Origin of the sequence: Sebaldella termitidis ATCC 33386 (genome assembly GCF_000024405.1) — a bacterium.
GTDB classification, from domain to species: domain Bacteria; phylum Fusobacteriota; class Fusobacteriia; order Fusobacteriales; family Leptotrichiaceae; genus Sebaldella; species Sebaldella termitidis.
The window spans coordinates 3,402,617-3,460,287 of record NC_013517.1; the positions used below are offsets into that span (position 1 = coordinate 3,402,617).

Annotated in this window: 49 protein-coding genes (2 of these 49 running past the window's edge); 19 read left to right on the forward strand and 30 right to left on the reverse strand. The window is 33.8% G+C overall.

Annotation, left to right across the window (positions count from 1 at the left end; genetic code table 11):
• Together STERM_RS15995 and mngB are read left to right on the forward strand one after the other, a co-directional pair.
• Nucleotides 1–888, forward strand: the 3' portion of a protein-coding gene (locus STERM_RS15995) for a PTS fructose transporter subunit IIC (protein WP_012862666.1). Its footprint begins 213 nt before the window's first position; 888 of the gene's 1,101 nt are visible here — the last part of the coding sequence; its start codon lies beyond the left edge, outside the window; its stop codon occupies nucleotides 886–888.
• Nucleotides 889–913: 25 nt separating this feature from the next.
• Nucleotides 914–3,550 (forward strand): mannosylglycerate hydrolase, encoded by a 2,637-nt coding sequence (gene mngB, locus STERM_RS16000; RefSeq protein ID WP_012862667.1) that lies wholly within the window; start codon nucleotides 914–916, stop codon nucleotides 3,548–3,550.
• Nucleotides 3,551–3,621: 71 nt separating this feature from the next.
• On the opposite strand, the gene STERM_RS16005 is transcribed toward mngB, so the two are convergent.
• A complete protein-coding gene (locus tag STERM_RS16005) occupies nucleotides 3,622–4,656 on the reverse strand; it encodes a LacI family DNA-binding transcriptional regulator (protein WP_012862668.1) in 1,035 nt (344 codons plus the stop codon).
• A 272-nt stretch (nucleotides 4,657–4,928) separates the two neighbouring features.
• Here STERM_RS16005 and STERM_RS16010 point away from each other — a divergent pair, with 272 nt between their 5' ends.
• Nucleotides 4,929–5,870: a DKNYY domain-containing protein gene (locus STERM_RS16010; protein WP_012862669.1), complete on the forward strand. Its 942-nt coding sequence runs from the start codon at nucleotides 4,929–4,931 to the stop codon at nucleotides 5,868–5,870.
• A gap of 83 nt (nucleotides 5,871–5,953) precedes the next feature.
• On the opposite strand, the gene STERM_RS16015 is transcribed toward STERM_RS16010, so the two are convergent.
• Nucleotides 5,954–6,979: a Gfo/Idh/MocA family oxidoreductase gene (locus tag STERM_RS16015; RefSeq protein ID WP_012862670.1), complete on the reverse strand. Its 1,026-nt coding sequence runs from the start codon at nucleotides 6,977–6,979 to the stop codon at nucleotides 5,954–5,956.
• Between the two features lie 576 nt (nucleotides 6,980–7,555).
• Between STERM_RS16015 and STERM_RS16020 the strand changes: the two genes are divergently transcribed.
• Complete coding sequence (locus tag STERM_RS16020) at nucleotides 7,556–7,846, forward strand: hypothetical protein (RefSeq protein WP_012862671.1); 291 nt, start codon at nucleotides 7,556–7,558, stop codon at nucleotides 7,844–7,846.
• Nucleotides 7,847–7,876: 30 nt separating this feature from the next.
• A complete protein-coding gene (locus tag STERM_RS16025; protein ID WP_012862672.1) occupies nucleotides 7,877–9,319 on the forward strand; it encodes an alpha-amylase in 1,443 nt (480 codons plus the stop codon).
• 72 nt (nucleotides 9,320–9,391) lie between these two features.
• On the opposite strand, the gene STERM_RS16030 is transcribed toward STERM_RS16025, so the two are convergent.
• The 20 genes from STERM_RS16030 to STERM_RS16125 form a co-directional block, all read right to left on the reverse strand.
• Entirely contained in the window at nucleotides 9,392–10,912 is a 1,521-nt protein-coding gene (locus STERM_RS16030) for a phosphohexomutase domain-containing protein (protein WP_012862673.1), read from the reverse strand.
• A 165-nt stretch (nucleotides 10,913–11,077) separates the two neighbouring features.
• Nucleotides 11,078–11,383, reverse strand: coding sequence for a hypothetical protein (locus tag STERM_RS16035; protein WP_147289491.1), 306 nt, complete (start codon nucleotides 11,381–11,383; stop codon nucleotides 11,078–11,080).
• A gap of 5 nt (nucleotides 11,384–11,388) precedes the next feature.
• On the reverse strand, nucleotides 11,389–12,198 hold the full coding sequence (locus STERM_RS16040; RefSeq protein WP_012862675.1) for a PTS system mannose/fructose/sorbose family transporter subunit IID: 810 nt from the start codon (nucleotides 12,196–12,198) through the stop codon (nucleotides 11,389–11,391).
• Nucleotides 12,198–13,025 (reverse strand): PTS mannose/fructose/sorbose/N-acetylgalactosamine transporter subunit IIC, encoded by an 828-nt coding sequence (locus STERM_RS16045; RefSeq protein WP_012862676.1) that lies wholly within the window; start codon nucleotides 13,023–13,025, stop codon nucleotides 12,198–12,200. Before STERM_RS16045 ends, STERM_RS16040 begins: the two co-directional genes overlap by 1 nt.
• Nucleotides 13,025–13,528 (reverse strand): PTS sugar transporter subunit IIB, encoded by a 504-nt coding sequence (locus STERM_RS16050; RefSeq protein WP_012862677.1) that lies wholly within the window; start codon nucleotides 13,526–13,528, stop codon nucleotides 13,025–13,027. Before STERM_RS16050 ends, STERM_RS16045 begins: the two co-directional genes overlap by 1 nt.
• A gap of 17 nt (nucleotides 13,529–13,545) precedes the next feature.
• A complete protein-coding gene (locus STERM_RS16055) occupies nucleotides 13,546–13,989 on the reverse strand; it encodes a PTS sugar transporter subunit IIA (RefSeq protein WP_012862678.1) in 444 nt (147 codons plus the stop codon).
• A gap of 12 nt (nucleotides 13,990–14,001) precedes the next feature.
• Nucleotides 14,002–14,739, reverse strand: a complete 738-nt coding sequence (gene deoC, locus STERM_RS16060; RefSeq protein ID WP_012862679.1) for a deoxyribose-phosphate aldolase — start codon at nucleotides 14,737–14,739, stop codon at nucleotides 14,002–14,004.
• 305 nt (nucleotides 14,740–15,044) lie between these two features.
• Nucleotides 15,045–15,800, reverse strand: a complete 756-nt coding sequence (locus tag STERM_RS16065; RefSeq protein ID WP_012862680.1) for a DeoR/GlpR family DNA-binding transcription regulator — start codon at nucleotides 15,798–15,800, stop codon at nucleotides 15,045–15,047.
• A gap of 25 nt (nucleotides 15,801–15,825) precedes the next feature.
• Nucleotides 15,826–16,737: a glycyl-radical enzyme activating protein gene (locus STERM_RS16070; RefSeq protein WP_012862681.1), complete on the reverse strand. Its 912-nt coding sequence runs from the start codon at nucleotides 16,735–16,737 to the stop codon at nucleotides 15,826–15,828.
• A 6-nt stretch (nucleotides 16,738–16,743) separates the two neighbouring features.
• Nucleotides 16,744–19,161, reverse strand: a complete 2,418-nt coding sequence (locus STERM_RS16075) for a glycyl radical protein (RefSeq protein ID WP_012862682.1) — start codon at nucleotides 19,159–19,161, stop codon at nucleotides 16,744–16,746.
• 252 nt (nucleotides 19,162–19,413) lie between these two features.
• Nucleotides 19,414–20,178, reverse strand: coding sequence for a DeoR/GlpR family DNA-binding transcription regulator (locus tag STERM_RS16080; protein ID WP_012862683.1), 765 nt, complete (start codon nucleotides 20,176–20,178; stop codon nucleotides 19,414–19,416).
• A 200-nt stretch (nucleotides 20,179–20,378) separates the two neighbouring features.
• Nucleotides 20,379–20,903, reverse strand: coding sequence for a hypothetical protein (locus tag STERM_RS16085; protein WP_012862684.1), 525 nt, complete (start codon nucleotides 20,901–20,903; stop codon nucleotides 20,379–20,381).
• 185 nt (nucleotides 20,904–21,088) lie between these two features.
• Nucleotides 21,089–21,913 carry a hypothetical protein gene (locus STERM_RS16090; RefSeq protein ID WP_012862685.1) on the reverse strand — a complete coding sequence of 275 codons (825 nt, stop codon included), beginning with the start codon at nucleotides 21,911–21,913 and terminating at the stop codon, nucleotides 21,089–21,091.
• A 152-nt stretch (nucleotides 21,914–22,065) separates the two neighbouring features.
• A complete protein-coding gene (gene modD / locus STERM_RS16095) occupies nucleotides 22,066–22,911 on the reverse strand; it encodes a ModD protein (protein ID WP_012862686.1) in 846 nt (281 codons plus the stop codon).
• 16 nt (nucleotides 22,912–22,927) lie between these two features.
• The gene (locus STERM_RS16100; RefSeq protein ID WP_012862687.1) at nucleotides 22,928–23,623 is read right to left on the reverse strand and encodes an ATP-binding cassette domain-containing protein; all 696 of its coding nucleotides are present in this window, start codon (nucleotides 23,621–23,623) and stop codon (nucleotides 22,928–22,930) included.
• Nucleotides 23,610–24,371, reverse strand: coding sequence for an ABC transporter permease (locus STERM_RS16105; RefSeq protein WP_211205103.1), 762 nt, complete (start codon nucleotides 24,369–24,371; stop codon nucleotides 23,610–23,612). Before STERM_RS16105 ends, STERM_RS16100 begins: the two co-directional genes overlap by 14 nt.
• 44 nt (nucleotides 24,372–24,415) lie before the next feature.
• Complete coding sequence (modA, locus tag STERM_RS16110) at nucleotides 24,416–25,234, reverse strand: molybdate ABC transporter substrate-binding protein (RefSeq protein ID WP_012862689.1); 819 nt, start codon at nucleotides 25,232–25,234, stop codon at nucleotides 24,416–24,418.
• Between the two features lie 332 nt (nucleotides 25,235–25,566).
• The gene (locus STERM_RS16115) at nucleotides 25,567–27,306 is read right to left on the reverse strand and encodes an ABC transporter ATP-binding protein (protein WP_012862690.1); all 1,740 of its coding nucleotides are present in this window, start codon (nucleotides 27,304–27,306) and stop codon (nucleotides 25,567–25,569) included.
• Complete coding sequence (locus tag STERM_RS16120) at nucleotides 27,306–29,105, reverse strand: ABC transporter ATP-binding protein (RefSeq protein ID WP_012862691.1); 1,800 nt, start codon at nucleotides 29,103–29,105, stop codon at nucleotides 27,306–27,308. The genes STERM_RS16115 and STERM_RS16120 overlap by 1 nt, the downstream gene beginning before the upstream one ends.
• A 554-nt stretch (nucleotides 29,106–29,659) precedes the next feature.
• Nucleotides 29,660–30,037, reverse strand: a complete 378-nt coding sequence (locus STERM_RS16125; protein ID WP_012862692.1) for a hypothetical protein — start codon at nucleotides 30,035–30,037, stop codon at nucleotides 29,660–29,662.
• A 160-nt stretch (nucleotides 30,038–30,197) separates the two neighbouring features.
• Between STERM_RS16125 and STERM_RS16130 the strand changes: the two genes are divergently transcribed.
• From STERM_RS16130 to STERM_RS16165, 8 genes are all read left to right on the forward strand, one after another.
• Nucleotides 30,198–32,939 (forward strand): molybdopterin-dependent aldehyde oxidoreductase, encoded by a 2,742-nt coding sequence (locus STERM_RS16130; RefSeq protein WP_012862693.1) that lies wholly within the window; start codon nucleotides 30,198–30,200, stop codon nucleotides 32,937–32,939.
• An 88-nt stretch (nucleotides 32,940–33,027) separates the two neighbouring features.
• Entirely contained in the window at nucleotides 33,028–35,319 is a 2,292-nt protein-coding gene (locus tag STERM_RS16135; RefSeq protein ID WP_012862694.1) for a pyridine nucleotide-disulfide oxidoreductase/dicluster-binding protein, read from the forward strand.
• A 13-nt stretch (nucleotides 35,320–35,332) separates the two neighbouring features.
• Nucleotides 35,333–35,557, forward strand: a complete 225-nt coding sequence (locus STERM_RS16140) for a DVU_1557 family redox protein (RefSeq protein WP_012862695.1) — start codon at nucleotides 35,333–35,335, stop codon at nucleotides 35,555–35,557.
• A complete protein-coding gene (locus STERM_RS16145) occupies nucleotides 35,558–36,190 on the forward strand; it encodes a class I SAM-dependent methyltransferase (protein WP_012862696.1) in 633 nt (210 codons plus the stop codon). It abuts the gene before it with no gap.
• A 12-nt stretch (nucleotides 36,191–36,202) separates the two neighbouring features.
• Nucleotides 36,203–36,613 (forward strand): C-GCAxxG-C-C family protein, encoded by a 411-nt coding sequence (locus tag STERM_RS16150; protein ID WP_012862697.1) that lies wholly within the window; start codon nucleotides 36,203–36,205, stop codon nucleotides 36,611–36,613.
• 59 nt (nucleotides 36,614–36,672) lie between these two features.
• Nucleotides 36,673–38,016 (forward strand): radical SAM (seleno)protein TrsS, encoded by a 1,344-nt coding sequence (trsS, locus tag STERM_RS16155; RefSeq protein ID WP_012862698.1) that lies wholly within the window; start codon nucleotides 36,673–36,675, stop codon nucleotides 38,014–38,016.
• 3 nt (nucleotides 38,017–38,019) lie between these two features.
• Nucleotides 38,020–39,273, forward strand: a complete 1,254-nt coding sequence (locus STERM_RS16160; protein WP_012862699.1) for a DVU_1553 family AMP-dependent CoA ligase — start codon at nucleotides 38,020–38,022, stop codon at nucleotides 39,271–39,273.
• Nucleotides 39,274–39,668: 395 nt separating this feature from the next.
• Nucleotides 39,669–39,992, forward strand: coding sequence for a hypothetical protein (locus STERM_RS16165; protein ID WP_012862700.1), 324 nt, complete (start codon nucleotides 39,669–39,671; stop codon nucleotides 39,990–39,992).
• A 158-nt stretch (nucleotides 39,993–40,150) separates the two neighbouring features.
• Here the strand turns inward: STERM_RS16165 and STERM_RS16170 are convergent, their stop codons facing one another.
• The 3 genes from STERM_RS16170 to cysK form a co-directional block, all read right to left on the reverse strand.
• Nucleotides 40,151–42,673, reverse strand: coding sequence for an autotransporter family protein (locus tag STERM_RS16170; RefSeq protein WP_012862701.1), 2,523 nt, complete (start codon nucleotides 42,671–42,673; stop codon nucleotides 40,151–40,153).
• Nucleotides 42,674–43,012: 339 nt separating this feature from the next.
• Nucleotides 43,013–43,798, reverse strand: a complete 786-nt coding sequence (locus tag STERM_RS16175; protein WP_012862702.1) for a MetQ/NlpA family ABC transporter substrate-binding protein — start codon at nucleotides 43,796–43,798, stop codon at nucleotides 43,013–43,015.
• 62 nt (nucleotides 43,799–43,860) lie between these two features.
• The gene (gene cysK, locus STERM_RS16180; RefSeq protein WP_012862703.1) at nucleotides 43,861–44,769 is read right to left on the reverse strand and encodes a cysteine synthase A; all 909 of its coding nucleotides are present in this window, start codon (nucleotides 44,767–44,769) and stop codon (nucleotides 43,861–43,863) included.
• A 751-nt stretch (nucleotides 44,770–45,520) separates the two neighbouring features.
• Between cysK and STERM_RS16185 the strand changes: the two genes are divergently transcribed.
• Genes STERM_RS16185 through STERM_RS16205 form a run of 5 tightly spaced genes read left to right on the forward strand, consistent with a single transcriptional unit; the run spans nucleotide 45,521 to nucleotide 49,908 of the window.
• Nucleotides 45,521–46,165 carry a metal-dependent transcriptional regulator gene (locus STERM_RS16185; protein WP_012862704.1) on the forward strand — a complete coding sequence of 215 codons (645 nt, stop codon included), beginning with the start codon at nucleotides 45,521–45,523 and terminating at the stop codon, nucleotides 46,163–46,165.
• 17 nt (nucleotides 46,166–46,182) lie between these two features.
• Nucleotides 46,183–47,124, forward strand: coding sequence for a metal ABC transporter solute-binding protein, Zn/Mn family (locus tag STERM_RS16190; protein WP_370452855.1), 942 nt, complete (start codon nucleotides 46,183–46,185; stop codon nucleotides 47,122–47,124).
• Nucleotides 47,125–47,152: 28 nt separating this feature from the next.
• On the forward strand, nucleotides 47,153–47,902 hold the full coding sequence (locus STERM_RS16195; protein WP_012862706.1) for a metal ABC transporter ATP-binding protein: 750 nt from the start codon (nucleotides 47,153–47,155) through the stop codon (nucleotides 47,900–47,902).
• A gap of 1 nt (nucleotide 47,903) precedes the next feature.
• Nucleotides 47,904–48,827, forward strand: a complete 924-nt coding sequence (locus tag STERM_RS16200) for a metal ABC transporter permease (protein WP_012862707.1) — start codon at nucleotides 47,904–47,906, stop codon at nucleotides 48,825–48,827.
• Nucleotides 48,811–49,908 (forward strand): metal ABC transporter permease, encoded by a 1,098-nt coding sequence (locus STERM_RS16205; protein WP_012862708.1) that lies wholly within the window; start codon nucleotides 48,811–48,813, stop codon nucleotides 49,906–49,908. The genes STERM_RS16200 and STERM_RS16205 overlap by 17 nt, the downstream gene beginning before the upstream one ends.
• Nucleotides 49,909–50,203: 295 nt before the next feature.
• Here STERM_RS16205 and STERM_RS16210 read toward each other — a convergent pair whose 3' ends face one another.
• Nucleotides 50,204–50,647, reverse strand: coding sequence for a hypothetical protein (locus STERM_RS16210; protein ID WP_147289492.1), 444 nt, complete (start codon nucleotides 50,645–50,647; stop codon nucleotides 50,204–50,206).
• 311 nt (nucleotides 50,648–50,958) lie between these two features.
• Here STERM_RS16210 and STERM_RS16215 point away from each other — a divergent pair, with 311 nt between their 5' ends.
• Nucleotides 50,959–51,564, forward strand: a complete 606-nt coding sequence (locus STERM_RS16215; protein WP_012862710.1) for a helix-turn-helix domain-containing protein — start codon at nucleotides 50,959–50,961, stop codon at nucleotides 51,562–51,564.
• Between the two features lie 52 nt (nucleotides 51,565–51,616).
• Here the strand turns inward: STERM_RS16215 and STERM_RS16220 are convergent, their stop codons facing one another.
• The 4 genes from STERM_RS16220 to STERM_RS16235 all read right to left on the reverse strand — a co-directional run.
• Nucleotides 51,617–51,796: a hypothetical protein gene (locus STERM_RS16220; protein ID WP_012862711.1), complete on the reverse strand. Its 180-nt coding sequence runs from the start codon at nucleotides 51,794–51,796 to the stop codon at nucleotides 51,617–51,619.
• A 584-nt stretch (nucleotides 51,797–52,380) separates the two neighbouring features.
• A complete protein-coding gene (locus STERM_RS16225) occupies nucleotides 52,381–52,794 on the reverse strand; it encodes a DUF1801 domain-containing protein (protein ID WP_012862712.1) in 414 nt (137 codons plus the stop codon).
• Between the two features lie 1,299 nt (nucleotides 52,795–54,093).
• Nucleotides 54,094–54,291 carry a DUF4926 domain-containing protein gene (locus STERM_RS16230; RefSeq protein WP_012862713.1) on the reverse strand — a complete coding sequence of 66 codons (198 nt, stop codon included), beginning with the start codon at nucleotides 54,289–54,291 and terminating at the stop codon, nucleotides 54,094–54,096.
• 9 nt (nucleotides 54,292–54,300) lie between these two features.
• On the reverse strand, nucleotides 54,301–57,671 hold the end of the coding sequence (locus STERM_RS16235) for a hemagglutinin repeat-containing protein (protein WP_012862714.1). The gene runs 4,828 nt beyond the window's last position; only the last 3,371 of its 8,199 coding nucleotides appear in the window; its start codon lies beyond the right edge, outside the window; the stop codon is at nucleotides 54,301–54,303.

Sequence of the window (57,671 nt, forward strand, 5' to 3'; positions counted from 1 at the left end):
CTTAACTTAGTTCTTTCAGGATATATTGCTTATTCAATAGCCGGAAAGCCCGCACTTGCAGCTGGTTTTGTAGGCGGTGTACTGGCAAGCACTACAAATGCAGGATTTCTTGGAGCAGTAGTAACTGGTTTTTTCGCAGGATGGATCACTAATAAAATAAAAAATAATGTTAAAATAAAAGGTGCTGCTGCAAGTTCCGTTCCTCTTATTATTCTTCCCCTGCTTACAATCGGACTGACCGGCATTCTGATGGCTTTGATATTAGGCGGTCCTTTAGGCTGGATCAATACTTCCCTTCTGAACTGGGTTACAAAAATGTCGGAAAATAATACAAATGTCGTTATTCTGGCGGTAATACTCGGAGCAATGATAGGCTTTGACCTTGGAGGTCCTGTAAATAAAGCAGCATGGATGGCAGGAAATGCTTTATTCATGAGCGGTGTCTATCTTCCTTCTATTTTAGTCAATGTAGCAATATGGATTCCGCCTTTGGGTTACGGACTTGCCACACTCATAAAAAAGAAAAACTTTTCCGAGACATTTAAAGAAGCAGGCAGCGGTGCTGTTATTATGGGAGTAATCGGTATTACCGAAGGTGCTATCCCTTTTACACTCCAAAGTCCCGGCAAGCTGATTCCGTTAAATGTCATAGCATGTGCAGCAGGAACTGCGATTGCTGCTTTACTCGGAATATATGTAAAAATGCCTCCTATAGGCGGAATGTATGGATTTTTCAGTGTAGGTAACGGATGGGCGTATCTTGTCGGCGGAATATCAGGGGCTTTAATAATAGGCTTTGGTGCTAATTTTCTTGTAGACTTTACAGAAAAAGACAATGGAGCTGTCGCTGAAACTGTTTCAGAAGAGATAGAACTCAGCTTTGATTAAGAAATAATTTTACAAGGAGATAAATATGCAAAAAACAAAAGTACACATTATCCCACATTCACACTGGGATAAAGAATGGTATTTCACATCTTCCAGATCAAAAATATATCTGATAAAACATATTAAAGAAGTTTTGGATGTTCTGGAAAATAAAGAAGATTTTGGTTTCTTTCTTATGGATGCCCAAAGTTCACTTATAGAAGACTATTTAAAATATTGTCCTTCCGATGAGGAAAGACTGAAAAAACTGATTTCTGAAAAAAGGTTTTTAACCGGTCCTTGGAATACACAGACAGACCAGCTGGTAATATCTCAGGAATCCGTGGTCAGAAACTTATATTACGGAATTGATTATGCAGATAAAATGGGACATTCAATGCCTATAGGATATGCCCCTGATATATTCGGTCAGGGTGGAAATATGCCGCAGATATACAGACATTTTGATATTGATAAGTTTCTTTTCTGGAGAGGCGTTGCAGACAGCCGTCTAAAACAAACCGAATTTATTTGGGAAGGTGATGACGGTACGCAAATGCTTGCAGTGCAGATTCCTTTCGGTTATTATTACGGCGCTAATATTCCCGAAGCTGATGAAGAAATCATACACTATCTTGATGAAAAAATAAGTGCCTTGGAAAATAAAGCCTCTACCAAACATGTTTATTTTCCAAACGGTCTTGATCAGGCACCTGTGAGAAAAAATCTGCCTGAATTAGTCAAGAAATTTAACAGGCTGAATTCCGAAAGAGAATATATCATAGATTCTCCGGAAAATTTTATGGCAGAAATAGAAAAAGACTGTCAAAATCTTCCGATAATACACGGGGAGTTAACAGAAGGGAAAAACAGCCGGATTCATAAATCTATTTTTTCTTCACGTGCTGATCTGAAACAGGCAAATAATAAAATAGAAAACTTTATAGTAAACATACTTGAACCTGTATTATCAATAAGTTATTCTCTGGGAAACCGTTATCCGCATGAGGAGCTTGCTGAAATATGGAAATTAATGTTTGCAAATGCTGCACATGACAGTATAGGAGCCTGTAACAGCGACTCTACAAACAGAGATATAGCAAGCCGTTATAAAATCGCACAGGATATGTCGGAAAATCTTCTGGATCTGAATATGAGGCTGATAAGCCGAAAAATAGATCATAACAGTGATTTTAGCTTTAATATCTTTAATCCTCTTCCATATGAAAGAAAATGTGTTACAGAATTTACAGCTTATATTCCTGAGGATGATTTCCGGATCTTTGATCTCGACGGAAAAGAATTAAAATATGTAATAAAAGAAAAGACAGAGCTTACTGATTATGTTTTAAGCCAGCATATATACCTGAATCCCAGCAAAAAAGCATATATGCCGGAAAAAGTATATAAAGCAAAAATACTTGTGGAAACTGGTTCTGTCCCGGCAATGGGATATACACAATTTTACATAGATATGGCAAAAAAAGAAAAACAAAAAGTCGAAAAAGAATATCAGATAAATGAAATAGAAAATGAATTTTATCATATCACTTTTGAAGCCAATAATACACTTACCATAAAAGATAAAAAATCCGATAAAATATATCATAATCAGATGATATTCGAAGAAAACGGCGATGACGGCGATTCCTATAATTACTCGCCTCCGAGAAAAGATATGGTAATCAGATCTTCAGATTTGCAAAATACAAAATCAGAAGGTACTAAAGTGTATAAATCAGATGTGGAAAATGTACTAAAACTCCAGTTAAACATGAAAGTTCCAAAAGACCTTGAAAGCAGAAGCAAGGGAATAAACAGCGAAAATTTCAGACTGAACATAGAAGTTTCTCTCAGAAAAAATGATGACCTTGTGAGATTCAGTGTAAAGGCAGATAATCAGGTACTCAGCCACAGACTGTGTGTATGTTTTGACACAGAAATCGCAGGTAAATTTTCTACCGCAGATCAGCTGTTTGGTATTGTTCAAAGACCTGTATATCTTCCCGAAATGAAGACATGGGAAAAGGAAGAATGGCAGGAAACTCCTGTATCCATAGAGCCGATGCAAAGCTTTGTGAGTCTTCATGACGAAAATCACGGTACAGCCGTTATTACCGAAGGGGTTCGTGAATATGAAATAATCGGTAAAAAATATGATACAATACGTCTGACCCTGTTCCGAACTTTTAGTCATATGGGAAAAACTGACCTTTTATACAGACCCGGCAGAGCTTCAGGAGAATCTATCATAGAAACTCCCGACGCACAGCTTTTGGGAGAGTTTGACTTTTCATTTGCTCTGACTTTTTTTGAAGGAAGCTTTGATAATGCACATATTGCCAAAAAAGCCAAGGAATATCTCACTCCTATGCCTGTTTACCAGTTTTCGGAGTTTTTGAACGGAAGACTGATTTATGTATATTGTGATGAGGAAAAGACTCTTCCGCAAAAATACAGCATGTTTTCTTATAAAGATACTGAAGCAGTTATGAGTGCATTTAAAAAAGCTGAAAATGGTGACGGATATATAATAAGATACTTTAATCCGTTTATATCAAAAACAGTCAGTATAAAAAACAATATTGCAGACAAAGCTGTTATGCTTGATGAAAGAAGCAGCACAGAGTCTAAAAACGAACTAAACTTCTGTGAATTTCAGACTTATCTCTTAAAACTCTAATTTTAGGCATACTGCTCCAAAACTTTTCAAAAATAAAAAGGCTGTAAATTCTGAATGAAATACAGCCTTTTTTATGTTGTTTCCCTGTTAACAAGAGAGACAGGAATAACAATATGTTTTTTATTTTTTATTTCATCCGGCAGCTCAGCATCATTCATAAGATCGAACAAAAGATTCGAAACCTGCTGGATAATAGCTTCTCTATCCTGATTTACAGTAGTTATTTTAGGATAAGAGTACTTAGAAATAGAAATATTATCAAAGCCTATGATTTTTACTTTTTCAGGCACAGAAATTCCGTGTTCTTTTAGTGAGATAAGAGCACCATATGCACGCCAGTCAGAGGTTGCAAAAATTCCGTCAAATTCAAGACCACTTGAAACAGCTTTATCCACTATTTTTTTCGTTTCATCAAAGCTCGAAAGATTTCCGTCGAATTTCATAACCAAATTTGCATCAAAAGGAATATCATATTTTTTCAGTGCCTCTTTATAGCCCTCAAAACGTTTCTGACTTGCGGAAAAGCTTCTCTTTTTAGTTAAAATCATTATTTTTCTGCATCCTTTTTTTATCAGCTCTTCTGTAGCAAGAAAACCCCCGTCAAAATGACTGGATTCTACATAAAAAGTATCTGAGGCATGAGGGTCAAATATTCTGTCTATACATACCATAGGTATTTTTCTGTGATTAGAATAAAAATCCTTTGGAGTTTTTTCAAGTGCGGAAATACAGATAATTCCATCAACCAGCTTGGAATCCAGAATCTTAAAATATTCCATCTCTTTTTTGGGATTCTGGCTGGTATTACAGATAAAAACAGAATACCCCACTTTAAAAAAGAAATCTTCAATTCCCAGGACAATTTCTGAAAAGAACTCATTTTGAATATTGGTTATAATGATTCCTATAGATTTTGATTTATTAATTTTCAGGCTTTTAGCAACCATATTAGGTGTATAATTATATTTTTTCATTAATGAAAAAACCTTCTTTTTTGTCTTTTCGGATATCTGCCCGCTGTTGTTAATAATTCTTGATACAGTACTGGCAGAAACACCTGCTAATTTTGCTATATCTTTCATTGATATTTTTTCTTTCGGATTCATATAAAACCCCTCTATATTTTTGATTGTTTTTTTAGTTTTCTGACCTGATTCCATTTTATCACATATACCATAAATGTCAATGATATTTGGGTATTAACGATATATTTTCCTGTTTAAACTTTATATTTTAAAGTTTTCATTTTAATTCGGAAAACCGCATATAATTTTATAAAAAACATATTGCATGATATAATAGAATTTTACAAAATAAATATGTAAAATATTAACATATACAAAATTTTTTTAAAGCTGATATTACAAAGGAGAGTTCTATGAAAAAAATATTACTTTTTATATTTATAAGTCTAAAATTATTCAGCCAGTATTCCATAGATAACGGAATAATCTATATTTACGGAAGACCTGTCACAGGGGCTGATATAAACAGCTTTGAAATACTGTCCGATTCTTATGCCAAAGATAAATCACATGTTTATAACGCTGACAGAATAATAAAAGATGCTGATCCTGCAAGCTTTATAATACTCAGTGATTCCGCATACACTAAAGATAAAACAAGAGTCTACCGTCTGGGTACAGCAATCAAAGAAGCAGATCCCGACAGCTTTGAACTATTTGGAGATACTGATTTTTCAAAAGATAAAAATAATGTATATTATGCCGGGATACTGTCCGCGGCTGATACAGAAAGCTTTGAAATTCTGAATTCACCATATGCGAGAGATAAAAATCATTTTTACTTCGGAAATATTTTTTTGAATAAAATTGACACGAAAAGTTTTAAGGTATTGAATTCTACTTTTTCAAAGGATAAAAATCATATTTATTACGGGGATTATCTTAATTATGGCAATATTATCATATTCAATACTGCAGATGTCAGAAGCTTTAAAGTATTGGATGATTATTATTCAAAGGATAAAAGCAATGTTTATTTTTATGATTCAAAAATAAAAAGTGCAGATCCAAAAAGCTTTACCATATTAAGCAGCAGTTATTCAAAGGACAAAAATAACGTATATTATTATGGTGAGAAAATAACAGGTGCTGATTCCGAAACTTTTGAAATTCTTGAAGAAAATCTTGCAGCGGACAGGAGAAATATTTACTTTAAGCAGACTAAACTTACTGATATAGACAGAAAAACATTTATTTTTCTTGGTACTAAGTGTATTGATAAACATACATGTGCAGAAAAAGTATCTTTTTTTAAGGATAAAAATGGAGAATATAACACATCTGAATTGGAATAATAATTACACTGATAAATCACAAAACAAAAATCTCCGGGTACTCAGCTGATATCCGGAGATTTTTGTTTTCTGTTAAAACCGGGCTATTTCAGATTTCTTATTCCCTCCTCCAGTATTTCCATTTGAAGCAGTGTCTGTTCATCTGTAATAGTTTTCTCTTTCCCGTGAATCACAGCTTCATAAAGATCATCATATACACGTCCGTAGTCTCCTCTTTCTGACACTACTTTCTCTTCATGATACTGTCCGTCATTATCATAATAAATCAAGGTTCCATAGTGCTCCGGCAGATCTATTCCAAAATCTTTATTATCAGGCATATAAAATACCTTCAGATGTTCTTCCTGTCTGTCCTTAGTTACTTTTTCAAAATAACCTTTTTTACCGTAAATAACAAAGCTGGGTCTTTCTTTTACCCTGAAATAGCTGGATTTTACAGAAACTTTAAAATTTCCGTAATATAAATCAAGATCAAAATAATCATTCATTCTGCCCTCTCCCAGTAACTGACGCACATCATAATGAATATTTTCTGGTTTTCCAAAGTAGCTGATCACCTGATCAAGAGTGTGACAGCCGTGACCATACAGATAAGACATTTCCGGCTGGAACTCCCTTACTGATTCCGGTATTTCCGGGCGATAATAGTCAAAGTGCATTTCCAACTCCAGCAGCTCGCCTAACTTACCGCTTTCTATTACTTTCTTTACTGTTAGAAAATCACTGTCGAATCTTCTGTTCTGATATGCCTGTACTATGAGATTCCTTTCTCCGGCAAGGGAAAATATTTCTCTTGCCTGTGCAGCAGATGACATAAATGGTTTTTCCACCAGACAGTGCTTATTACTTTCCAAAACCATTTTCGCATAATTATAATGAAGGTCATTATCGTCACGTGTACAGATTACTATCAGGTCAATCTCCTCATCATGTAATAGCTCATTAATATTATCAGTATACAGAACACCGGGTATTCTGTCCCATTCCAGTTTTTCAGGATGCCTTGCAAATATTTTTTTGACTTTTATTTTGTCTTTTCTCTGTAAAACAAATGGCAGATGATATCTGTTTGTACTTTTACCGTTTCCAATATAAGCGATTGTCAGCATATTTTCCTCCAGTTTCTTTATTCTATATTTTTTTATTATACTCTTCCTAATTAACAGTATAATATCAAATTTTCATAAATTCAAGAAAAATTCATAATTTACTGATCTTATTTTTATAATACAGGTTTCATATAAAAAAGAATTCTATTAAAATAAAAAAAATTTCTACAGTATTTTTTAATAATATTCATAATTTTAAACAAGCAAAATCAGATGATTTCTTCTTTTTCAAAAAATTATTTTTTTAGTGAAAAGCTGCTCCTAAATACTCAATTTTTTGGTTAATATAATCATGATTTATTTTAAAACATATTGTTTAATCAAGAAAATAGCTGTATCTATACTATCAAGATGATAAAGCTGTCACACAGACATAAAAAATAATATTGAAAAGATTATCACCAGACAAGCGGAATCTTTTATCAAAACCAAATGTATATTTTTATATACAATTACTAAAAATTTTGATATAATATTAACAAAAGCAATTAACAAAATTTTTAATTACAGCAAAATATTGAGCACATGTATTTTCTTTTTTATTATCAACACAAATTTTTTTAAAGGAGATAAGATATGGATAAAAATATCAAAGATTATTTAGACCTGAAAAAAGAAATAGTGGCAATTATTACATCTGGTTACGAATCAAGAGAAAGATTAATTTTATTATCAGAAATTAAAAATGAAAATAATGAAAAAAAAGTACAAAGCCTCATAGAGATCAGCACTCAAATAAACCAAAATTCAAGAAATATATTAAATGAATTAAGCGAAGTTGAAGATATAGACCAAATTAAAGATCTTAAAGAAAAATTACTTAATTTAACAGAATGTTACAGACAGTTAATCGAAGAAATATTTTAACAAAAAATATGTTAATAATTAGGAGGCGAAATGGAGAACGGTGTAATGTTTCAATATTTTGAATGGAATTTACCTGCTGATAAGAAACACTGGAAACGTTTAGCTGATGATGCAGAACATTTAAGAGAAATAGGAATAAATGCTGTATGGATCCCCCCTGCGATAAAAGGAACCTCTGACTTAGATGTAGGATACGGGGCCTATGATTTGTATGACTTGGGAGAATTTGACCAAAAAGGTACTATCCCTACAAAATATGGTACTAAAGAAGAGTTAAAAGCTGCAATTGAAGAACTGCATAAATATGAAATATCAGTTTATTTGGATGCTGTTATGAATCATAAAGCCGGTGCAGATGAAACAGAAAAATTTTTAGCTCAGGAAGTTGACCCCAATGACAGAAACAAGCCAGTATCAGATCCGTATGAAATTGAAGGATGGACTAAATTTAACTTTGAAGGCAGAAATAATAAATACTCGGATTTCAAATGGCATTGGTATCATTTTAACGGAACAGATTTTAACAACCTCAATCAAAAAAATGCTATTTACAGAATAATGGGAGAGGGAAAAAGCTGGGATGAGAATGTAGATGATGAAAACGGCAATTATGACTATCTTATGTTTGCCAATATAGATTATGATCATCCGGAAGTCGTAGACGAAATGAACAAATGGGGAATCTGGGTAGCTGATGAACTTAATTTAGACGGATTCCGCCTTGATGCAATAAAGCATATAAACAGTAACTTTATTGAAGGATTTCTTAAGGAAGTAAGAAAAGTCAAAGGGGACAAATTTTATGCAGTTGGAGAATACTGGAAAGATGATTTGGATTCTATTCAAGAGTATCTTAATAATGTAGATTATGAGGTAGAATTATTCGATGTTCCGCTGCATTATAATTTTTTCACTGCTTCAAAAGAGGGAGAGGCATACGATTTAAGAAATATATTTGAAAATTCTATTGTAACAAATAATAAGCTTTTTTCTGTTACTTTTGTAGATAATCATGACTCACAATGGGGAAGTGCGCTTGAATCACAGGTGGAAAGCTGGTTCAAGCCTCTGGCATATGCTATTATACTTCTTATAGCTGATGGGTATCCGTGTATTTTTTATGGTGATTATTACAGTCTGGGTGATAAAGAAAGTCCTCACAGATGGATGATCGATAAACTTTTATACACAAGAAAACATTATGCTTACGGTGAACAGATAAATTATTTTGACGATCCTAATCTTATAGGAATAGTAAGAAAAGGTGCTGAGGAACATCCTGATTCAGGCCTTGTTATGATTTTATCAAATCATACTGAGGGAAGTAAAAAAATAAATATAGGTAAAGAGCACGCAGGTGAAACTTGGTTCGAAATAACTGAAAATATTAAGGATGAAATACAGATTGATGAAAACGGCGAAGCCGAATTCAGAGTAAATGCCGGAAATGTAGCAGTATGGGTTAAAAAATAATAAAATATAAACAGGGGCTGTATCAATACAGTCCCTTTCTTATTTTTTCCGATATTTTTGCTGCTGCTTTTCTTATAATCCTGACATTTCTATTTCTTTATAATTTTTCAAAATATCTGTTACCTCTTTGGTTATCAAATCCGTTCCATTTTGAAAATTACTTTCTATATTTATGCATATTATTGGTTCATGCAGTGAGCTTCTGAGTAAAAACCAGCCCTTCCCCTCTTTATAAGTACAATTAACCCTGATCCCCTCATAATTTTCTTTTACCTGTTTCCAGTTTTCTGTCTTTTTACTATGTGTTTCAATATCCTTCATCAGCTTATCCATATATTCATTTCTTGAATCAGCAGTTATTCTCAGCCTGATTTCTTTGGATTCTTCCGGTTCTTTATAGCCTTCAAGCAGATCCTCTATATTTTTCCCTTCTTCATTTAACTTCGCCAGCTTTATTAAGATTTTTGCCGTAAGATAGGCCCCGTCATCCAGAAATTTATTTTCTTTAAATGCTGCATGTCCTGAGGTCTCTATTGCTAAATGACATTGTATTCCCTGCCTGTTCAGCTCAAGAGCTTTGTTTATGACGTTTTTATACCCTCTTTGATATCTGAAATGCTTTCCGCCTGATCTTACAATAAATTCGTGCACTTCATCAGAAGTAACAGAATCTGTTACTATAGTACTTCCCGGAAATTCATCCAGTACTATTGCAGAAGTAAGAGCTATAAGCCTGTTCCTGTTTATCTCATTCCCGGCTTTATCTACACAGGCTGCCCTGTCCACATCCGTATCAAATATTATGCCGAGATCAGCATTATTCTCAGTAACAGACTTTTTTAAAAAATTAATTGCTGTCTGATCCTCAGGATTCGGTATATGATTTGGAAAATTTCCGTCAGGATTCAAAAAAGCACTTCCTGTGGTATCAGCTCCCAGAACCTCCAGAACTTCCTTAGCAAAAAATCCCCCCGAGCCGTTTCCGGCATCTACTATTATCCGCATACCCTCCAATGGTTTTTCATAATTTTTGCTCGAATTTACACCTTCTCTGATTTTATTTACCAGAAATTCTGAATAATCCTTTAATATAGAGGTTCTATTTATTTTCCCCTTCTGTATATGCTTTTTTGCCTGTTTTTCAGAAAGCTCAATGGCTTTTTCTGTAATTTCCTTTATATCCTCATTTTCAAAACCGCCCTTATCTGTAAAGAACTTTATTCCGTTATAATAAAAAGGCAGATGACTTGCGGTAAACATAACGGCAGAGTCACATTTATAATTTTCAAAAACCGTACTCATAAACATTGAAGGTGTTGTCGCCAGCCCAAAGTCATAAACTTCCATACCAGCATCCATTAATACCTCGGCAAAAGCACATTTCAATTTTTCACCTGTCACCCTCGAATCTACCCCCAGTGATACTCTCATATCCTCCGGATTCTTTCCAAGTCTTTTACTAATATGACTGATATAACCCTGAGCCAGTAAAGCTGCTGTTTCTCTGTTTAATGTGACTTCCCTGTCCTCGAACTGAACAGCAATTCCCCTGATATCCGAACTGCTTTGCAATCTCTCCAGTTTTTTCTGCATCTTTCCTCCATTCAAAAACATTTTATTTTTTACCTGTATATACGGCAGTTCATTGTTTCAAAAAAGGACTCCTGTTTCTATGTCCGGAATCCTTTCTGCTATTTTAATTTTAAAAACTGCTTTACAAACTTCCAATTTTAATGCCTGCCATAAGGATGAAAAGTTTTATTTTCTCAATATTATTAATAATAATCCGCTGATAACAGGCAAAAGTAAAATACCATAATATATTATATAAGTTTTCTTAAATTCGCTTTCCCATTTCTTATGCTCAAACCAGACTTTATTGTCTTCGCCGTTATACACAAATCCCTGTTTTATTAATTCCTGTATCAAAAATCTTTTTATTTTCTCATCACAGCCTATTTTTATTTCATCACAGCAAATGGAATTCTGTCTGTCTACAGCCTTTTTTCTGACAAATTCACTGATAAGTGTGTTATTCAGTCTTAAAATTTCTTTTCTGTCCATAAGCATCAGAAAAATCCTGCTGCCACTCCGGCAAGTGATATTATGAATAATATAAGCATTATTTTTACAGATGATATTTTTTTCTTAGACATAAGCCACCAGCAAAACAGAATTGTTGCTAATGACAATAAATTCGGGAAAATTCCGTTAATCATATCATTTATAACAATGCTGCTTGTTTCACTGGTTTTTATGACTGCTCTTGTTGCCACATGCACATAGGAAGCTCCTACACCACCGACGACAATTGCTCCCAGCAGATTAAACGCATTACGTATTTTTCTTGTTGTCTCTCCTATTATCAGATCTATCGATTTAGTTCCTAATAAATACCCCTTCATAAATATAAAATGCGTTGCCAGAAGCATGCTGAGTATATAAGTAAATACATAAAACAGCGGTCCTAAGACACTTCCGTTTCCTGACATGCCTATTCCTATAGAAAGTAGCAGCGGTATGTACATTCCGGGAATCATAGCATCTCCGATTCCTGCCAGCGGTCCCATAAGTCCCAGTTTTATACTGTTTATCATCTCATCATCTATATCTGCACCATTTGCCTTTTCTTCTTCAAGTCCGCAGACTACACCCATTACCACACATCCTAACTGCGGTTCTGTATTATAAAAAGCAGCGTGTCTCTTTAATCCGGATATTTGCTCCTTCTTATTATCAGGATATAATTCTCTCAAGACCGGAGCCATTGATGTGGCAAAGCCAAATGCCTGCAGCCACTGGAATGACATAGAATGCAAATGACCGAAAAACCATTTGATCCAGCATGTATTCAATGTTTTTCTGCTTAATTTTTTCATTACAGCTCCTCCTCCATATCATCCAGTTCTGCTTTCACTCCTACTTCTTCTGTCTGAAGCGTCTGTCCTTTATCATTATGAAACTGACTGTATGCAAAAAATGCTGCTATTATTGCCAGTGAAAGCATATTTATTCCCAATGTTACTACTAATGTAAACCCTAATAATACAGGAAGTATATCTATATTTTTTTTGGTAATCGCATTTATCAGTATGGCAACTCCTATTGCCGGAAGCATTCCTCCTAAAGTAGTAAGAGTTCTCATAATATAAGAATCTGCCGGAAATACCCTTAAGATTTCTGAAGCATATCTCTGTCCGTAATATAATATTACAAAAGTCGGTAATGCTCTGAAAAGAAACAGCGTAATCTGCGGATAAACAGAATGATTAAGTAATAATTGCTTATAATCAGCCGTTTCTATATACTTTACAGATCTTTGATTCCATAAAGTATTTACTATCATCTGAAAATTATGAAATACTACTCCTACAGCTCCTACTGCCGTAGCTATTGCCACGGCTGACTCCACGCTGGCACCCGACTTATATGAAATAAGCCCTAAACCTACTCCTATATATGCCGCCACATTCAGGTCAGTCGGCATTGCTCCCCCCGGTGTAATCATTGCTATAAAAACTATCTGTACTGCCGCGCCTATTATAATCCCTGCCTGAACATCCCCCAGGATCAAACCTATTATAGCTCCCGAAACAAACGGTCTTCCCAGAACATACCAGCCTACTGTTGACCCCAGCAGACTCGGCAGTGTTCCCAGATATGCAAATATACTTATTAATAATGCCTGAATAAGATTTATATACATTAATTATCACCTTTTTTCTGTACCTTGCTTCTTATGCTTTCATATGTTACCTTTGTAGAATCGGGTACCAGCTGAAATTCTACATTATAGCCTGCCTGATGTATTTTCTCATAAGCTTCAAATTCTTCATTTGTTACATCACAGTTTTTATTTACATAAATTGTATTTCCTCTGGCACTTTGCGGACCGACGTTCAAAGTCTGAACATTTACCGTCATTCCGTTATCTACCAGAAGCTTAGCCATGGTTACAGGTTCTTTAGTAATTACAAAATAATTTTTTCCGCTTTTTACAGCTTCGTCCATTTTCTGTAAAAACTGTTCATGTGTCCATATAAATGTTTTCTTAGTAGAAGCAGCTTTCAAAGCATTTTTTAGTAAATCATTGGTAGCGCATTTGTCATTCACTGCTATAATACCGTCACACGGTCTTTCCATAGACCATCTCGTTACTACCTGTCCGTGAATAATTCTGTCGTCTACCCTAATAAAACTTATTGCCATATATTTTTCCTCCTGAATTACAGCTCTTCATCAGTTTCAGAGCATGAATTAAAATTTAACATCTGTATGCTTTCTCTTGCTTCATCTATTAAAACATTTATCTTTTCTGTATCCAGCTTTTCGTCTTCCAGCAGAATTGATGTTACCAGCGGAAGATTCATCCCTGTTATCACAAATGTCTTATTTATCAAATTTTGCTTTTCTAATAAGGCTAATGCCGAATTACAGGGTGAACCTCCCATGATGTCACTGCATATCACAAAATCCTCATAATCATATATTTTGTCTTTTTCTATTATTTCAGCTAATTTAGTTTCCAGTTCCCTGTTATACTTTTCTACATCCATATCCTCTGAAAGACACAAGTATGATAATTTCTCTCCGCAGTTAAGAACCATTCCCGCAGCATCGTATAATCCTTTTGCCATTGTACCGTGACTTACCAATAACATATACTTCATATCTCACCTCGGTTAATAAATTTCTTTATCGGCTGTTTTACCTGCCTTGTCTAATCCTAATACTACCGGTGTAGATTTATATCCAACACCCATTCTGTCTATTCCCATATCAATCAGTTCCAAAAAGTATTCCCTTGTTCTTATTCCTCCTGAACCTTTTACTTTGCATCTTCCTTTGGCAGTATCCATCATAGCTTTAATAACCTCTACAGTTGCTCCTTCATTTTTTCCGCCTGTAAAAAATCCTGTTGAAGTTTTTACAAAGTCAGCCCCTGCTGCTATTGCTGCTTCTGTTGCTTTTTTTACTTCGTCTATTGTTAATGCATCTGTTTCAAATATTACTTTCAAAGCAATATTATATTTTTTACATACTTCATTTACTGCTCTGATGTCTTCCTCTACTTCTTTCCACATTCCGCTTTTTATCCAGCCGTAATTCGCTACTATATCCAGTTCAAAAATTCCTTTTTTACAGCATTCCTCTGCCTGAATAGCCTTAGATTCTGTCGCAGATGTCCCAAAAGGAAAATCACATACCGCACAGACCTTTGTAGCAGTTCCTTTTGTCATTTCATTTGCAATATCAATAGAAGCGGGATTTATACATACTGTTTTACACTTATAATCTATCCCTTCCTGAATGTACTTTCTTATTTCTTCCTGAGTAAATTCCGGCTTTAACACTGACTGATCAATGTATGCCCCTAATTCTTCCAAATTCATTTCACTGGCTTTTTTTATTGGTTTCATATCTTTTTTATAATATCCCTTCACTTTTCCGGATATTATGTCTCCTCTCATATTTTTTTCTTTCAAAATACTTCAAAAGTTTCACACTATGATTTTAAGCTTAAACGTTGTTTTTTTTCTTAGTACCTCCTTTCACTTAATGTAAGTATACAATATTTTTCTTCCAAAATCAAGCATATTATTTCAAATTATTCCAAAAAATATGTTTTTAAATTTCAAATACTCTCAAAAAACTTTATTATATAAACAAAAACAGCTCTTAGTTATTGAAAACAAGAGCTGTTTATTTTTTTCAAATTCTTTCATTAATTACTGCATATTATAATATTATCTAATTTTTCTGCATTTTTAGGATAACTGTCTATAAAAACTGCATCAAATTCATTTAAAGATGTAAATTTATAAAAACCTTTAAAATCTAATTTTGTTTTATCAATTAAGAGGTATTTTGACAGTGAGCTTTCTATGGCAGCCTGCTTCACCATTGCACTTTCAGTATCAATAGTATATGCGGTATTTTCTGCTGTATCAACTCCTGTACAGCCTATAAACGAATAATCAAAGCTGAATTTTTTCATATATTCCATAGCTATCGTCCCTACATTCATCTTATAATTAGTTACATATTTGCCGCCTACTACTACGATTTCAGCCTTTATATTCTCCAGATTATGTATATTCAGCATATTATGGGTAACTATTTTTATATCTTTATTGCAGAGATAATCAAACATGTACATAAGGCTTGTTCCTCCGTCTATAAATACACAGTCACCGTCCTTTATCAGTTTGGAAGCTTCAAAGCATACTTTTTTCTTGGAAGCTCTGTTTATAACAGATTTTTCATTCATGCTCAGCTCTACAGTATCCAGCCTTCTTGATTTTGCCCTGATTGCCCCGCCGTGAATCCTGTGCAAAAATCCCTGTTTTTCCAGCTCTTCAAAATCTCTTCTGACTGTAGATTCTGATGTTTCCAGTTCCAGTGTTATATCTTTCAGATTTAGTATCTTTTTCTCTTCCAGTCTTTTTCTTATATGGATTAATCTTTCCGATGCCAGCATTTTTTCCTCTCCCCGTTTACTGTATTTATCCGTCAACAGTAACTTTTACTCCTGTTTCCGATGCCATTTCTTTCACTTTTTTCCAAAAACTCTCTTCTCTGTATAAGTCTTTTGGAACGGAATATATCATCCCGAGGCTTTTGTACTTTCCTTCGCCCAGATTGTGATACTTTAATATATCAATCTGTTTTACAGCACTGCCAAGCTCTTTTATGAAGGATATTCTCTTTTTTATATCTTCTATATTGTCATTCATGCCGGGAACTATTACCATTCGTATAATCAGCTCCTTATTCTTATCAGCAGTCTTTTTAATATTTTCCAGTATAAGCTCGTTTCCTGCTCCGGTATATTTCCTATGAAGTCTGCTGTCATATGCCTTTATATCAAATAAAACCATATTCATACTGTTAATCGCTTTCTCCAGCTTTTCCCATGTTATCAGACCCGCTGTATCTAATGCAGTGTGAATATTATCTTTTTGCAGTTCCGTTCCGATTTCTGACAAAAATTCATACTGTAAGCCTGCCTCACCTCCGGAAAAAGTGACTCCGCCCCCTGACTGCTCAAAAAATATTTTATCCCTGATAAGCTTATTATATAAATCCTGCACAGAAATTTCATAGCCGGATTTTTCATAAGCTTCATAAGGACATACTTCCATACATTCTTCAATATTAGTACACTTCTCCCTGTCTATTTCACAGCCGGATTCTGTGAGAATTATGGAATTATTTACCGCTGTCTCTGCACACTTCCCGCATCTCCGACACCTGTTTTCAAAATACATTACCTTAATTCCCGGTTCTATTAACTCTGGATTTGAACACCATACACATTTCAGATTACACCCGGTAAAGAAAACCGTTGTCCTTATACCCGGTCCGTCCTTGGTGGAATAATTCTGAATATTTGAGATCAGTGCTTTTTTTGACATTTTATATCACCACTTATTTTCAGTTCTTGCGATAATAGCGTCCTGCGCTTCAGGCATCAATGATACAAACTGTGCGCAGTATCCGGCTACACGTACTATCAGGTCAGTATAATTCTCCGGATTTTCCTTTGCGTCAAGCAGAACTTTTGAATCCACTATATTGAACTGATTATGATATATTCCTTTTTTCACGCTTGCCTTTAAGAAGCCCACGAACTTTTCCAGATTATCGTCTCCTTCCAGTGATCCGGGTGAAAATCTCATATTCAGAAGCTGTCCTGCCGCTACTCTGGAATTAGGCAGCTTTGAGACAGAGTTAATAACTGCTGTAGGACCGTTTTTATCAGTTCCCTGAGTCGGAGAACACCCCTCATTCAAAGGACTTTTAGCTCTTCTTCCGTCAGGTGTGGCTCCCACATCAAGTCCGTTAGGCACATAAGAAGTTATATTTGATGTAGACATAGTGTAACAGCTCAATTCCGGTCCTTTTCCCGTACGCTCCGTTTTATATGAAGGAAGAAGATCCAGGTATGAGTTAAATACATCTTTTACAATATAGTCTACATAGTCATCATCATTTCCAAATTTTGGCACATTTTTTACAAGCTTATGTATTTTTTCAGCCTCGTCTCCCTTCCAGTCTGCTTCCATTGCAGCCTTAAGCTCCTTAAATGTCAGCTTTTTATCCTCAAATATAAGCTTTTTAACTGCTGCAAATGAATTTCCCACTACACTGGGTCCTATATTTGACTGTGATATAACATCATATTTGCACCCGCCGTTTTTCAGCGTCTTGCCCACTTCCATACAATTATCTATAAAGCATGAGGCAAACGGTGAAGCATCATATTTTGCCAGAGAACGGTCACATATAGAGTCGCATTCCACAGCTAAATCCGAATAATATTTCAGAAGCTTTTCCCATGCACTCCATAGTTCATCATAATTCTTATAGTCAATATTCGTATTATCCTGTCCGTTTACGGAAATTAACTGTATGCCGCTTTTCGGATCTTTTCCGTTATTTAATACCAGCTCCACAAGCTTACCCCAGTTTACATATGTCATACCTGTAGCTCTATGCCCGTATTTTCCCGGCACTCCTGTTTCTACACACCCTATTGCACAGTAATCCAAGGCATCTTCTTTTTTTATACCGATATCTGTCAGTCCTTTTACCACTACCTCGTCATTAAACATCGACGGCATGCCGCAGCCTGTTCTGATAAGCTTTGCAGCAAGACGTACAAGATCATCGGGTGTATCCTCATTATAACGCATTGAGAAATTTGGCTCTGCCATAGAAGTAAGATTCATTGCTTCTATGCAGAGATATGATAAATCATTAGTTCCGTCTTCCCCGTCAGGCTTTCTTCCCCCTACCATCAGATTGGAATAAAGCGGATATCCCTGAGAAAATTTCGTATGTCCATATGGTCTTATTTTATTATTGCTGCTGTTCATCAAAAACATATGAGTAATAATTTCAAGTGCTTTTTCCTTACTAATGACACCATTTTCAATATCCTTTTTATACAGCTCATACATGTACTGGTCAAATCTGCCGTAACAGAAGGAGTGTCCGTTGCTTTCTATCATCTGGAGCATATGAACCAGATAGCATATCTCGCACCCTTCATAAAAGCTCTGTGCAGGCTGTTCCATCAGAGTTCTGCACATTTTCCCTATTTCCAGAAGCTCATTTTTCCTTTTAATATCTGTTTCTTTTTCCGCCATTTCTTCTGCCAGTCGACCATAACGCTTAATAAAATCCAGAGCCGCTTCAAGAGTTATAATTACTGAATTATAGAAAATCTCAGCTTCTTCATTATCCGCTGTTTTTAGTTTTTCTTTAGCTTCATTAATTATCCCTCTGAAACCTTTTTTCAAAATCAGCTCATGATCCGGCACTATATGACCGTCTCCTGACATTGATATCCCGCCTCTGTGGAGGACTCCCTGCTTTTCTGACAGAACTATTCTTTCAGGCGTAGTTCTTACCACCTCATCCTGATGTGTCTGTCCTGACCAGTAATTCTGAAGTTTTCTTAATTCCTTCTTATCCTTCTCATCTATATAAAATATGTCTCCTGTTCTCTTTTCAAATTCATCAAGCTCATCAATTACCCAGTTAAATGAATATTCAGGAAAAATCGGTGCCGCAAAATTTCTGGCTGCCTGATTTCCAAAAATCAGACTGTCGTCTTCGATATAAATACTCATATTTTTTAAAACATGTGCAAAGGCTTTCGCCTTTCTCAGAACATAATCTTCACCTTCTGTAGCTGAAAAAGATTCTGTAAACAAGACCGCTCTTTCACTGCATATACTGGCTTTTCTTTTCTCCATTTTCTGCTGCAGACGATGGATTCTTTCTATGTCCATACCATCATTTTTCGGCTTAAACTCTAAAAAAATTCCCATATTTTCCTCCTATTATTACATATATATTATTATCAGGTTATCTTTCCTCCTTAATAATATCATACAACATTTTTCCACCAAATTCAATCAAATAATTTCATAAAATATCAAAAAATGATATATTTTGACATTTTATGTACTGTTTACAATTTTTATACTTATGCTTTTAAATTTTTTGCACAAAAAAATATCTCAAACAGAAGTCTAAAAAACAGCATATGTTTTATAAAACATTCTTTTAAGATATTTTTATCAGTTATTCTTACATACGACTACATTCTCTATTTTCTCAGCATCATCAGGGTATTCATCAGTGAATACGGCATCAAAACTGTTTAAATCTGAAAATTTGTAAAAACCTCTTACGTCCAGCTTGCTGGAATCTATCAAAAGATAACTGCTTAAAGCATTTTTTATGGCTATCTGTTTTATAGCAGCAGTTTCCATATCAGCAGTAAAGACAGTACGCTCGGAAAGGTCAATACCTGTACAGCCGATAAATGAATAATCAAAATTAAACTTTTCCATTGTCTCTATGGAAATAGGCCCTACATTCATTTTATAATTAGGGATATATTTTCCGCCTATTACTATTATCTCAGCTTTTGAATTAAGTATGTTATGAACATTCAGAACGCTGTGTGTTACTATCTTAACATTTTTATCACATAAATAGTCAAGCATATACATAAGGCTTGTCCCGCCATCTACAAAGACACAGTTTCCGTCTTTCACCAGCTTAGAAGCTTCATAACATATCTTTTTCTTTGTTTCCATATTCAGTATTGCTTTTTCATCCATGGTAAGCTCCATAGTATCAGATAATATAGATTCCATTTTTGCTTTGATAACCCCGCCGTGAACTCTTTTCAGCACACCCTGCTTTTCCAGCTCTTCAAAATCTCTTCTGATGGTAGATTCTGACACATTCAGCTCACTGGTTATATCCCTCAGATTCAGCACCTTTCTTCTGTCCAGCTGTTGTTTTATATACATTAATCTTTCTGAAGCCAGCATTTGATTCCATCCTTTATAATTAAGTTAATTAATGCTATCATATTATATTTTTTATGTCAATTGCTTAGTGTCAGATATGGGAATTTATGGAGGAAATTGACAGGAATAAAACCTCTATTTTTCATATTAAAGTAATTCCTATTTTTATATCTTCCCTCAGGTTTTTCGTTTTTTATTCTTATATTATATTTTGAATTTCCCTAGTATTCTCGATTATAATCTGCTTCCAGCGTATCACCAGCAATCTTTTCTGCCCTTTCAATTTCTTTTAGCGAGCCATCTTTATAATCTTTTAGCACTGATATAGAACTGAAGAAATCTTTTGCTTTCTTTAATAAAATTCCAAAAATTTCATTTTTATTAATTATTATTTTTCTTTCTTTATCCGTTACAATTGAGAACATCAAATAATCATTATACATTCTCTTTATTTTTATTTTATTTGGAGAATCTGGAAAATAAACTTCACTCTCACCGTTTATGTTATATTCTTCAATTATATTTAAAATATAACTCCATAATTGATCTACCAAATCCCAGTCATTTAACTCCAGTAATGTTTGATCATTAGTTTTTATTTCAATAGCTCCGTCTAAATAAAAATTATCTAAGTCTTTTTCCACTTCCAATAATTTTCCAATATCATTTACATTTACAAAATCTGCATAAGTTTTAAACGGTATCATTTCATGTCCCGGCTTTAAAATATATGAATTTATTTCCATTTATATACTCCTTCTCTTTTAGAACACTTTTCAGACAATTTTATTATCTATTATAAAATTTGGAAATTCTCCAAACTCTATTTCCTTTTCATAAATTTTATTATTATAATATCTAACACCCTCATCAGTTAATACTATTTTGTTATAATTTGGAAATTCTGTCTAATTTTTCTCCTAACAAATTTTTATTCCGAAAGCATCTCTTCCTGTATCTTGTTGTCATTTAAATATTTTATATTAAAGTAATTCAGGGTAATCAGAATTATTATTGATAATTGAAGAAATACACTTAGTAAAACTGATATCTTTTCAGGAAAATACGCTGTTATACCTATCATCTGATATGAAAGATATGCAAGAAGTATACCGGCAAATCCTATTCCAGGCGTGGAATAATCAGATGAATTTTTTATAGCTTTTCTCATGGAATTTCCCAGATAAAAATATTCTTGAAAGAAGAAAATGCCTTTAGTAACTGCAAATATAAAAAAAACATAAATAGCAGCACTTATAAATATATTCTTATTTAGTGTTATTTTTACAATTATTCCTATTACCAAAAATTCTGCAAGTAAAAACTTAAATATCTTAAAAGCTGAGCTTTTTATTTCTGATAATGGATTGGTTTTTGTCCCTTGATCTACATATTTGCAAACTGAAATTACAATACCAAAACAAAATATACTGTTAAAAAACAAATAAATAAAATCTGATAAATTTTTAAAGCGGTTAAACAGAATAAGTTCAGCCCACTCTTCTCCACGCCCTTCGTCTATAAGCCATCCGATTTTCAAATCTGTAAAAAATCTGTATATTTTCATTCCATAACTGCTTTCTGAAAACTTATCTGCTATCTCTATACTGTATACATTATAGAAATTTAGTAAAATCAATAGAATTATTACAGGCAAAAAATTCAAAAAATTTCTTTTTAAGATTTTTAATGTGTAGTTCAAAAATTCAAAACCTTCCAATTCCAGAATATTAAGATCTTCTTTTATTTCATTCATATTTACTCCCCTAAAAATCATTCATTTTACATGAATTTTATTTTTAGTTGATTTTATCATTAACAGAAATAAATATCAATAAAAAAGATGACTTGGTACCAGCCAAAAATCATCTTTCCAATTATCCTGACATTTCTCTCAAAATAATAATGTTACAGCATTTCCAGCTTTACCCCTACATCTGCAGGCTTAGCATTATAAAGGCTTGTTGTTACCACACCATCCACACCTGTTTTTACATAAGCTGATATATTCTTCTCATTTATTCCTCCCGCTGCAAGAAGAGATATATGAGGTGTCTTTTTCTTTATCCATATCACTGCTTCCTTCAATTCCTCAGGCTTTAATTTGTCAAACTGAATTCCGTCTACTCCCATCTCTGCCAGTCTCAATCCGTCCTCTAAAGATTCTGCCTCTGCTATTATCTTTTTTTCACAGCAATATTGTTTTATCTCTTTTATTTTTTCAGCCAGACCGTCCATACCGCCGATAAAATTCAAATGCTGTTTAAAAATCAGAACTGTCTCCGAAATTCCAAGTCTGTGCGGATATCCTCCGCCTGCCAGAACTGATTTTATTGCCAGTGCCTTGGTTCCCGGAAATCCTTTTCTTGTTGTCAAAACAGCTACTTTTGGCTCCATTGCATTGCCTATATCTACCATTCTTCTTGTCTGTGTAGCTATCCCCGAACAGTGATCAAGTATATTCTGCCCTGCTTTCCATGCCGTATGCAGATCTTCCGCCTTTCCTGTTCCCGATATCAGGATATCATTTTTCTTTGCCTTTTCACCGGACGGAATATAAAAAGTACACTCTATATTTAATTTTTTAAAAATTTTCTTTACTTCTTCTGTTCCGCAGACAACAGCCTCTTCCCGTATAAAATATGTTATTTTTCCGGGCTGGTCTCTTATTCCTAGCAAATGACTTGTTAAATCAAAGTAAGGTACATCCTCTTTTATAAATCTGTCTATTTCTTCACTGCTTAAATATAACATTATGGTTTCTCTCCTTTTACAAATATTTATAAAAAAATCTTTCTCCTGTTTTTCTTATTTCATCAGTTACACTTATTATTTCCCCAAGCCTCCCATTTCTCATCACACCTATTCTCTCAGAAAGATATACCGCCTCGTTAATATCATGTGTTACATGTATTACTACAGGTTTGTAATCTTTATGTATTGCTTTCAGAAGTTTTTGTGTTTCCTTTTTTGTAATATAATCCAAAGCACTCATCGGCTCATCCAGCAGCAGTATCCCGGGCTTTACAATCAATGCCCTTGCCAGTGCAGTTCTTTGTTTTTCGCCGCCGCTGAGATTCCCTATGTCTCTCTGCATCAAATGTAGTATTCCTAACTTTTCTGCAATAGCCGATACATTTTTTTCTGCTTCCTTTTTGGAAGCTTTTCTTATCTTTAAAGGAAAAGCTATGTTCTGATATACATTCATATGACTGAATAATTCAAAATTCTGATAGACAAAGCCTATTCCTCTTTTTTCCGGCGGTAATTTTGTAAGCTCATAATTATTTAAAAAAATTTTTCCTGCAAGCTTATGATATTTTCCTGCTATACTTTCAAGAAAAAGTGTCTTTCCCGAACCGGTTTCACCTAATATTACAAAATACTCCTCTTTTCCAAGTGTCAGATTTATACTTCCAAGCTTAAATTTTCCTATCTCCAGATATAAATTTTCAATTTTCAGCATATTTTTTTCCTTTATTAAATAAATATTCAAAGATTAACATACAAGATATGGAAATAATTATCAATACTGCCGAAATACCAATAGCCAGATCAAGATCCCCTGTTGACATATTCAGCATTATAGAAGTCGGTATTATCTCCGTTTTCATTTTTGTAGCGCCTGCCACCATTATAACTGCTCCATACTCACCCAAAGCTCTTGTCCATGTCATAATAATTACTGATAACAGTGTATTTTTAAGCAGAGGAAGAATTATGTATAAAAAAACCTGTATATCATTGCAGCCTAGTGTTTTAGCCACAAACAATACTTTTTTATTTATATCTTCAAAAGCCGTTACTGTTTGCTTTACAGCAAAGGGTAAATTCACAAAAATCTGAGCCAGAATTATTCCCTGTCTGGTAAAAATAAAATCAATATTCAGATAATTATTCAAAAAATCACCTATCCCCATGCGTCCGAATAAAAGCAGCAAGGCTATACCAGATACTATATGCGGCAGTGACATCGGAATACATAATATCTGTATTATTATTTTTTTGAATTTTTCTGTTTTAAATATAAAGTAAGCACTTGGAATTGCTGTCACTATACAGAAAACCGTAGAAATTACCGAAGTTCTCAGACTCAGAAATATCGAAAATCTTATTTCCTTTGATTTCAGACAAACCGGCACGGCTGCTGCCCCTTTTATGATAAGCATTATTATCGGGCTGGTTAAAAATATAAATACCAATATAAAAATCATAAATAAAATATAATGAAAAATTTTATTTACAGCAAACTTTCCTTTCATTCCGTTACTGGTTTAAAACCATATTTTGCAAATATTTCCTTCCCTTTTTCAGAAGACACAAACTTAATAAACTTATCTGCCATATCTGCTTTTTCGCTGTTTTTTACAATACCTCCGGCTATAATCTGGTCAATATTTTTTTCAGGCTGTATTTCTGTTATCTCCAGCTTGTCATTTCCATAAACCGAATCTATTGTTGCTATCATTGCATCTGCCTTTCCTGTAGTCAGCTGAACTACCATTTCATTTACTGTTGCAGCTCTTGAAACTACATTATCATTAATAATTTCCAGTTTATTTTTCTTTAAAATTTCCTGTGCCGTTTTTCCTATTGCACTGGCTTTTTCATCTCCCAGAATAACTTTCACATCTTTTTTCCCAAGATCTTCCAATGTTTTTATCTCTTTGGGATTTCCCTTTAATGTTACAATTGCCGGCGTATGATGGGCTACAGTTATATAATCCAAGACTAAATCCTTACTTTTCGCTGCTTCGTAATTCGGTACCGAACCGACTATATAGACATCTCCTTTGCCGGTGGTTTCCAACTGAGTCAGAAGCTGACCCGATCCTGCATAATTAAATTCTATCGTAACATTTTCCTGCTCCTCAAAAAGCTGTGCTATCTCATCCATTGGCTTTTTCAAGCCTGCACCTGAATATACCTGCAGTACTTCTTTTTCTTTAACACTGTCATCTGTCAGTTCAGCGGCTTTTGTTTCTGTTTCCTTAACACCTGTATCATTTTTTGTCCCGCAAGATAAAATCATTGTAAGTATTGTCATGAAAAACAGTGTTTTCAAGATTTTTTCCATAAATATTCCTCCTCTTTAATTAATTAATTTTTTTATATCAATATGATTTATAACCCGTTTCATCACGTTACATTACTTTATATTACTTTTCATAATCTTAAACTAAGAATATCAGATATAACAATCTAAGTCAATCATTTACATTTATTTTTTTCATTTTATACAATATTTCTTATTCACTTTTAATTTTATATTTTCTGCTTCTGTTAATTGAATAAACGGATTATAGTATCAAATTCTTCTCACTTTTTTAAAAACTTTTGCAAACTAAAAAAAGAGTCATTTTATCTGACTCTTTTTCATATTCTATATTTCTGCTCTTTATAATAAAATTATCTGAACTTCCACTCTGAACTCTCCTGCTGTATCTGATAAAGCTGTCTGTATAATCCGTTTTTCTCCATTAATTTTTCATGTGTCCCTGATTCTTCCAGCTTCCCGTCCTTTAGGACAAGTATCTGATCGGCATTTACCACTGTACGGAGTCTGTGTGCTATTACCACCACTGTTTTCTCCTTTACCAGCTCCGACAGTGCTGTCTGTATCTCCACTTCATTTTCGGGATCCAGTGATGATGTTGCCTCGTCCAGCAGTATTACCGGAGCATTTTTCAAAATTGCCCTTGCTATGGAAATTCTCTGTCTCTCACCGCCCGAGAGCGTTCCGCCGTTTTCTCCAATTACAGTATCATATCCTTCCGGCATTTCCATAATAAATTCATGGCACCTTGCCCTTTTGGCAGCCTCTATGATTTCTTCCTTTGAAGCATTTATATTTCCTATCTTTATATTGTTATAAACACTGTCATTAAACAATACTACATCCTGAAATACAAACGACATATAGGTCATAAGCTTCTCAGGCTCTATTTCTTTTATATCTGTTCCGCCGAGAGTAATTCTTCCCCTGCTGACATCCCAAAACCTTGCCAGCAGATGTGAAATTGTACTTTTACCGCTTCCTGACGGTCCTACCAGAGCCGTTACCTCACCTTGTTTTATATGAGCGGAAAAATCACTTATTACCTCATCGGCATTATAGGCAAAAGAAACATTTTCCAGTTTGAAATCAAAATTTTCTATATTTATGTCACTTCTTCCCAGCATCTCTTTTTCATTACGCAATGTCTGCATTCTTTTGGTAGCAACCATAAAATAGTTCAGCGAAGCAGATAATGTCAGTACTGTTACAAGCGGAGAATAAATTTTTACACTTATCAGAATAAACAATATATATGAAATTATCGGTATACTTCCGCTCAAAAGCAGATTTGTGCCTGTAAATACTACTATTCCTATTCCTGTCTGTAAAAATACTACTGCTGTCGTGACAATCGTTCCTGTAATTCCCTCGAATATTATTGATTCTTTCATAAAATTATGCATTGCCCTATCCAGAGCCGCAAATTTTTCTCCGCCTAAATTAAAGGCTTTTACCACTTTTATTCCGTCTATATATTCATGCACCTGATCGGAAACACGAAGCTTTGCTTTGACATGCCTTTCTCCGTATCTGATCTGTATTTTCTTTGTGAGGAATATAAACAGTGCTGTTACAGGCAGTGTTATATAAACTGCTGCTGCCATTCTCCAGTCATAAACAGCCAGCATAATACAAACAAGAGTTGCCGAAATCACATTTCCTATAAGCTGCGGAATTACATGCGACAGGGCATTTTCTATTCTTGTACAGTCCTCCATCATATTTACTGTTATTTCAGACAGATTTTTCCTGTTAAAAAAGCTCAGAGGAAGCTTTCTTATATGCTCTGCAATATCCAGTCTCGTATCTTCCGATTCGCTGTATGCATTAAAATAAGTTTTATTATATTCATTCATATATATAAATCCCTGCAAAACTGCCAATACAATTCCTGCCAAAAAATAAACAAGGATTTTTTGCGTGTTCATGTTTCCTTCGTCAAGTACAAAAGGCCTTATTACTTCATTTATAATGTTTATTACTATTCCAAATGCCGCCATTATGGAGAAATTAGTCAATACACAGGCTGCAATGGCTTTTTTTAATCCTTTGTATCCTTCATCAGAAAGAAATAATAATTTTTGCAGCATTATTGATCACCCTCTTCCACAAGATGCCATGACAGAGCCTTTGTATAATTTTCCCACATCTTATAATATTTCCCTTCTTTTTCCATTAGTTCCCCGTGTTTACCCTCTTCCGTTATTTTTCCTTTATCCATAACTATTATATTATCGGCATTCTGTATCGTGGAAAGCCTGTGTGCAATAATCAAGGCTGTTTTATTTTTTATCAGTTCTCCGAGAGCATTTTGTATCTTCATCTCATTTTCCGGATCTGAAAAAGCAGTAGCTTCATCCAGAATAATTACAGGTGCATCTTTCAAAACAGCCCTTGCCAGTGCTATCCTCTGACGTTCTCCCCCTGAAAGATGAATGCTTTTGGTTCCTATAACAGTATCGTATTTCATCGGCAGCTCCATAATGAAATCATGACATTGTGCTGCTTTGGCAGCTTTTATGACCTCATCCATACCGGCTGTTTTATTTCCCATAAGAATATTTTCGGAAATACTCTGTTTAAATAAAAATATATCCTGAAATACAAAGCTTATATTCTTCATCAGCTCTTCCGAAGCAATATCACGAATATCCACATTATCTATAGTAATCCTTCCTTCCGACACGTCAAAGAATCTTGCTGTCAAATGCCCTATTGTACTTTTCCCGCTTCCTGAGGCACCTACAAGTGCTGTTATCTCCCCCTGCTTCGCTTTGAAAGAAACAGAGCTTAATGCTTCATTTTCTTTGGAATCATTATATGAAAAACTTACATTTTCAAAAGCAATGTCATATCCGTTTATTGATTTCGGACTTGCAGCTTCCGGGAGCGGTCTTATATCTGTTATTTTGTCCATTCTTTCAATACCGTCGACTATTTCCGAGCTCATTGACGATACATACATTAATTTCATAAACAGTGAAGAAAATGATCCTGACAATATCAGATAAAATATAAATGTCATGGCAAAGCTTCTCTTCTCATTGGTTTTTGAAAAAATAAGCAGTCCGGCAGGTATCAGAAAAAGATATACATTATTAATCAATACAAAAAATAACGTCATTATCTGCCTGAAATTATTAGTGTATTCCAGACAAAATTTCGTATAGATTTTTATTGTTTCACGAAATTTTTTGAACGAAAATACAGTCTGGTTAAAAGCCTTTATTATATAAATTCCTCTTATATATTCCACTGAAGCACTGTTCATTTCCTCAAGGGCATCCTGATAAAGCTTCATAAATTTATTTGCTTTCGTTTTCCCGAATGATCTTGTCTGTACGTAATAAGCAAGTACTACCGGGATCAGCGACGCCAGTCCCAGCCGAAAATCAAAGAGAAACAAGAATATAAGCAGAATTACAGGTGCCGAAAATGAACCTGCCATATCCGGCAGCTGGTGTGCTATGAATACTTCCAGTTTCTCAATATTTTCATCTATTATCTTCCTCATTCTTCCCACAGAATTCGTTGAATGAAATCCCAAGGGCAGCTTCGCAAGATGTGTTATAAACTGAAGCCTTAATTTATACAAGGTTTTAAATGCAGCTATATGTGAACAGCATAATCCTGCAAAATTCAGGAATACTGTCATAAAAACTCCGATAAATGCAAGCCAGCCGTAATTAATCATCTTAATACCGTCTATTCCAGCTACATTTCCTGATGCATCAAACAGCTCTTTTATGATGAAATAAACTGCAGCAAAAGGTATAAAGGAAGCAAGCGTAGATAATACCGATAAAACACAGGATATATACACCAGTCCTTTTTCAACAGTTGCCAGTTCCCACAGTCTTTTCATTCCTGTTGCTTTTTCATTTTCCATTTTTCTTATTCCTCCCTGCTTAAAACAAATATATATTTTGAATATCAAAATATTATATATTATATACCCATAATCTTAAAAAAGTCAAAACATTATTGATATTTCTGCTATAAATTTTTATTATCAAAATATATTTTTTTGAAAATTAATAAAATTTTATAAAAAAAGAACTGCCTGTCCAGTTCTTCTATATATATATATCTTCGTTTCTTATCAATCATCTGAAAATTTTGTATATCAAAATATTAACAAGCCAATAATTCTAAATAAGAAATATTGGATAGGCATGCTCAAAATATTATAAACACTACCATTGACAGAACACATAATTAGAGGTATAAAATAGTATAAGAGTCGGGTTAATTTTATCAAAAAATTTATAATATCATAAACAAACTGCGTCTATACACTGAATTTTTTTTCAGTAAGTGAACAGACCTCTTTATTAACTTCAATATGAAGCTGAGTTCGTAAAAGAGATCTTTTTTAATATCTTATAACTCCGTTCTTCTTATAAAGCTGCGGCAGCACCGAAAAAGCATGTATTAATTTTATCACTCGCTGCAGTGCGGATTATCTGATCCGCTTCCTTTTAATTCTGATATTCTGGAAACTGCTGTTTCAGAAAGAAATACTATCTCAGATTTTTCACCTTTTATATTTTCACCTGAAATCATAAGACCGTTGGAATTCTCATTATACTCTATTTCCAGATAACGTCTGAATAACAGACCGGTTTTTTCATCAATTACTTCAGCAACAATATTGGGAGAAGTAATCTGGCTGATTTCAGTATCAATAATCATATTTTCATGGATTTTATCAAAAAGCTTTCTCATCAGTGCAGATACTTCTGCTGCTGAAACAATACCATTTTCTTTAATATAATCGGAAAACTGTCCTGCAAGAATCTCTGCTATATCGTTTTTCATAATATACACCCCGCTATTTAATTTTATTACATATAATATTACAGTTACTGAAATAATAAGTCAACTTTTATTTATATAAAATATAAAGTAATAACGGCTAATCAAGCTTATTTTTGATTTTTGGTTAGTTTAAATTATAAATACTGATTGGGAGGTAAAAATGGTTAAAAAGGTTTTATTAATCAATGGATTCGAACGTTCACTTATCACAGATCCGGAAAGCACTTTAGCTGATGTTCTGAGAAAGCAGCTGATGCTGACGGGATGTAAGGTGGGCTGCGGAAACGGGCAATGTGGTGCCTGTTCGGTAATAGTAGACGGAAAAGTAACAAGAGCCTGCGTAAAAAAAATGAAAACCATAAAAGAATACTCAAAAATCGAAACAATAGAAGGACTGGGAACTCCAGATAACCTGCATCCGCTTCAGCTGGCATGGATGGGTCACGGAGGAGCACAGTGCGGATTCTGCAGTCCGGGATTTATTATGTCTGCAAAACAGCTTCTTGAAGAGAATCCTTCACCTACACGTGAAGAAGTGCGTGAATGGTTCCAGAAATACAGAAATGCATGCAGATGTACAGGTTACCTGCCATTGGTAAATGCAGTAATGGATGCTGCAAAGGTGCTCAGAGGAGAAATGAAAAAAGAAGAGCTTCTGTTTAAACCGCAAAATAATAATATAGTAGGAACATATTATCACAGACCTTCTGCATTGGCAAAAGTAACGGGAACATGGGATTACGGTGCTGATATAGCACTTCAGATGCCTGATAACACACTTCATCTGGCACTTGTTCAGGCGGAAGTATCACATGCCAACATACTTTCGATTGATGCCAGTGAAGCTTTGAAGGTACCGGGGGTTCATAAGGTAATAACACATGAGGATGTAAAAGGAAATAACAGAATAACAGGACTTATCACTTTTTCCACGAATAAAGGCGACGGCTGGGACAGACCTATACTATGTGATAAAAAAGTATTCCAGTATGGTGACGCCATTGCCATAGTTGCTGCCGACACAGAGGAAATCGCAAGAGAAGCCGCAAAAAAAGTAAAAGTAGAGCTGGAACTTCTGCCTGCTTATATGGATATTTATTCGGCTATGGATGAGGATGCAATAGAAATCCACCCCGGAACTCCGAATGTCTATTTTCAGATAAACAATATAAAAGGTAATGATACAAAGGAATTCATGGAAACTGCAGAATTTGTGAGCGAAACAAGTACATACAGCTCAAGACAGCCGCATCTTCCATTAGAGCCTGACTGCGGAAGCGCATACATAGATGAGGAAGGAAGACTGACAATACATTCTAAATCTATAGGTATTCATCTGCATTCAGCAATGATAAATACCGGAATAGGCGTAGAGCTGGATAAGCTGCGTCTTATACAGAATCCCGCAGGAGGAACTTTCGGATATAAATTCAGTCCTACTATGGAGGCCCTGCTTGGAGTAGCATGTCTGGCATGTGACAGCAGACCGGTATCTCTGGTATATAATATGTACCAGCAGATTACATACACGGGGAAAAGATCACCGGCATTTATGAATCTGAAGGTTGCTGCTGATAAAGACGGTAAAATTCTTGGAATAGAAGGAGAAAACTATATAGATCACGGTCCGTATTCGGAATTCGGAGATTTATTAACTTTGAGACTGGCTCAATATCACTTTGCCGGTTATGACATACCGAATATAAGAACCAAAAACTTTACTGTCTGTACAAATCATGCATGGGGAAGTGCTTTCAGAGGATACGGAGCACCGGAAGCTATTCTGGGAAGTGAAATAGCCATGGACGAGCTTGCGCATAAAATGGGAATAGATCCTTTCGAGCTCAGATATAAAAATATTTACAGAAAGGGAAGCAAAACAATAACAGGTTCCGAGCCTGAGGTTTACTCACTGGAAGAAATGTTTGATACTCTGAGACCAAAGTATTATGAAGCTAAAAAGAAATGCGAAGAAAAAAATAAAGAATCTGACAGATATAAATACGGGGTAAGTGTGACTTTAGGAATATACGGCTGCGGACTCGACGGAGTCGATACGTCAGAGGCTTATGTGGAGCTTCTTCCTGACGGTTATGTCCTTGTAGCAGACAGCTGGGAGGATCACGGTCAGGGAGCCGATATAGGATCGCTTACAATGGCACATGAAACTCTGAAAGCAGCAGGTATTACCCCTGATAAAATCAGGCTGTTAAAAAATGATACGGGAAGAACTCCGAATTCAGGTCCTGCGGGAGGAAGCCGTTCAAATGTAGTAACGGGAAATGCAATAAGAGTGGCTTCGGAAGAGCTTCTAAAGGCTATGAAAAAGGATGACGGCACATACAGAACGTATGAAGAAATGACTGCAGAAAATATTCCTTTGCGTTATACAGGAAAATGGGCAGCCAGTGAATGTACGGACTGTGATCTTGAGACTTCACAGGGGAATCCTTTCAGTACATACATGTATGAATTATTTATGCCTGAGATAAAAGTCGATACTGAAACAGGAAAGGTAGAAGTAGTTAAATTTACTACTGTGGCAGATGTAGGAACAGTTATAAACAAATCTGTTGTTGATGGTCAGATTTACGGCGGACTTGCACAGGGAATAGGCTTTGCTTTATCGGAAGACTTTGAAGATCTGAAAAAGCATACTACTCTTATGGGATGCGGACTTCCGTATATAAAAGATATACCGGATGAAATGGATATCACATATGTAGAAACATACAGAAAAGACGGACCTTACGGAGCATCAGGAGTGGGAGAAGCACCTCTTACTGCACCGCATCCGGCTATTCTGAATGCCATCTACGAAGCATGCGGAGTAAGAATCAGAAAAATTCCTGCTTTACCTGAAATAGTAAAGGCTGAATTGGATAAACTAGGAACCAGATAAACAGACTGTCATAAAAAGTGCTGTAACTACACAGATATCAGCACTTTTTGTGGCTTTAACCGATAAAATACAGCTAAGGGGGCAGAAAATGAGCTTTTTAGATAATTATAAAAATTTTACAAATCAGGAAGTAATGCAAAAAATCGAAGTACTCTGCACTCAGGAGCAGGTTCCTTTTTGTACTTCTTTATGTCCTATGCATGTTGATATAAGAGAGATATCCCGTCTGACAGATAGCGGAGATTTTGCCAAAGCTTATGCACTTTATAAAAAATCAGTATTATTTCCGAAAATTATTTCCAGCCTTTGCCACGAGCCATGTAAAAATAAATGCAAAAGAAACGGACTCGGAGGAAGTATCGAAATAAGGAAGCTGGAAGAAGCCATTGTAAAATTTGCATATACAGAGCAAAAAATACCGGCATTCCTTCCAAAAATACAAAAAAAAGTGGTTATTGCAGGCGGCGGATTAAGAGCTATGACAGCTGCAAACGAACTGGCAAGAAAGGGGTATCAGGTAGTTATTTATGAGAAATCAGATAAATTAGGAGGACGTCTCCGTGATTATATCGGTAACGGAATTTCTGCCGAAGATCTGGAAAGTGATATACATGAGCTTTTGAGATACCCTGTAAAGGTTATGTATAATCACCAGGTTCCCTTGGATAATATTGATGAAATAAACAGTTTCGTATCTGATACAGATGCCGATATCATTTATATTTCATGTAAATCCGCCTTGTTTAATAAATCTGATAAAGATACTCTTCTCATTGAGAATACAAAAATAGTTACTGGCAGCAGGCTGGATTATGATACAGGCACTGTTATTGTCAAAGTATATGACGGAAAGAGTGCTGCTACTACAATAGAAAGAGTTTTAAAAGGTGTTTCTGTAATGGCAGGAAGAGAGAAGGAAGGCCCTTATGAATCCGGTTTATTTACAAATACGGATGATATTGCCTTTGAAGCGAGCAGCTTTCTTGCTTCTCCAGTTCTTACAAAAGAAGATGCTGTCAAAGAAAGTAAAAGATGTCTGAAATGTGAGTGCATGGAGTGTGTCAAAGGCTGTGAGTTCATGAAAACCTATAAATCTTATCCAAAAAAATATATAAGAGAAGTATATAATAATTTATCCATTGCCATGGGAACACATCATGCAAACAAAATGATAAATTCATGTAATTTATGCGGACAGTGTAAAAGTATCTGCCCAAATGACGTAGATATGTCGGAAATTTTTCTTGCAGCCAGAAAATTAATGGTGGAAAGCGGTAAAATGCCTCCGTCAGCTTTTGAATTTGCACTTCTTGACATGGATTACAGCAGCAGCGAAGATTTTTTTCTTGCGAAACATCAAAGCGGAACAGAAAACAGCGAGTATTTATTTTTTCCAAGCTGTCAGCTGGCTGCCTCTGAGCCTGAACTTCTGGAAAAAGTTTATGACGATTTATGCCAAAACCTCAGCGGAGGAGTTGGTGTATTATTCTCATGCTGCGGAATAATGGCAAATTGGTCAGGAAATACAGAAATCTTTTATGATACTGTTAATAAGCTGAAAAAAGAAATAGAAAAACTGGGAAATCCGAAAATAATATCCGCATGCCCTACATGCATCTCTGTTTTCAGGGAATATTACGGTCTTGAAGCAGCAGGAATATGGGAGCTTTATTCTAATAAAACTATTCCCATACATACTGGCTTTGAAAGTAAAAAGCTAACTGTACATGATGCCTGCTCTGCAAGATTTGACAGGAATATACAGGAAAATATAAGAAATTTGGGAAAAAATCTTGGTCATGAAATAACTGAAAAAAAATACACAAGAGAAATAACTTCATGCTGCGGCTATGGCGGCTTAATGCCTTTTGCAGATAAAGAAACTGCTGTAAAAGTTACTGACAGAATTATAGAAGATTCTGAAAATGAAATACTGGCATATTGTGTAAACTGCCGGGACAGATTTTTGAAACAGAACAAAAATTCATATCACTTTCTTGAACTTATTTACGGTCAGGACAGCAATCATCATAAATGGCCTACATGGTCGGAAAGACAGGAAAACAGAAAAAGGATAAAAAATTTATTCCTTAAGAAATACTGGAATGAGAAAGGAACAGAAGAATTGGACTGTAAGATTTTTATAGATGAGGATTTAGAAAAAATAATGGAGGACAGAATGATTTTAAAAACAGATATTCAAAAAGCTGTTATTAATGCAAACGAAAAAAACGAATTTTTCATTGATCCCAAGGAATCTTGTTTTATTACCAGTTTCAGACCTAATAATGTTACTTTCTGGGTAAAATATATTAAATTTGAGGATGGATACAAGATTTTGAATGCTTATACCCACAGAATGACTTTTATTAATAAGTAAAGGAGATATATTTATGCAGATAAAGAAAAATGATGCCGAACTGGAAAATGACTATACTGATTTGGTTTGCAGCAAATGCAATGTGAACTTAGTCATCGGGCCTGTAAGTCTGGAATATCTGGGAAACGGCTTTCCCGTGGAACTGCCCAAATGTCCGAAATGCGGAATGGTTTTTATTCCCGAAGAGCTGGCTCTCGGTAAAATGCTGCATGTGGAAAAATCGTTAGAGGATAAATAAATGAATAATTTATATGAAGATGATATCTGGGATAGTTCCGTTCCTATGAGACCCGGAGGAATAGAGCTTACCAAAAGACTGCTGGATATCTCCGGTTTGAAAAGCGGTTTAATTATGGATTTTGGCTGCGGAGAAGGTCATACTGCCAAATATCTGGCCAGTAAAAAGTTTAGTGTTATCGGAACAGATAAATCCGAATTATTAATAAAAAGGGCCGTTTTAAGATGTCCGGAGGCTGATTTTTTTGTCTTGGAAAATATCGATAATCTGGAATTTCAAAATAAGCTTGACGGAATTATCAACGAATGTGTCATTGCATCTCTTGAAAATAAAACGGAAATTATTAATAAAATACACTCATTTCTGAAATGCGGAGGATTTTTTATTATTAATGACATAACAGCACTGGTGAAAAAAGCAACTGGCAATTTTTTTACTTTTAATGACTGGATAGAAACTTTGAATAAAGCCGGCTTTGAAATTATATATTATGAGGATAATACCAGTGCCCTGAAAGAATTCTACCTGAAAGCTTTATGGGAAAACCAAAGCTGCTGTATAGCAGATTGTATCCCGAAAGGTTATAAAGGAACAGAAACCGGCTATTTTTCAATAATAGCCAAAAAAATATAAGGAGAAAATTATATGGATGAGATAGACCTTATGATAGCTGATCTTGCCAATGAAAATAAAAACTGTACCCAGATAATGTATAAGCTTATGCAGGAAATTACACAGAAAGAAGATAATGAAGAGCTTACCAAGGTTTTATACTCACTGGGCGGAGGCGTACATTCGGGAAAAATGTGCGGTATTGTTACAGGAGGAGCCATAGCAATAAACCTTCTTGCTAAAGATGATTCCCCTGAAGAGCATCAAAAATTCAAAGAGATAATAAAAGAATTCGTGGAATGGTTTGAAAATACATACGGCTCTGTAGAATGTAAAATTCTTGATCCTGAGGAAAAAAGAGAGGTTTGTCCTGTAATGCTGAAAGAATCTTTCTTAAAAATATTATCTCTTTTAGAGGAAAATAATATTGATTTATATGAATAAATTTACAGTCAATACAATATCAGACTATAGATAAAATACTATACTAGCAGGGAGATCAAATGAAAAATAATATTATAGCAGCAACCAAAAGCTTATGTCCGGTATGTCTGAAAAAAATTTCAGCTGATTATACTGCCGAAGACGGAAAAGTGTATTTATTTAAAGAATGTGATTTACACGGCAGTTTCAAAACTCTTGTCTGGGATAATGAAGATCATTTCAGACAGTTTTATAAACCTGATTCAAGCAGGGATAAACCACTGAATGCTAAAAAAAGCGAAGCAGGCTGTCCTTTTGACTGCGGAATTTGTGAAAGCCACAGACAGGCAACATGCTGTGTTTTGCTGGAAGTAACCGACAGATGTAATCTAAACTGTCCTGTTTGTTTTGCAAAAGCAGGAAGTGAAGTTTCTTCTGATCCGTCGCTGGAAAAAATAAGCGAATGGTATGATATGCTTCTAAAATCAGGAGGACCATTTAATATTCAGCTTTCCGGCGGTGAACCTACAATGAGACATGATCTGGATGAGATAATAAAGCTCGGGAAAAGCAAGGGATTTGACTTTTTTCAGCTGAATACAAACGGAATAAGAATAGGCGAAGATATGGAGTATTTGAAAAAACTGGCTGATTCCGGCTTAAATACTGTATTTTTGCAGTTTGACGGTTTTTCTGACAATACTTTTGAATATCTCAGAGGAAAAAATATTCTGAATAAAAAATTAAAGGCTATAGAAAACTGTAAAAAATTAAATATCGGTGTAGTATTGGTTCCTACTTTGAAAAAAGGAATTAATGATCATGAAATCGGAGATATTATTAATTTTGCTGCGGATAATATGCCTCATATAAGAAGTGTCCATTTTCAGCCGATGAGTTTTTTCGGAAGATATGGAAAAGCTCCTGATAATGAAGATAGAATGACTATTTATAAAGTTTTGGAAGAAATAGAAAAACAGACAAACGGAAAAATGAAAATAAAGGATTTTGATTCTGGAAGTGCGGAGCATTCACTCTGTTCCTTTCACGGGGATTTTTTTAAAGAAAATGATGAAATCAAACCTGTTAAATTAAAGAGCAACAGCTGCTGCTCCAGCCAGTCTGCCAGAAAGTCCGTTGCCAGAAAATGGTCTATGATGAAATTTGACCCCGGCTCTGCTAAGGAAAAAAGCGGCTTTAACCTGCAGTCAATTGACAGCTTTCTTGATAAAGTCAATAATAACAAAATATCTATTTCAGGAATGGCATTTCAGGATGTCTGGAATCTTGACATAGACAGACTGCAAAAATGTTATATCCATACAGTAAGTCAGAACAGCGGGCTGATACCTTTTTGTGCTTATAATCTTACTTCCTTGTCAGGAGAAGGTCTGTACAGAAAAACCTTTGAACAGCAGGAGTGAAATATGAATAATGTGCTTAGCAGATATATTGCTGAAAATATAAACGGAGATATGAATTTATCTGAAAACGATATGATAAACTATAATATAAAAAAATTCAATGAAACAATTGAGCAGTCTAAAAAATCTGATTTTTATTCCAAAAAACTAAAGGATATCAAAAATATAAAATATCTCAAAGCTATAGAAAATATTCCTTTTACCAGCGAGGATGAGATCAGGGAAAATTATAAAAAAATGCTGTGTGTTTCAATTGGTGATGTAGAAAGAATAGTACACATCAATACCAGCGGAAGCACCGGAAAAAGCAAGACTATTTTTTTCTCAAAAAAAGATCTGGAGTATACAGTTAATTTTTTTCGTTACGGCTTATCTCAATTCTCGGAAAAAAATGATAAAATGCTTATTTTAATGCCCTTTAAAAATGAAAACAGTGTAGGTGACTTAGTAGCAAAGGCCGTTTGCCAATATGGCGTAAAGCCTTTAAAATATGGAATAGTTAAAAATTTTGATCATGCTCTGGAAAGTCTTAAGATTTCTGATTCCATAGTGGGTGATCCCGTTCAAATACAGGCTCTGGCCAGATATATGAAATTTCATAATATAAACATAAAATTAAAGGGGATTCTTACAAGCTCGGATTTTATTCTGAAAAAAACTGTACTTGAAATAGAGGATGCCTTTCAATGCAAGGTTTATAACCATTACGGATTGACAGAAACAGCGTATGGCGGAGCTGTGGAATGTGACTGCCATTCAGGAATGCATCCGCGGGAAAATGATATCTATCTGGAAATAATCGATCCTTTTACGGGGAAAATAGTAAAAGACGGTGATTTCGGAGAAATTGTGATTACTACTTTTAACAGGGAAGCTATGCCGCTGATCCGTTACAAAACAGGCGACAGAGGAAGGTTTCTTAAGAAGCGGTGTGCGTGCAGCATGAATTTGAAATGTCTGGATTATATCAGCGGAAGAATAAAAAGAGAAAAAGACAGATTTAATATTTATAAAATGGACGAACTGATTTTTGCCGACAAAACTGTCTTAGATTATAAATTTGAAGCATCGGCTGACAGTGCTGATATTTCTCTTATTACTTTCTCACCGGAGAGTATAAATAAAAATGATATTGAAAAAATAATCAGACAGAATTTTATTACAGATAACTTAAATATCAATATTAAAACTTTTCTCCCAGATAAAATTAATTATTCAGAATTTCACAACGGAAAAAGAAAAATTCATAATATTTGAAAAAAATTCACAAGTTGCAGATTATATAAAATAAACAGCAGATAAAACAAGATATTAAGTAATTATCATTTTTTACTTTTATTTCTTCTATTGCTGTTTTTTTTATTTGTTCTGTATTATTTAAAAATTACTATTCAAAATATATGATTTCTCCCTGTTCATATTATAGACTGCCGCCGTAATATACCCTCTCTTTTCCAGTTACAGCTGCTCTCTTTTTAATAAATAATATTTTTTTATATACCTGCTCTGATATTTTTTCTGAAATATTACGGCAGACCTGAAAATATTCCGCATTTTCCGGCACTTTTCCATCTGAACCTTTGTTTTTCCTTTTTCACACGATTGCCACATTTATTTGATATTATTTATTTATAGAAAAGGAGATGATCAAAATGAATAAAAGAATTTTTTCAATAGGAATTTTAGCATTAAGTTTAGGAATGACAGGCATGGCTAACCCAAACCCAAATAACGGAAGACCGAATATGCCGAAAAGAAACTTTCAGAGACAGGCTATGACGCCGGAAATGCAGAAGCAGAGAATAGCGATAGAAGAAAAACAGCTGGCTATAAAAAAAGAGATGATAAAAGACAAGCCGAACTGGACACAGATAGAAAAGCTCAACAGAGAAATTGCACTGGAGCATGCATCAGCAAAGACTGAAAGAATGAAACAGATGAAAGAAAACATGGCAAATCAAGCTTTACCTAAATAATTAAAATTTTATATTATAATTACAGGAATTTCTATTCCTGTTTTTTTATACCTCTGTTTATTTTATAATTATAAACATAAAAATCAAGACTGTCCCTTTCAAATTTTAAAGAGTAATCCTGATTTTTATGTATTTTTTAGTTCTATACCGGATAAATACTATTTCAGTATATAAGAAATTCCAGTCTTGATATTATGATTTTCATAATTTTCATTATATTCATATGTATATCCCGCCTGAATACTGAATTTTTCAGAAACTTTTACGTCAAAATCAATATAAGCATCAAAAGAATCTCTGGCATAATGAAGCTTTTCCATTTTATATCCATTACTCATATTTCTTTCTTCATGAAAAGTATCTGTAAAATTATAGCTGTAATTAATCCCAGCATTCCATTTTAGTGTATTATTCTGACTATTTCCTATTCCAATACCAAGAATACCGGTAAAACCTTCTCCGCTGGCAGAACTTATATCTGACATTCCGTCAGTTCTTATTTTGCCTTCATATACTCTTGTATAATCAATACCTATACCTGGTCTCAGATTCAGCCTGTCCTCAAAGATAGTCTTATTATATACTGCATCAAAACCTGCTTTAAAAACATTGGAATCATAATAACTGTCAGCCGTCCCCAGACCCATCCAGTCAAAAGCTGTCTCATGGTAGTTATGCCCGTAACCTAACCTTGCTCCTAAATCCCAGTTATTTTTTGTATATTTTCCAAAAATTCCGGCATTTACGGACTCTATATCTTCTGAATCGTTATTTTCATATTTTACATCATTATTTGAGTATGATAATGCAAAACCGGCATAAAGATTTTCACTTTGCTTATATATAAAACTTCCGGCAATACCATTAGAATTTACATCATAATCGTAATTATAATTATTTTTGGCATTGAATTCCGAATTAAATTTAGTTCCTGAATATTCCAGCGAAAATTTATGATCACCGGGTTTCATGTCTGCTGTCCCTGTCTGCATAACTCTTTTTACATAATTGTCGAGTTTATTTAAATTATCAAGATCAACTCTGTTTCTTGGGACAGAATTTATTTTGCCATATTCTTGTCCCGGCTTTACGTCAGGATCAGGTTGATTTGTTGGCGGGTCAGAGCTTTTTGATTCTTTTGTATAAATTTCATCCATAACTGTTACACCGTTTTCAATTCTTGATACAGTGTCTCTTTTCCAGCCGTCTAAAGTTTCTAATTCGCTGGAAACGGAAAATTTAAAATCCGGATTCACAGCCTGTTGTTTATTTGAAATAATTATGCTTTTTATCGAAATTCTGTCTTTTTCGCCGCTTTTCTGTGCTTCTGTTATCAAATTATCGGTAGTTCCCCCTTTATTTATAAGAACGACTTTACCGCCGTTTAACATCGTCAGGCTGTTTGTAATTATTTTCCCTGTCTTATCTGTCTCAGAAGATATATTATCATAATCTACACCTATATTTACAGTTCCTTTTACGGTTAATTTCCCAACATGAGTCTCAGAAGAAATCTGGCTCAAATCCTTTACATTTGAAAATGACTGAGTATAATAATCATTATTAACAGAAGGATTTAGATTTATTACTCCGTCTATAACAGTATCACCTGAAACTATAAGTTTATTAAAATTATTTACCTCACTATTGTTAAGGCTTATATTACCATTTACAATCAAAATATTTTCACCGGAACCACCGTCAATCTTACCCTTTATATCACTCCCGCCTGATAATTCCAGTACATTGTCTGCTCCGTTAAATAATACTGCATTATTGGAAGAATCTATTATTCCACTGTTTTTAAAATGTCCGCTGTACTGATTGCTTCCGGATGTTATTTTCACACCTGTATCCAGTGATTCTATCTTGCCTTTATTTTCAAGATACACCCCGTCATTGCTTACTACACCTGTCAGCGGGCTTTGAATATAATTTTCATTTATAATACTTGATTTTTCCGAATAAATTCCTATTTTATTTCCCTGAATGCTTCCTTTATTCACCAAATTTGAAAAAGCTATATTAGCCCCCATATTATCACTTTTTATTTCACCGCTGCTGTCATTTAGAAATGTATTATTCAGGGAATACAGACCTGTATTTTGCCCGTACAGTCTGCCATTATTTACGGCATCAGTATAGTTAATAATATTCAGAGCAATTCCTGTTACATTTACAATTCCTTCGTTATAAAAAGTTTTTGTATTCCCGACTGTCTGATTTATCACAAAACCATGAGCATCACCGCTTATATCTCCATAATTCTCCACTGAAGTTTCAGAAGCATTTACTCCCATACCACCGTTTAAAACAATTATATTCCCGTAATTTTTCAGTCCGGAATTTATCAGAAGAAATCCTGTTTCTCCTGTTATTGTTCCAGTTGTATTATTTATAACAACGGAATCGGATGCTTCTATACCATGCTGCTGTGAGATTATTGAAGCATTATTTGTTAAATTACTGCCATTAGAAAATATTCCTGAGGTATTGGCAGAAATAGCAGAATTATTAGTAACATCAGAATTATTGACCATTACTATCCCATAATCATTGCCTGTGAGATCCGGGCCTGAAATAACTATTGTCTGATTACTTATATAGTGATTCGAGGTCCACCCCATCCCCACATTTCCGCTCGCTAGTATTCCTAATACCGCATACTTTAATCTTTTCATTCTTTCTCCTTTATATCAGATACTGCATTGCTTATTTTTTTTGCTTTGCAGCATATTATGTTCTTTATACTATCATATTTTTCAGAACTTCATAATAGATCTCCATTATTTTATACTAATAACAAATATGATAAAATTATATAAGTTTTATAAAAATATGTTCTACATTATAACATAATTTTTTTGAAAATAAAAATCAGTCCGATATAGTATTAATTTATTCGTAAAAAGCTTGAATTTTATTTATATGCTGGAATATTTCCTGTTTAGATTATTTATAAAATTTCATTTTTTTAATTACAGTCTTTATTTTTCTCCTGTTTATAAAGCCATGATATTTTAAAATGCCGGAATAACAGCACCATTATAATTATTTTCTATAAATTCCCTTACCCTGTCACTCTGCAATGCTTTAATTAATTTTTTTACAGACTCATTATTTTCATTCCCGCTCAGAATAACCAGAACATTGGCATAAGGCGAGTCTTTATCTTCTACAAGTACTGCATCTTCGGCGATAGTAAGATTATTCTTCATAGCAAAGTTTCCGTTTATAATCGCCCCGTCTACTTCATTTATCCTTGGTGCTATCTGTTCTGCCGCCATTGGCACTATTTTCAGCTTTTTGGGATTTTCCAGAATGTCCTCAGGTGTAGAATCCAGCTTTTTATTATCTTTAAGCTTTATAATACCATTTTTATCCAGCAGTAAAAGTGCTCTTCCCTGATTAGTGGCATTATTCGGTATCAGAATTTCTCCACCTTCAGGAAGTTCTTCTATGTCTTTGATTTTTTTCGAATAAAGTGCCAGCGGCTCCACATGTATTTTAGCAGCTGATATGAGCTTGGAATTATATTTTTTATTGAAATCCTCCATATACGGGACATGCTGAATAAAATTTGCATCCAGCCCCTTACCTGCGACTTCCTGATTCGGCAGTACAGCATCTTCAAAGCTTACTATTTCCAGCTTTATTCCTTCTGCTTGTAATTCTTCTGCTGCTATTTTCAGAATTTCAGAATGAGGAATCGGAGATGCCCCGACTCTTAGTACGATTTCTTTTTCTTTTTTTGCACAGGAAAAAATCAAACCTGATACTAATAATAAAAGTAATATTTTTTTCATTTTTTTCTCTCTCCTCTTATATTTTTGTTTTTTACATTGTCTGAACAGTTTACTCTCCTTTGTTACTGCCATATATTAAGTGAGAGATATTTTTCCCCGCTGTCAGGAGAAATTGTCAGTACTTTTTTCCCTTTTCCCAGTTTTTTCGCAGTTTCATATGCTGCTGCAATATTAGCTCCGGAAGAAGCTCCCAAAAGCAGACCGTTTTCTGCGAGAATACGACATATTTCAAATGCTCTTTCTGTGGGTATCTCTATTATCTCGTCTACTACAGATAAGTCAAGATTATCAGGAACAAAGCCTGCCCCTATTCCCTGAATTTTATGCGGTCCGGGTTTTCCTCCGGAAATAACCGGGGATTCTTGCGGCTCTACGGCAACTATCTTAATTTCGGAATTAAATTCTTTAAGTCTCTTCCCTGCACCTGATATAGTTCCCCCGGTTCCCACTCCGGCTACGAAAGCATCTAAATCCGGCAGATCCTTAATTATTTCTTCTCCGGTAGTCTCATAATGTTTCAAAGGATTAGCAGAATTTTTAAACTGCTGGGGCATAAAAAAATCCGGATTGTTTTCTATCAGTTCACCAGCCTTTTCTATGGCGCCGTTCATTCCTTTTTTCCCCTCTGTCAGTATAAGTTCTGCTCCATAAGCTGCAATGATACTTCTGCGTTCCACACTCATTGTATCCGGCATTACCAGAATAACTTTATAGCCTTTTAATTTGGAAATAAGCGCCAAAGAAATACCTGTGTTTCCGCTCGTAGGCTCTACTATTGTTCCGCCCGGTTTCAATTTTCCGGCTTTTTCCGCTGCTTCTATCATACCTAATGCAGCCCTGTCTTTTACACTGTTTCCTAGATTATAACCTTCCAGCTTCACATAAATATCAGCAATATCCCCGCTAAATATATTATTAAGTTTTATAACAGGTGTATTCCCTATTAAATCAATTAAATTTTCATAAACCATAATTATCTCCTTAGTATTTAATTTCAGACTGTTTGTTTGCTTTTCCTTTTAATATTACTAACATTCAGATACATAAAAAATATTTTTTACTCTTAAAATGTTCTAAATAATGTCTTCCCCCTCTCCTCCGTTTATCATTTTCAATCTGTAAAAACAGCATGACTCTATACCTCCTTATAAATATATTTCAATGCATTGTGATTTCTATTTCATTTTTATTTTTTGAAAAACGCTTTAATTTAATTATAATTCAAATGCCGAATTTTGTTTGTATATCTAAATGTTTTGTTAGTATTTAATATCCATAAATAAATAATCTTATAAAATAAAAAAACTGGACATCTGCCCAGACCATAATAAATTTAGTGCTTCTGACACAGACTTTTTTAGATTCAAAACCGTAAAAAGAGCCTGTATAAATTATCCACAAACTCTGTCATCAACACATACACATCATTAAATTGTTTTTATCTATAATATAATGCACTTTCATTTTTAAACAACTCCTAAAAATTTTATAAACCTATTATATTACTTATTTATCTATATGTAAAATTTATTATAATTATCCCATTGATTCATAATACTAATACTTGAAATTATATTTTATATATTTACAAACAATATCCGTATTTCCTGACTAAATAGCTTTTATTATTATATCCGGTAAAATTTTCATTGACATTTAGGCTTGCCAAATGATATATTTAGGTATACCTAAATATAAAATAGTATAACCTAAGGAGAATATATGACTACAAGTATAGAAGATTATTTAAAAGGCATTTACCTGCTGAAGGAAAATAATAAGCTGAATAATAAAAATTTAGCCGAGCATCTGAAAATTTCCGCTGCCTCTGTCAGTGAAATGATAAAAAAGCTTGCTAAAGAAGGATACATAATCATTGAAAACAAAGATATAATACTGACTGAAAAGGGCAACAGACTGGCAGTAGAGGTAATAAGAAAGCACAGAATATGGGAAGTTTTTCTTGTACAGGTACTGAATTTCAAAAAAGATGATATACATGAAGAGGCTGAAAAGCTGGAACACGCTACCAGCTGGAAGGTTTTGCAGAAGCTGGAAAAATTTCTTTCATATCCGAAAGAATCTCCTCACGGCAAGCCTATCATATATGATAATGAATATCTGAAGCTGGAGGATATAGTCAAACTCTCGGAAGTCGAGGTAAATGATAAAATAGTAATATTTAAAATCAAAAATGATGCTGATCTGGAAAATTATTTGAAAGATATGCATATAAATATAAAAGACATCTACGAAGTAAAAAAAATAGATCCCTTTAACGGACCTATATATTTAAAAAATAATTCCGATACTAAGGCTGTTGCATTAGATGCAGCCAAATTAATAGATATATATAAAATAGTATAAATTATAGAAAAGGTGTGATGTCCATGAAAGAAAAACTAAAATATTTCGGATTTATTTTTGGATTTATTTTATGTATTACAATTCTTGTTTCCTGCAGTAAATCTGAAAATACAGCTGCTGACAGCCAAAAATTAAAAATAACGACAACTACCACTATGCTGAAAGATCTTATTCAGACAATCGGCGGAGATAAAGTCGAGGTAATAAATCTAATGGGCGAAGGCGTAGACCCCCATTTATATAATGCAAGTGCCGGTGATGTGGAAAAGCTTGCCAATGCTGATGTAATAATATACGGCGGCTTACATTTGGAAGGTAAAATGAGTGATGTTTTCGGAAAACTTGAAAACAGCGGAAAAGATGTTTTAGATGTAGGAAACACTTTAGATAAAAATCTTCTTATATTTCAGGAAGAAAATATTCCTGATCCCCATGTATGGTTTGATACAAATTTATGGATTTTGGAAGCAGAAGCTGTTGCTGCGAAATTATCGGATATTGATCCTGAAAATAAAGATTATTATATGTCTAATTTAGAAAGCTACAAAAAGGAGCTCAGCGATCTGACAGAATATGTAATCCGGAGAATAAACGAAATCCCCGAATCACAAAGAATTTTAGTTACTGCACATGATGCCTTCGGTTATTTTGCCAAGCAATTCAGGCTTGAAGTCCGCTCTATTCAGGGAATCAGCACTGATTCAGAAGCAGGAACAAAAGACATAAGCGAGCTTGCAGACTTTATTGCCGAAAAAAAAATTAAAGCAGTCTTTATAGAATCTTCTGTTCCGAGAAAAACTATAGAATCACTGCAGGAAGCAGTAAAGGCCAGAGGCTGGGATGTAAAAATCGGCGGTGAACTTTATTCCGACTCTCTCGGAGATAAAGAACACAACACCAATACATATATTAAAACTGTCAAAAAGAATGTGGACGTAATTGTAGAAGCACTAAAATAAAAAAGCAGCAGTCAGGAAGTGATGTACCATGAGAAATAATACAGCTGTCAGTATAAACGATCTGACAGTAGCTTATGACGATAAACCCGTTTTATGGGATATTGATCTGGACATAAAAAAAGGAACCTTAATGGCAATAGTCGGACCAAACGGCGCCGGTAAGTCTACGCTTATAAAAGCTATGCTGAATCTGATAAAGCCAATTACAGGCTGTATCAGCTTTTTCGGAAGCAGTTATAAAAAGGAAAGATCAAAAATTGCTTATGTTCCTCAGAGAGGAAGTGTCGACTGGGATTTTCCTACTACTGCTCTGGATGTTGTGGAAATGGGAAGATACGGTAAAATCGGATGGATAAAAAGAGTAGGAAAATCAGACAGAAAAATTGCTGTGGATGCTATCAAAAAAGTAGGAATGGAAGGCTTTGAGAAAAGACAGATAAGCCAGCTTTCCGGCGGGCAGCAGCAGAGAATTTTTTTAGCAAGAGCATTGGTTCAGGATGCGGAAATCTATTTTATGGATGAGCCCTTTCAAGGTGTGGATGCCAAAACGGAAAAATCTATTATAAATATTTTAAAAAAATTAAGAGATAAAGGAAAGACTGTTATTGTAGTACATCATGATCTTCAGACTGTAGAAGAATATTTTGATTATATTGCCTTTATAAATGTAGCAGTAATTTCCTCCGGTAAAGTAAAAGAAATATTTAACAGGGAAAATATAGAAAAAACATATAAAAACCGGAGTTTTACAGATTTCTCCCTGTTTGGGAGTGATTAATATGGAAAATATTATTTTTTTGCTGAATGATCATACTTTTCGAATAGTTGCACTGGGGTGTACAATACTGGGAGTATGCTGCGGAATTCTGGGAAGCTTTGCATTCCTCAGAAAACAGAGCCTTCTCGGTGATGCAGTAGCACACGCCTCACTTCCCGGAGTATGTATTGCATTCTTACTTACGAATACTAAAAATACTGAATATTTACTGGGCGGTGCACTTATTTCAGGTATTATCTGCATATTATTAATTCATATTATTCAAAAATATACAAAAATAAAATTTGACAGTATTCTGGCCTTTATCCTGTCTTCTTTTTTCGGATTCGGTCTGGTTCTTCTTTCATACTTAAATAAACTTCCGGGTGCCAACAAATCCGGACTGAATAAATTTATTTTCGGACAGGCTTCTACACTTTTGACAAAAGATGTAGTTTTAATATTCTGTGTTTCTGTAATTCTTATCGGACTGGTGATATTGTTCTGGAAAGAATTTAAAATAATATCTTTTGACCCTGAATATGCAGAAATTATCGGTTTTTCATCTAAAAATACAGGAACATTTTTATCGGTACTGATAGTGGTCTGTATAATTATAGGAATCCAGACTGTGGGAGTAATACTCATAAGCTCTATGCTTATTGCCCCAGCCGCCGCTGCAAGACAGTGGACGCAGAAATTATCTGTTATGGTGCTACTGGCTGGTTTTTTCGGAGGATTATCCAGTATTACCGGCACAATTATAAGCTCCAGCTTTGAAAAATTACCTACCGGTCCTGTTATAGCAGTTATTGTCTCATTACTGGTTTTTATCAGCATATTATTTTCTCCGGTCAGAGGAATCATTTTCACTAAACATCTGCTGCGGAATAAAAGAAAAAAATTTGAACACAGGGGAGGGAAAGCTCTTGGAAATAAATATTGAAATACTGCTGACTGCTGTTGTAGTTTCCAGTGCCTGTGCATTATTAGGCGTTTTTCTGGTTTTGAAAAGCATGGCTATGATATCGGATGCCATAACCCATACTATACTTCTCGGAATAGTTATTGCATTTTTTATTGTCCATGATCTGAATTCTCCTTTTTTAATAATCGGGGCATCAATAACCGGTGTAATAACTGTATATCTCATAGATACTCTGAATTCTACAAAGCTTGTAAAGGAAGATTCGGCAATCGGGATTATATTCCCGTTCTTATTCAGCATAGCTGTTATTCTTATATCCAGATTTGCAGGAAACATACATCTGGATATAGATTCTGTTTTACTGGGAGAGCTGGCTTTCGTCCCGTTTAACAGGATAGATGTTCTGGGCTACAGTATACCGAAAGGACTGCTGTCCACATCTGTAATATTAATTATAAACCTGTGTTTTATTACCATATTTTTCAAAGAGTTAAAGCTTGTGACCTTTGATAAAATTCTGGCCGCAGGATTAGGATTTTATCCGGTTGCTTTGAACTATATATTTATAACACTTGTATCTGTCACTGTAGTAGGTTCTTTTGAAACCGCCGGTTCTGTTTTAATCATAGCCTTTATGATAGGCCCTGCTGTTACTGCCTATCTTCTGTGTGACAGACTGCATACCATGATACTGATAAGTATTTTTACCGGGATTTTATCGTCATTTTTAGGATTTTATATCTCAATGTATTTTGATGTTTCTATAGCAGGTACCATAGCTGCAGTCATAGGAATAATATTTCTGCTTGTACTGTCTTTCTCTCCTAAAAAAGGTATAATAATGAATATTCTTAATAAAAGAAAGCAAAAAATAAAATTTGCAGTTATTTCTATGCTGATTCATCTGCATAACCATAAAAATAGAGATGAAAAAGAAGAATGTGATATTAAAACTATTGAAAATCATCTGAACTGGGATAAAAAATTTCTTCAGAAAATCATAGAAAAAGTTCTAAGTGATAAATATGCTGTTATTGAAAGAGATATACTCAAAATTACTAATAAAGGTGCTGCCTATCTAAGTTTTTTAGATAAATAATTCCTTTCTCAAGAAATCCGGATATTAGTTCACTGATACCCGGATTCTCCTCTCTTTCTTAATATGTAAATCTATACAAAAAAAAGAGGCTTTTTGTTGCTGACCTCTTTTGATCTGCCGGTTTCCCGAAATTTTCTGTACACCTTTATTAAATTATTTAAAAACGGACCAAAACCTTGAATTCCACGTTTTTTAATTTTTCAATTTACTGTAATTCCATGACTATACAATCTGAAATTTCTCTCCTTCATATATTCTTCAGTATTTACTCCTTCGTGTTTCTCCTGCTGTATTTTTAATTGGGCTGTAACTGTTCCAATATAAAGTTTTTTATCCATGTACATATTTTCCTACAATTATCTACATCTATTAATTCCAGCCATTCCTTTATTCCCAAAAGAGCTTCTCTTAATTTGGCTTTTTCTTCGGATAATTTCATACCGAACTGTTCTGCCAGCGATATTTTCATTGCTTCTGTAGATATATCATCTAACTCTTCATAAATTTTCTCCTCAATTATGGAAAATACATAATTTTCTATTGATTCAGCAAGTCTTAGACTTTCCTGATTATCAAGCTTATATTTCTTAGTTACGCCATCTATATTTTTTGCTGTTAAATCTAACATTCTTTTTACCAAAGCATTACTTAAAACTTCTTTTCTGTTCCATAACTTCAATACATCTTTTTTTACGTCCATCAAAGCTTTTTGTTCATTTGTCATCGTAATCACTTCCATTCTAGTATATATTGATTTTATTGAGCTGTTACACTAACATGTTAATATATAAAAGATTTTTCAGATTAAATTTACACAACATTCCATACTTAATATTACATAAGGTCTCCTTTTTACCATTTTACACCTTACTCAGCCATTTGTCAAACAAAATTACAACGATAATTTTTAATGTTGTAATATTGCATACACTTTTATATATTAAACTTTATTCCCAAAATATTTTATTATTTTTTTATAATATTTTGTATTTTTTCATTTTTAAGGTTATAATAAAAATATCATATTATTTTACAAGGGGTGTTTCATATATGAAGATAGAGACAGAAAAATTAAAAAAACTTGGTAAAACTTTAAAAGAACTCCGAATACAAAATAATCTGTCTTTTAGAGAAGTTGATAAACTTACCGGTGTGGGTATCTCCACAATAAGCCGGCTTGAGGAAGCTAAAGGACACAGAATTAATACTTTGATTCTGAATAAACTTGCCAAAGTGTATAATGTTAACCCTGTTTCGCTCCTTATGATCATTGATTATGTCAAAGAAAATGACATAAAGCAATATCTTGATATTACTGAAAGTGAAGCCAGTTCGATAAATAATAATGAAATAGAAATTCTGAATGAAAATAACAGCTCGTACTATCCGAAAAGATTTATGAAGCTGCCTGATATCACTAAATGCAAAGCTGTTAAAATCAATAACCGGATCTTTCTATATGATGATTCCTGTCCGGATAATAATGATCTCGGTCTTTTTCGCATTAATGATAAAATTACTGTGGCTTTTTACTACTTTTTAGATGATACTGTTACTTTCAAGGATTTTTTTACCGACTTTATTTTTATGAGAAAAAAAGATTCATTTTCAATAATTGGAAAAATTAAAAGCATTGTAGATATTTCTCTGATGTAATAATCAGTACTCTTTTAAAATGTGAAAGGGCAGACAGGAGACGTAAAATCTCCTATCTTTCATGTAACAAACATGCTAAATACCCTTTTTTAAAATACTTATATTTAATTCTTTCCAGTTCTCTTATCAGATCGTCCTCTTTTAGTTCCAATATTTCTTTACTGCCTGTTTCAATACTTTCCAGTAAGTCGTACAATTCTCTTATTTCTTCTTCCAAATGTGAATGCTTCATCTATTTTGTCTATTTCCTAATTTATATAAAAGGTTTTTACCTGTTATTGTAATATATCAAATTAAAAAATTTTCCCTCCTTTCTTTATTAATTCGTAGTATAATTTTAATATTTTTTTCTTAGTATTTATTTTGTTATTCATTATATTTGTATATGAAAACTTAGATTCAAAAAAAGATAATAAAAAAGAGACTGTATTAAAACGTCTCTTTGACATTCAGGCTTCTTAAATATTGTATTTTCATGGATTTCACAATATTTTGCCGTCAAATTTTTATTTTAATACAGTCTCTTTTATGTTAATGAATAAAACAAAACTCAAAAATATCAGGATTCCATGATATTATATTCGTTATTATTAGATTTATTTTTTCCCTGATATTTTTAAATCTCTATGTTCTATCCGGCTTATATTTCATATTTTCAAGTTATAAGTTTTTTTAGGTATTACTTTCATCATTTAGAGTATCTGCTTAACAGTTTTTTCTGTTTTAATGGAATTTTCTTTCTGATGCTTTTTATATTTTACATTCTTTTTAGTAAATTTGCAATGTTTTTCATTATTTTATTTAAAATTATGCTGTTTAGTTAAGTTTATTAAGATGCTTTTTTATCTTATGATATGATAAAGCTGTTTCAATACATGCCATCAATTCATTTTCCGGTATTTCTTCGTTAATATCCAGAATAATTGCCCTGTTTTTAGAATAAGAAAATAAATCTCCAAACTGCATTTTAAAGTTCTCTACCAGAGTAGTCCGGCAGTTAAAGAATATTCCTATGTTATTTTGATCGAAAATATCAAGTCTGACAGGACTTCCGTGTTTTGTTGCATATGAAGGCTGATTCCATTTTAGTTCTTCTGTGATGCTTTCAGATCCGTACATTTTTTCTGCTGTGTCGTAAATCAGCTCTCTTATCTTCAGTAATGGCGTTCTGTATTTTTCTTCATAGCTTTCATATATAGTTAAAACATCGGGATTTTTTATTGGTCTCATTTTATCTCCTTTTTCTTTTCATTATACATTTTGGAATGTGACAGGTTGCTGTCATATTCAAATGTTTTTTTGAGATTATTACCAGAATATTTGGCTATTTCTTATATTATAGCATTTTATCGTTATATATGAAATTTTTGTGTCTAATGGATGATTTTTGAGATTTTTATGATATGTTTTTAGATATTAGTAAATGATCTGCTTATTTTTAGTAAGTCATGCTGAATATTCTATCATTTTACAAAAAATAATCAATAAAAATACAGAAGTTATATAAATTTATTAGATAATGTGACTAAATGATAAAATAAACAGCAATATTCAGTTAATTAGAATTACGGTATTTTTTTACGGCATCATAATAAGATTGCCAGCATAAAGCTCGCAGCCAGAATATATAGTATTATTATTTTTACTGCCACAAACGTTTTGCAAATGAAAAAAATACAATACAACATGTATACAGCAATTCTTTTTGTTCTTCAAATCATATTCTCTCCTTTCATTTGATTCTGATATTCTGTTTTTTGTTTAAGATTTATCTTTTTGGGAATTTACAGCTGCTCTATTTCTTTTTTATATTCGTGTTTTTATAATAATACGAATTGATTATGTAATAAAAAAATATTAATATTTAGTTTTATTTTTTGACATTATGTATAAATATTACGCCAAAATCAAGTATAAAACAATATCCTGTGGCTAAAAACAGGCTTTTTATGCTTAAAAAGACTAATTTTATATCCGAAATTAAATAGTCATATATTATTTTCTTTATATAAATTGAAGCTACCATTATATAAATTCAAAAATATAATATTATATTTCATTTTGAAGTTTTTTATTGAATTGGTTTTGGTGCCAGATAAGATTATGAGATTTTGTAGATTTTGAAGATTATGATATATATAAAAATCAGGGTGTTTCTCCCTGATCTTTTTATTTGCTGTTATTTACAGTTACTTGTTTTCTGTCCAGTTTAGGTTTGCTGTTTCTTCAAATTTTTCATGGTATGTTCATTTGGTATCAATCCTTTTGTTTGCCCTAAATGTAATATTAAAATGAAAGTCTCAGAATTTTATCATTACTTATATCCACCAACCAGAATATATATTTGATTTTTTTTTATCTAACTCTGTTAGATTATTTTGTGATGCTTATTTTTTAATAGATAAGGAGCTTACGCTCCTTATTCATATCTTATATATATCAAAATTTCTTATCCTATCTATTTTATTTAATTTCAATACATTAACTTTAAATTTACTTTCCTTACTATTTAAAAAGCACAATAAGTTATTATTTATATCTTACCAATTCTTCTTCTCTTATTGGGAAACTGGCTATTGTTCTTCCTACTTCGTCACTAAATTCTACTTCATAAGCTAAATTAGGCTTTGTATATATCATTACAATTACACCTGTATCCCCCTTTTTTATTTTGTAGTCTGGATAGTCTTTTGATACAATTATTGTATCGTATTCTTTAAACTTCATACTTTCTCCTTATTTTACATAAATTGTTGTCATTTCAGGTGTTGTTGAATCAGGTTTTATAATCCAGCCAGTTCTTACCGTAGCCGTATTCCCATTTGGTCCTGTTATTTGCATATCTACTGTGTATCTTTGTCCAAATTGATCACTTTTCCCTAGAACAGAATTTGAACTTGGCAGTTTTTGTTTTACTTGTGCTAATAAATCATCTGAATTTGATTGATTATATCCTAAAACGCTTTCAAATACTTTTGCTTTATTTTTACCAACAGGATGTTCACTATTTAAAGCATACTCTGTTAATTTTCTTGGATCAATTTTTGCATTTTCAGCATTCACTAATTTATTCACATTATTTTCAACCTTAGGAGTCCCATTGCTAACTATTTTTTTTGGAATCTCATCATCATTGACTGAATATTGTTTATAAGCATCTCCTTTAGGTATCTGATCATCACCTGATATTGTTGAAGTTCCATATTTATTCTTTATATCCTGAATTGTCTGTTGTGACGCTCCACCTTCAATTCTTCCGACTTCTGCTACCATGGCACTTCCTGCTTTTTCAACTTCACCTAACATTTTATTCTTATCAACTACCAATACTCCATCTTTATAACTTAATGCTGACTCCACTAATGATTTTCCTGTATAATACTCGTTATAAGTCATTTTGTTATAAACTATTTTGTTCATTTCTAGTTGATTCTGTTCTAACTCTTTCTCTATTTTCTTTTTTTCTTCTGATGTTTTGGAATTACTCAATTTATTAGCTAATTCGTTATTTATAGCTGATAGCCTCTCTAACTCAGCTTTTTCTTCCGGTGACTTTGAGTAATAATATTCATCAAAATTATTATATTTAATTTCTTTTCCTGATTCATCTCTTACTATTATAACTGTATTGGCTGGTAATCCATTTACTTCTACTTCTTTTTTTAAATCTGCAACCCCTTGCTTATTTTTTCTATCTATGTATTCATTATAACCCTGTTGTTCTTTTTTCGTCTGTTCCGTATAACTATACTGTTTCTTTAATTTTTCATCTTGTTCCTTTAATTTTTCTAGTTTGTTTTTTTTATTCTTATCCGTATTTAATCTTGTATTTTCTACTGTATTCCGTTTTAAACTTGTTTCTATATTTCCTATTACTTCAGTCCAATATGCCTCACATGCAAAACTTCCACATTTACTCTTTTCTTTCCTTGCTCTTTCAAGACCTAAATCGTCAACTGTGAGTCTCTCTACATCATATCCTTGATATTGATTATCTAGTTTATCCTTTCCTGTTATTAATATTCCTACATTCTCGCTATTATCCAGCCACTTTTCTATATCAAAGTCATTACTTTTTACCGTGTCTCCTAATATTTCTTCTAACCTCTTACCTGCTGAATTCGAATCTGTCTCATTATGTCCTTCTCTACCTCTTCTGTTATCATCAATGTGATTCGGCTCATGACCATATATTGAAGCTACACTTTCTCCTAAAGCTATTTGAGATACATCTAGTATAAATACATCTTTTTTCCCTTCACCTGACTGACTTCCATTTATATAACCTGATCCTGAACCATCTGCTACAATTATTACCTCAACATCTTTTCCTGTCATATACTTTATGTAATCTTTTGTCATCTGTTCTATTTCTGATGCGCTCTTACTATCCGGGTTTTTCATAAACTCCATCATTTGAGGATTTTTCTCTATATAATACTGAGCATATCTGTCTGTTCTGGCTTCTTCATAATTTAAATTATCTCTACCTACAGAATCTATTATATCTAATATTCCATGTTCTGCTTTTCTTACGTCTTCTGTAAACTGTTTTCTAGTACCGTCATTTAATAAATCTGTATGTAAATTTGTATCTATCTGCTCTACTATTTCATCTTTTGTTACCACTTGAGCTTTTGAAATGTCTGTATTTATTCCCAATTCCTCAAGATCAAGTTTTTTTCCTGCTTCCGTTACTTCTGAGTTTACGAATGTTGCATTACTGTTCTGTTCTTTATCATGACTTCCATACTGTACTCCTGTCTGCCCTATTGGATTATCATTATTTAATCCTATTCCTCCTACATTAACTCCTGCATTCTCTCCTCTGTTATAATCTTCAAGATTGGATACTACAACTTTGTTTGCATCTATACTTAATTTACTATCACTGTTAAGACTTCCTATTATAGAACCTACATTTGTTAATGTTCCATCTACTGATACAGTCCCTCCATTATTTGCTATTATACTAGTCTGATCACTTACCCATTTACTTTCTGCATTATTTTGGCTATAACTTAAGTTTCCTGTTACACTCCCTACCATTGTCTGGTTTGTTGTTGGATTTTTCTCACTATAACCTAAACCTGCTCCCCAATTTTTCCCTTCTGACTTAGATTCATCCTGTAAGGATATTATGCTTAAATCTCGTCCTATATCAAAATTTATTTTATCAGCTATTACATTAGCTCCTGCAAATAAAGCATCTTCTCTTGTTGTTAACTGGAATGTTCCACCAACATTTATTACTGTATTATCATAATATTTAGAATCTGTATTTGATTTTCCGCCTGATACATTTACTCCACCCGTCATTGTTCTCTGAGCAAAGTCATACCCTATATTTCCTCCTGATGAACTTGACTTTGTATTATTACTGTAAGTATTTTCCCCTGCTCTTGCTTCAAAATTTTTAGCATCTACAATAAAGTTTTCTCCTACATTAACTTTTTGATTTATCAGTCTTACATCACCATCTGATTCTATCACAAAGTTTTTTCCTACATTTATATTTCCTGCTACTGATGTTGTACTATTTGTATTTGACTCATAACTGCTCTGGCTAAAACTTAATGATGCATTTGCTGTTATTCCTGCCAAGGCATTTGCAGGATGTATTCCAGTTACCAGTTTATCGTAAATAGACTGCGCATCATTAAAAGCACTTACTCCGCTTCTAAATAAAGTAAAACCGTCTCCTGCTGAATTTATAAGTTCTGATGTATTTGTAGCACCGTATTTATCCTTGTCATTATACATATTATTTGCCTGATCTATGAAGCTTGTTACTGTAGAACCTACACTCACTGATAAACCAATACTTGTACTTTTCTGTTTTACTTTTTCTTCATATACTTCTTTGGCATCCAGAAGTTCTACCCCATTTACTCCCCTTATTACAAGATTCTCTCCAATATCAGCCTGCATTGCTTCTGTTCTTACTCTGTTTCCTGCATCTAATACTGTACTTCCTTCTGACATTAAGCTTGACACTGCTACTGTTGTGCTGTTTCTTTCATTCTCCAGACTGCTTTTGCTGTAACTTACTCCGGCTGATATACCACCGCCTCCTGTTGAAAAGCTTGAACTAAATCCACTTCTCT

What these genes read in the sequence shown, in the direction of transcription:
- STERM_RS16130 (WP_012862693.1), top strand. Translation starts at nt 30,198, where the DNA reads ATGGTTAAAAAGGTTTTATTAATCAATGGATTCGAACGTTCACTTATC.
- trsS (WP_012862698.1), top strand. Translation starts at nt 36,673, where the DNA reads ATGAAAAATAATATTATAGCAGCAACCAAAAGCTTATGTCCGGTATGT.
- STERM_RS16115 (WP_012862690.1), bottom strand. Translation starts at nt 27,306, where the DNA reads ATGCTGCAAAAATTATTATTTCTTTCTGATGAAGGATACAAAGGATTA.
- STERM_RS16025 (WP_012862672.1), top strand. Translation starts at nt 7,877, where the DNA reads ATGGAGAACGGTGTAATGTTTCAATATTTTGAATGGAATTTACCTGCT.
- STERM_RS16125 (WP_012862692.1), bottom strand. Translation starts at nt 30,037, where the DNA reads ATGAAAAACGATATAGCAGAGATTCTTGCAGGACAGTTTTCCGATTAT.
- STERM_RS16050 (WP_012862677.1), bottom strand. Translation starts at nt 13,528, where the DNA reads ATGGCAATAAGTTTTATTAGGGTAGACGACAGAATTATTCACGGACAG.
- STERM_RS16160 (WP_012862699.1), top strand. Translation starts at nt 38,020, where the DNA reads ATGAATAATGTGCTTAGCAGATATATTGCTGAAAATATAAACGGAGAT.
- STERM_RS16135 (WP_012862694.1), top strand. Translation starts at nt 33,028, where the DNA reads ATGAGCTTTTTAGATAATTATAAAAATTTTACAAATCAGGAAGTAATG.
- STERM_RS16230 (WP_012862713.1), bottom strand. Translation starts at nt 54,291, where the DNA reads ATGAAGTTTAAAGAATACGATACAATAATTGTATCAAAAGACTATCCA.
- STERM_RS16100 (WP_012862687.1), bottom strand. Translation starts at nt 23,623, where the DNA reads ATGCTGAAAATTGAAAATTTATATCTGGAGATAGGAAAATTTAAGCTT.
- STERM_RS16150 (WP_012862697.1), top strand. Translation starts at nt 36,203, where the DNA reads ATGGATGAGATAGACCTTATGATAGCTGATCTTGCCAATGAAAATAAA.
- STERM_RS16220 (WP_012862711.1), bottom strand. Translation starts at nt 51,796, where the DNA reads ATGAAGCATTCACATTTGGAAGAAGAAATAAGAGAATTGTACGACTTA.
- STERM_RS16225 (WP_012862712.1), bottom strand. Translation starts at nt 52,794, where the DNA reads ATGAGACCAATAAAAAATCCCGATGTTTTAACTATATATGAAAGCTAT.
- STERM_RS16120 (WP_012862691.1), bottom strand. Translation starts at nt 29,105, where the DNA reads ATGGAAAATGAAAAAGCAACAGGAATGAAAAGACTGTGGGAACTGGCA.
- STERM_RS16080 (WP_012862683.1), bottom strand. Translation starts at nt 20,178, where the DNA reads ATGCTGGCTTCAGAAAGATTAATGTATATAAAACAACAGCTGGACAGA.
- STERM_RS16200 (WP_012862707.1), top strand. Translation starts at nt 47,904, where the DNA reads ATGGAAAATATTATTTTTTTGCTGAATGATCATACTTTTCGAATAGTT.
- modD (WP_012862686.1), bottom strand. Translation starts at nt 22,911, where the DNA reads ATGTTATATTTAAGCAGTGAAGAAATAGACAGATTTATAAAAGAGGAT.
- STERM_RS16185 (WP_012862704.1), top strand. Translation starts at nt 45,521, where the DNA reads ATGACTACAAGTATAGAAGATTATTTAAAAGGCATTTACCTGCTGAAG.
- STERM_RS16055 (WP_012862678.1), bottom strand. Translation starts at nt 13,989, where the DNA reads ATGAAGTATATGTTATTGGTAAGTCACGGTACAATGGCAAAAGGATTA.
- STERM_RS16005 (WP_012862668.1), bottom strand. Translation starts at nt 4,656, where the DNA reads ATGAATCCGAAAGAAAAAATATCAATGAAAGATATAGCAAAATTAGCA.
- STERM_RS16010 (WP_012862669.1), top strand. Translation starts at nt 4,929, where the DNA reads ATGAAAAAAATATTACTTTTTATATTTATAAGTCTAAAATTATTCAGC.
- mngB (WP_012862667.1), top strand. Translation starts at nt 914, where the DNA reads ATGCAAAAAACAAAAGTACACATTATCCCACATTCACACTGGGATAAA.
- STERM_RS16215 (WP_012862710.1), top strand. Translation starts at nt 50,959, where the DNA reads ATGAAGATAGAGACAGAAAAATTAAAAAAACTTGGTAAAACTTTAAAA.
- STERM_RS16145 (WP_012862696.1), top strand. Translation starts at nt 35,558, where the DNA reads ATGAATAATTTATATGAAGATGATATCTGGGATAGTTCCGTTCCTATG.
- STERM_RS16015 (WP_012862670.1), bottom strand. Translation starts at nt 6,979, where the DNA reads ATGCTGACAATCGCTTATATTGGAAACGGTAAAAGTACAAACAGATAT.
- STERM_RS16035 (WP_147289491.1), bottom strand. Translation starts at nt 11,383, where the DNA reads ATGGACAGAAAAGAAATTTTAAGACTGAATAACACACTTATCAGTGAA.
- STERM_RS16140 (WP_012862695.1), top strand. Translation starts at nt 35,333, where the DNA reads ATGCAGATAAAGAAAAATGATGCCGAACTGGAAAATGACTATACTGAT.
- STERM_RS16085 (WP_012862684.1), bottom strand. Translation starts at nt 20,903, where the DNA reads ATGGAAATAAATTCATATATTTTAAAGCCGGGACATGAAATGATACCG.
- STERM_RS16090 (WP_012862685.1), bottom strand. Translation starts at nt 21,913, where the DNA reads ATGAATGAAATAAAAGAAGATCTTAATATTCTGGAATTGGAAGGTTTT.
- STERM_RS16190 (WP_370452855.1), top strand. Translation starts at nt 46,183, where the DNA reads ATGTCCATGAAAGAAAAACTAAAATATTTCGGATTTATTTTTGGATTT.
- STERM_RS16210 (WP_147289492.1), bottom strand. Translation starts at nt 50,647, where the DNA reads ATGGAAGTGATTACGATGACAAATGAACAAAAAGCTTTGATGGACGTA.
- STERM_RS16195 (WP_012862706.1), top strand. Translation starts at nt 47,153, where the DNA reads ATGAGAAATAATACAGCTGTCAGTATAAACGATCTGACAGTAGCTTAT.
- STERM_RS16075 (WP_012862682.1), bottom strand. Translation starts at nt 19,161, where the DNA reads ATGGGAATTTTTTTAGAGTTTAAGCCGAAAAATGATGGTATGGACATA.
- modA (WP_012862689.1), bottom strand. Translation starts at nt 25,234, where the DNA reads ATGGAAAAAATCTTGAAAACACTGTTTTTCATGACAATACTTACAATG.
- cysK (WP_012862703.1), bottom strand. Translation starts at nt 44,769, where the DNA reads ATGGTTTATGAAAATTTAATTGATTTAATAGGGAATACACCTGTTATA.
- STERM_RS16030 (WP_012862673.1), bottom strand. Translation starts at nt 10,912, where the DNA reads ATGCAGAAAAAACTGGAGAGATTGCAAAGCAGTTCGGATATCAGGGGA.
- STERM_RS16020 (WP_012862671.1), top strand. Translation starts at nt 7,556, where the DNA reads ATGGATAAAAATATCAAAGATTATTTAGACCTGAAAAAAGAAATAGTG.
- STERM_RS16170 (WP_012862701.1), bottom strand. Translation starts at nt 42,673, where the DNA reads ATGAAAAGATTAAAGTATGCGGTATTAGGAATACTAGCGAGCGGAAAT.
- STERM_RS16045 (WP_012862676.1), bottom strand. Translation starts at nt 13,025, where the DNA reads ATGTATATAAATCTTATTCAGGCATTATTAATAAGTATATTTGCATAT.
- deoC (WP_012862679.1), bottom strand. Translation starts at nt 14,739, where the DNA reads ATGAAACCAATAAAAAAAGCCAGTGAAATGAATTTGGAAGAATTAGGG.
- STERM_RS16175 (WP_012862702.1), bottom strand. Translation starts at nt 43,798, where the DNA reads ATGAAAAAAATATTACTTTTATTATTAGTATCAGGTTTGATTTTTTCC.
- STERM_RS16065 (WP_012862680.1), bottom strand. Translation starts at nt 15,800, where the DNA reads ATGCTGGCATCGGAAAGATTAATCCATATAAGAAAAAGACTGGAAGAG.
- STERM_RS16165 (WP_012862700.1), top strand. Translation starts at nt 39,669, where the DNA reads ATGAATAAAAGAATTTTTTCAATAGGAATTTTAGCATTAAGTTTAGGA.
- STERM_RS16105 (WP_211205103.1), bottom strand. Translation starts at nt 24,371, where the DNA reads ATGATTTTTATATTGGTATTTATATTTTTAACCAGCCCGATAATAATG.
- STERM_RS16040 (WP_012862675.1), bottom strand. Translation starts at nt 12,198, where the DNA reads ATGAAAAAATTAAGCAGAAAAACATTGAATACATGCTGGATCAAATGG.
- STERM_RS16070 (WP_012862681.1), bottom strand. Translation starts at nt 16,737, where the DNA reads ATGTCAAAAAAAGCACTGATCTCAAATATTCAGAATTATTCCACCAAG.